Here is a 57,671-nt window from a genome sequence, read left to right as displayed (position 1 = left end):
TGCGGAAAGAAAACACGAATCGCTCCAGTACAGTCGTTCTTGATGGTTGCTCGTGGTCGCGATAATTCGTTCACCACTCGCGGCGACTCGAAGAGAGTGACGGAGAACCGCGGGCGGAACCTCGGTCAGCACGCGTACTACCTGCCGGTAATCGACGCCTGTCGCCCACTGCGTACACCTGCTGACCCAGCGTCAGCAAAAGGGGTCTTCGGCGTGGATCACCAAAGGATCACCGGAACCGCCGGAACTCACCTATCCGCGCGCGGAGACGGCTGTCTCGCAGCTGTCGCAATCGTGGTGAGCGCTACCGATGCATGGCGGTTGGCCGATCCCGAGGTCGGGATCGGCCAACCGGTTGGGTGCGTGTACCCGAGTCCGTCACTGACAGTTCGTCACAAAGTCACCGCGGTCGGCAGCACAGAAGTTGAATCCCGAGTTGCCGTCGAGGCTGTCGTTCCCGGGGACGTTGTCCACGCCGTCGAGGGTGTCGTCACCGTCGCCACCGGAGAGGGTGTCGACGCCGCTTCCGCCCACGAGCGAGTCGTGCCCGGCGTCGCCGTTGAGGCTGTCGTTGCCGGAACCGCCGTCGAGGCTGTCGTTCTCGGTGCCCCCGTACAGGCTGTCGTTGCCCGAGCCCCCGTCCAGGCTGTCGTTCCCGGCGCCGCCGATCAGCGTGTCGTTCCCGGCCTGCCCGTAGATCGTGTCATTTCCGGCACCGCCGTCGAGGGTGTCGTTACCCGGTCCACCGATCAACGTGTCGTTGCCGGGGCTGCCGACCTGGGTGCCAATGTCGAGCCCGCCACGGCGCCCGTCACCCCGCAGGCGGTCCTTGCGCGGCCCGCCGACGAGGCGGTCGGTGCCGAGGCCACCGTCGAAGTCCACGGCGATGTCCACGTTGGGCGACAGGGTGATGGTGTCGTCCAGGTCGCCCGCGTCGACTTGGACCAGCTCGACCGGGAGCGGGCAGATTGCCGCGCCGGTCCGCCGCAGTTGGCAGGGCGCGACCGCGCGGAGCGTGTCCCCGGTGTCGCTGATCGCCAGGTGCTGTCCCTGTCTGCGGACGGTGATGTTGTTCTCCTTGCCGGTCGCCGCGGTCACCACGACGGCGTTCCCCTTCTTCTCCACGAGAGTGCCGCTGTCGGGGGCAGCGGCCGCCGGGGTGCCGGGCGAGGCACTGGCGACGCCCCCCAGGAGCCAGGTGGCGGTACAGGCCGCCGCCAGCACACCGAGGGTACGTAAGCGGTTCTTGCCCATGTCGTTCCTCACTTGTCCTTTCTGGACCGATCGGTTGGTCGCTCACCGCCGGCTGGGCCGGTCACTCAGGCCGGCAGGAGGAGACCCGTCAGGGGCAGTTGGTGACGAAGTCGCCACGGTCCGCGGCGCAGGCGTCCCGGTCGTGGCCGCCGTCGACCCGGTCGTTGCGGGACACCCCGTCCACCGCGTCGATGCGGTCGTGCCCCGGCCCGCCGAGATGGCTGTCGAAGCCCGCACTCCCGACCAGACGGTCGTTGCCGGCGCCGCCGTCAAGGAAGTCGTTCCCGGGACCGCCGTTGAGCTCGTCGGCATTGTCGGCACCTTCGAGGGTGTCGTTCCCGTTGCCGCCGGAGAGAACGTCGCGTCCCTGTCCACCGTTGAGCGTGTCGTTGCCGGGGCCTCCGGACAGGTCGTCGTTGCCCTCGTCGCCGTCGATCGTGTCGTTCCCGGAGCCGCCCACCAGGGTGTCGTCGCCCGGGCCGCCGCTGAGCGTGTCGTTCGCCTCGCCGCCCACGAGGTGGTCGTTGCCGGCAGCGCCGAAGATGGTCATGCCGGGGAGGTTGATGTTCGCGAAGACGACGTCGTTCATGTTGCCGACGTGGACGATGATGGCGGTCGTGTTCGCGGCGGGACAGCTCGCCTGGTTGCCGGTCAGCGTGCACTCGCCGCTGACCTTGGTGGCCGCGTTGCGGTCGCTCACCCAGTAGCGGTCGCCGACCTGGAAGATCGTGATGTCGTTGGCGACGTTCGGGGACGCCACGACCACGATCTCGGTGCCGGCCTTGACCACCAGCGTCTCGCCGCTGGTCGGCGCCGCGGGCAGTGCCCCGGCCGCCTGGCCGGTCGCGGCGAGGAGCGGAAACTGCAGGCATGCGCTTGCGCCCACCATCAGGGCGCGGGACAGAACCTTCATGTGACTCCCTCCGGTCCTACGGACTGCGTCCTTTGCGTCGCGAGGGACCCCCGAGGCATGGCATGACGAGCCCCTCGGTTGCGTGGTTGTCCGTACGGTGCAACGCCTTTCGGCGTTTGGCGGCGGCTGGGTCTGGGGTGACAACGGAAAGGCTTCGACCACTGGCGTGAATACGTACCCTCCGCGGCGATCAACTTCGGTCACTGACCGTACTGGAACGTGTCACGCCGGAAAGCGGCCAATCGCTGCCGAGCGGAGCGTCCCGGTGGACGCAGGGCGAGGCAGCCGAACGCCGAACCTGATGTGGAGGAAACGAACCGAGCGCAATGCACGCCGTTGGGCGATCGCTCGACAAAACTACTGAAAGTTGTCACGCGAACCGGCAGCGCGATCATTGCCCGTCATCGCGTCGGATCCGAACACTGCTCTCACAATCCGGGACAGGAGTGAGGAAGATCCTGCTCGAGGGCGCAGATGCGTCAGGTACGGTGGCGGTCATGCCCGAAACCCAGCCCCGCCCACGACCAGTCGCGTCTCACTATCTGGGAGCGCACGGGGTATGGGTCGAGCTTCCACTGCCCGCCCCGCGGGTGGCGAGCCCGAACACAAGCGGGGCCGCGGGGCCGGAAGATTTTCTCCCGCTCATGCGGGTCGTTGCCGGTAACTCGTCGTGAGCCGGTCGGCCCACGAGATCGCCGCAAAGCACGAACGGCTATTTCTCCGGGCACCGTAGGGAACAGTAGCCCGAATCCCGACGCACGTCGCACGCGTGCGTTATTCGGGCGCTTCGAATGAGCACTTTCCATCGTTGGGGTCACCACATGTCCGCGCCTCCTGGACCAACACCGACCGACGCCCGCCCGGCCGCGGCGGAGCCCACCCGTACCGGGGTCGATGACGGTAGCCGCCTACTGGGGCACGGCCTCCGGCAGCGGCACCTCGCCATGATCGCGCTGGGCGGGGTCATCGGTGCGGGCCTGTTCGTGGGCTCCCGTGCCGGTATCGCCGCGGCCGGGCCGTCGATCGTGCTGGGCTACCTGCTCGCCGGTGGCCTGGTGATGCTGATGATGCGGATCCTGGGCGAGATGTCCGCGGCCGCACCCGCCGCCGGGTCGTTCTCGGTCTACGCCGAGCGGGCGATCGGCCCGTGGGCCGGTCTGACCAGCGGGTGGATGTACTGGTCGCTGCTGGTCGTCGGGGTGGGGATCGAGGCCATCGGCGCCGCGGAGATCGTGCACGGCTGGGTGCCGATGGTGCCGCCGTGGGCGTGGATCCTGCTCATCATGATCGTGTTCTGCGGCACCAACCTGGCCGCGGTGCGCAATTTCGGCGAGGCGGAGTTCTGGTTCGCCGCGCTGAAGATCGGCGCGATCGTGTTCTTCCTGGTCCTGGGGTCGCTGGCGATCCTCGGTGTGCTGCCGGGGACCCCGGCACCGGGGCTGTCCCACCTCACCGGTGACGGCGGGCTGTTCCCGAACGGAACGGGCGGGTTCGTGGCCGGCCTGCTGACCGCCGTCGCCGCCTACGCCGGGCTGGAGACGGTGACCATCGCCGCGGCCGAGTCCGAGCGCCCCTCGGAGGCGGTCGGTAAGGCGGTGCGCTCGGCGATCTGGCGGATCCTGGTGTTCTACGTCGGCTCGATGGCGGTGATCGTCACGCTGCTGCCGTGGAACGCGTCGGAACTGAAGAACGCCGGCCCGTATGTCGCGGTGCTGGACCGCCTCCAGATTCCCGGGGCGGGCCAGATCATGAACGTGGTCGTTCTGATCGCACTGCTCTCGGCGATCAACGCCAACATCTACGGGTCCTCCCGGATGGCGTTCTCGTTGGTGCGGCGCGGGCAGGGACCGCGGGTGCTTGCCGGGGTGACCGCGGGCGTGCCGCGCAGGGCGGTGCTCGCGTCCTCCGCGTTCGGGTTCTTCACGGTGCTGCTCGCCTATTGGTGGCCGGACACGGTGTTCCGGTGGCTGCTCAATGCCGTTGGTGGGGCGACTTTGGTGGTCTGGGCTTTCACCGCGGTGTCGCAGTTGCGGTTGCGGCGGCGCCTGGAACGCGAGGCACCGGAGAAGCTGGTGGCACGGATGCCGTGGCATCCCTACCTGACCTGGCTGTCGGTGGCCGGAATCGGGGCGGTGCTCGTGCTGATGGGGATGAATGAGGAGACGCGCGTGCAGCTGGTGACGACCGCGGTGGTCGCCGGTGCGCTGGCGCTGAGCGGGTGGCTTCGCCAGCGCAGGCTTGCGGCGCGGTAGCGAGCGCGCTTGCAAGGAAGTGGCCCCAGGCCCGGTAGATGATCGGCCCGGGGCCGCTGTGTCCGGAGTAGCCACTCGCCCACGGAGGGTGGCCACCTCCCGTTGCGATGCTGTCTCCGCGCACGGCGAGCAACAATGGCACCGCTGACGGAATCCTCAGCTGTTGATCTCGACCTTGTTGTGCAACTCACCACATATCTGGCGGTGATCAGTCCAATCCGGAGAAAACGACTTGTTCTCCAGTGTGGTCGAGGTCTTAGCGTCGAGCTATGACCGCAGACCCACCGTCCCGCGCGGGACGGCGAGAATGGGCCGGGCTCGCCGTTCTCATGCTGCCGACGGTGTTGCTGGCCGTCGACATGAGCGTGCTCCACCTGGCGTTGCCGAAGCTGAGTGCCGACCTGCAGCCCAGCAGCGCACAGTTGCTGTGGATCACCGACATCTACGGCTTCCTCGTCGCCGGTTTCCTCATTCCGATGGGCGTGCTGGGCGACCGCATCGGCCGGCGGCGGCTGCTGTTGATCGGTACGGTGGCGTTCGGGCTGGTCTCGCTCCTGGCCGCCTACGCACCGACGGCGGGCGCACTCATCGCCGCGAGGGCGCTGCTGGGCGTCGCGGGGGCGACACTGATGCCCTCGACGATGTCCCTGATCCGCAACATGTTCCACGACCCAGCGCAACGCACGGTCGCCATCAGCGTGTGGATGACCGGCTTCATGGGCGGTATGGCGATCGGGCCGCTCGTCGGTGGGATCCTGCTGGAGCACTTCTGGTGGGGCTCGGTCTTCATGCTCAATGTGCCGATCATGGCGGTGCTGATCGTGGCGGGACCGCTGTTGCTGCCCGAGTACCGGGACCCCGCGCCCGGCCGGATCGACCTGCTCAGCGCCGTGCTGTGCCTCGCCGCCGTGATCGCCATGATCTACGGGCTCAAGGAGATCGCGGCATACGGTTTCGGACCGGAGGCCGTCCTGGCGTTCCTCGCCGGGGTCGTGCTGGCCGTGGTGTTCGTCCGGCGGCAGCGCGTGCTCGCCAATCCCCTGCTCGACATGAACCTGTTCCGGATAAGGAAGTTCAGCGCGTCGATCGTCACGCTGATGCTCGTCGTGCTCATCGCGCCGGGCGTTGGTTTCCTCATTGCGCAGTACATGCAGCTCGTGCTCGGGCTGACGCCGCTGCAGGCGGGCCTGTGGACGCTCCCGCCGGTGATGACGGTCGTCGTCGGGTTCCTGGGCGCGCCGCGGCTCGCCCGCCGGTACCGCCCGGGGATCCTCGCGGCCGTTGGGCTCCTGCTCGCCGCCCCGGGAATGGCACTGCTGGCCCTGTCCGGGGGCCCGGGCAGCCTGGCGATCATGGTGGCCGGGCAGATGCTGTTCTACCTGGGCTGCTCCCCGCTGGTCGTACTCGGGATCGACATGGTCGTCGGGGCGGCACCGCCGGAGCGTGCCGGGGCGGCCGCCGCGCTGTCGGAAACCGTCCAGGAGTTCGGGGGCGCGGCGGGACTGGCCATCTTCGGAAGCATCGCCACCGCCATCTACCGGGCACAGGTCTCCCTGCCTCAAGGGATCCCGGGGGCGGCCGCGGAGGCGGCGCGGGACACCCTCGGCGGGGCGGTCGCGGCCGCGGCCCAGCTCCCCGACCAGCTCGCCGCAGGTCTGCTGCGCACCGCTCGGGACGCGTTCACCAACGGACTGCATGTCGCGGCCTTCACCGCCACGGTGATCGTGTTGGCGGCCTCGGCGCTGTCTGCCGTGCTGCTCCGGCACGTCCCCCCGACATCGGCAGGTGAGCAGACGGAGCCGGCCGCGGACCAGCCCGAGAAGGAGGAAATGACCTCGCTGGCAAGCAATTCATAGCCTGCTCAGCAAGCTGGGTCCCGTCCCGGCCATCCGGCGGAACCCCGTCATGGGATCGACTGGCGAGGCGAAGCGCCAGGCCGCAGGCTCCCTGTGTAGTGAAGCGAGGGAGCCACATGACCGAGACGGGTGACGGGGCCGGGACGGTCGCCGTCCTCGGGGCGGGTGCGATGGGGTCGGCACTGGCCACCCCGCTGCGCGCCGCCGGCTGGGAAGTGCGGTTGTGGGGAACCGCCTACGACGAGCACCTCCTGGACGCGTGCGCCGCCGGCCAACCGCACCCCCGTACGGGGGTACCGGTTCCTGCCGGGGTTCGCCTGTACCGCAGCGATGAGTTCGCCGAAGCCCTGCACGGCGTCGACACGGTGGTCCTCTCGACGTCTTCGGCGGGTGTCGTGGACACCACGGCGGCGGCGACCCCCTACCTCACCGGCGTACGTGCCCTGCTGCTGACGAGCAAGGGGTTCGCGGCGAACGCGGAAGGGCGGGTGGGGCCGCTCCACAAGGCGGTACAGGCCACCATCCAGGCTCAGGGTTGGGAGCCGGTCCCGGTCATCGTGGTCGGTGGGCCGTGTCTGGCCACCGAGGTTGCTGCAGGACGGCCCACCGCAGCGGTTTTCGGCTGTGCCGATCGCGCACTCGCCCAGCGGTACGCGACCCGAATGGGCACGGATGTATACCGAGCCCATGCCACCGAGGACGAGACCGGCGTGGAGCTGTGCTCCTCACTGAAGAACGTGTACGCGATCGCGTTGGGGATCACGGACGGGCTCAGCAAGGGCGGTCATCAGCCGTCGGACAACCTCAAGGGGGCGGTGTTCGCGCGAGCGGTGACCGAGATGGTGTTCCTGGTCGAGGCCCTGGGTGGGGAGGCCAGCACGGCGTACGGGCTGGCCGGGGCCGGGGATCTTGAGGTGACGGGAATGTCCGGCCGAAACAAGATCTACGGGAGCCGGGTGGGAGCGGGGCAGGCACCGACCACCGCGCTCGCCGAGATGGCGGCAGCGGAGCAGACGGTGGAAGGTGTGCCGGCCGCACGTCTGGCGAAACGTTTGGTCGACCAACGCCTGGAGGGTGCCTGGCCCCGCCTCCCGCTCCTGCGGACAATGATTGGCCTAGTGGATGGGAAGGCCACGGTGAGTGATGTGGTTGCCGCGGCCCTGCCGAGACTGTGAGGCGGTGCCGGAACCGGCTCAGGGCGGAGGAAGCTGGTAGCGGTCAGCCCGTACGGGGGCTAAGAAGGACGCCCACTCGGCGGGACCGAAGGATACGACGGGACCACTCGGGTTCTTGGAGTCCCGCACGCCGATGCTGGTGACGCGCCGGGGTGTCCGTGCGGTGCGAGGTCGATCGGCAGAACGACCGCGCCACGCTCCTCTTCGGTAGCCAGGAGGACTACGTGCTCTCCCTGGAGAGCACGAGTCTGGCCGAGGTGCTGTCTCTCGGCCAACGCGCGCTTAACGAACTGGAGTCCGAGCCTGCGCCCTGTTAGGCGCTCGCCGACTCCATCTCCTCGAGGCCGAGCGTGTGGCGGAGGAACTGGCCGGTGTAACTGTCCTCGTCCTCCGCCACGTCCTCGGGCGTTCCGGTGGAGATCACCGTTCCACCGCCGGAGCCGCCTTCCGGCCCCATGTCGATGAGCCAGTCCGCGGTCTTGATGACGTCGAGGTTGTGCTCGATGACGATGACCGTGTTCCCCTTGTCCACCAGGCCGCTGATGACAGCCAGCAGCTTGCGGATGTCCTCGAAGTGCAGGCCCGTCGTGGGCTCGTCGAGGATGTACACCGTCTTCCCCGTCGACCGCTTCTGTAGCTCACTGGCCAGCTTCACGCGCTGCGCCTCACCACCGGACAGCGTCGGCGCCGGCTGTCCCAGCCGCACGTAACCCAGGCCCACATCCACCAGGGTGCGCAGGTGCCGGTGGATGGCGTTGATCGGCTGGAAGAACTCGCACGCCTCCTCGATCGGCATGTCCAGCACTTCCGAGATCGTCTTGCCCTTGTAGTGCACCTCCAGGGTTTCCCGGTTGTACCGGGCCCCCTTGCACACCTCGCACGGCACGTAGACGTCCGGCAGGAAGTTCATCTCGATCTTGATCGTGCCGTCGCCCGCGCACGCCTCGCAGCGCCCGCCCTTGACGTTGAACGAGAACCGGCCGGGCTGGTAGCCACGAACCTTCGCCTCCGTCGTGGCGGCGAACAGCTTGCGGATGTGGTCGAACACGCCGGTGTAGGTCGCCGGGTTGGAACGCGGGGTCCGGCCGATCGGCGACTGGTCGACCTGCACCAGCTTGTCCACGTGGTGCAACCCGTTGACCCGCGTGTGCCGGCCGGGTACCAGGCGTGCGCCGTTCAGCTTGTTCGCCAGCACCCGCGCCAAAATGTCGTTCACCAGGGTCGACTTGCCGGACCCGGACACGCCGGTGACAGACACCAAACATCCCAGCGGGAACGACACATCGATGCCGCGCAGGTTGTGTTCCCGCGCGCCGACCACGGTGAGCTGACGCTTGCGGTCCACCGCACGCCGTGTGGTCGGCACCGGGATGCGCTTGCGGCCCGACAGGTACGCACCCGTCAGCGAGTTCGCGTGCGACAACAGACCCTCGACCGGGCCGCTGTGCACGATGCGGCCGCCGTGTTCCCCCGCTCCCGGACCGATGTCCACCACCCAGTCCGAGGTGCGGATGGTGTCCTCGTCGTGTTCGACGACGATCAGGGTGTTGCCGAGGTCGCGCAGCCTCGTCAGGGTGTCGATGAGCCGGTGATTGTCCCGCTGGTGCAAGCCGATCGAGGGCTCGTCCAGCACGTAGAGCACACCGACCAGCCCGGACCCGATCTGGGTGGCCAGGCGGATCCGCTGTGCCTCGCCACCGGAGAGCGTGCCGGACGCTCGATCCAGGGAGAGGTAGTCCAGGCCCACGTCGAGCAGGAAGCCCAGCCGTGCGTGGACCTCCTTGAGCACCCGCGCCGCGATCATCCGTTCCCGTTCGCCGAGCACGAGATCGGACAGGAACTCCGCGCAGTCGGCCACGCTCATCGCGCAGACCTCGGCGATGGACTTCTCGCCCAGCTCGGCGTGTTCCAGGGTGACCGCGAGGATTTCCGGCCTGAGCCGGCTGCCCTGGCAGGCTGGGCAGGGCACCTCCCGCATGTAGCCCTCGTACTTCTCGCGCATGTACTCGGACTCGGTCTGCTCGAGCCTGCGCTCCAGGAACGGGATCACGCCCTCGAAGTGGGCGTAGTAGGAACGTTGGCGGCCGTAACGGTTGCGGTAGCGGATATAGACCTGCTCGTCGATGCCGTGCAGCACCGCCTTCTGCGCCCGGGCCGGCAGCCGCCGCCACGGCACGTCCATCCGGAATCCGACCACCTCCGACAGCGCCTCCAGCAGGCGGGTGAAGTACTCGGCGGTGTGGCCGGTGTTCCAGGGCGCGATGGCGCCGTCTTCCAGGGAAAGCTCGTCGTCGGGGACGACCAGCTCGGGGTCGACCTCCTTGCGTACACCGATGCCGGTGCACTCCGGACAGGCGCCGTAGGGCGAGTTGAACGAGAACGACCGCGGCTCCAGGTCCTCCACGGCCAGGGGATGACCGTTGGGGCAGGCCATCTTCTCGGAGAAGCCGCGCTCGCGGTGCGGATCGTTCTCCGGCAGGTCGACGAACTCCAGCACCACGATGCCGTCGGCGAGCCGCAGTGCCGTCTCCACCGAGTCGGTGAGACGTTGCTTGGCGGTGGGCTTGACGCTGAGCCGGTCGACCACGACCGAGATCTCGTGCTTCTCCTGCTTCTTCAGCTTGGGCGGCTCGGTGAGCGGGTGGACCGTGCCGTCGACCCGGACCCGGGAGAAGCCCTGGGTCTGCAGTTGGGAGAACAGGTCGACGTACTCGCCCTTGCGGCCGCGCACCACCGGCGCCAGCACCTGGAAGCGGGTGCCGGCCTCCATCGCCAGGACCTGGTCGACGATCTGTTGCGGGGTCTGCCGGCTGATCAGCTCGCCACAGGTCGGGCAGTGCGGCTTGCCCGCCCGGGAGTAGAGCAGCCGCAGGTAGTCGTAGATCTCGGTGATCGTGCCGACCGTGGACCGTGGGTTGCGGGAGGTGGACTTCTGGTCGATCGACACCGCGGGCGACAGGCCCTCGATGAAGTCGACGTCCGGCTTGTCCATCTGGCCCAGGAACTGCCGGGCATAGGCCGACAGCGACTCCACGTACCGGCGCTGCCCCTCGGCGAAGATCGTGTCGAACGCCAGGCTGGACTTGCCCGACCCGGACAGGCCCGTGAACACGATGAGGCTGTCCCGCGGCAGCTCCAGGTCCACACCACGCAGGTTGTGCTCACGGGCGCCGCGAACGACGAGTCGGTCGGCCACTGGGACAGGTCCCTTCGGATCAGGTCCGGTGTGATGGGTTGGGGGTCGTCAGCCGCGCGCACCGCGCGGCAGCCGACCCAGACAGCCGACGACCACTCTAGGCCCGCTCTCTGACAACAACCGGGCGGACGGGTCCGGTCTTCCCCAGTCGATCTCGGACCTGGTTTCGCCTCACCCCCATGAGCCTCTTTCGCACCATGGGAATCACCAGCCTCAACCTGACCGGGCCAGGACGAACCGCCGGAGGCCGGACGGCCGCACCGCGAGGGCGTGGTCCCAGCCACGACGATCTTGGGTCTGCTGCTCAGCGGATGGTCTCCAACCGTGTGGTGCGGGTCTCCCTGGTGCCGAGGTAGACACCAAGGCTGATCAGGCACAGCGTCGCGAGGTACCACGGGTACCAGCCGTCGCGCCCGGTCGAGTTGAGCCATTCCACGATGTACGGGGCAGTGCCGCCGAACGCGGCGACGGCGAGCGCGTAGGGCAGCCCGATCCCGGCTGTCCGGACCTCTGTGGGGAAGAGCTCGGCCATCGCTGTTGGCGCCACCGCGCCATAGCACGAGAAGAGCAGCAGCCCGATCGCCATTGCGGCGAACAACGACCACGCCGAGGGGCCAAGCAGGGAGAACAAGGGCACAACAAGCAGCACGTAACCGGCGGCGAAGATGATCAACAGCGGGCGTCGGCCGATCCGGTCGGACATGATCCCGAGCAACGGCAACGCAACCAACATCACGAGCTGCGCGGCAACCGAGGCCCACAACGCCGCCGACGTCGAGACTCCGTGTGCCTTCTGCGCGTAGGTGGGCAGGTAGACGGCGAACGTGTAGTAGGCGGTTGTGGCCCCGACCGTGAAGCCGACGACGCGCAACGCGTCGAACGGGTGTCGGCGCAGCACCTCCACGGTTGGCCGAGGTACCCGCCGGTTCCTGCCCGTCACGTATGCCTCGGTCTCGCCCAGTGCACGCCGCAGGTACATGCCGTAGACCCCGAGCAGCGCACCGATCGCGAACGGGATGCGCCATCCCCACTCGGCGACCGCTTCCTTGCCGAGAACTCCGGTGAGCACCGTCGCGAGCAGGGAGGCGGCCACGGTGCCGACCGTGACGCTCAGGTAGAGGAAGCTCGAGTAGAGGCCACGCCGGTTCGAAGGCGCCAGCTCGGCGAGATAGGTCGCGGAGGCGGCGTACTCACCGCCCGCCGACAGGCCCTGCGCCACCCGGGCGAGCAGCAACAGGGCCGGGGCCAGCAGTCCGATCCGCTCGTAGGTCGGCGAAACGGCGATGAGCAGGCTTCCCCCGGCCATGAACAACACCGACAGCAGCAGCCCCGCGCGGCGACCCTTCCGGTCGGTGAACGCGGCGATCAGTGCGCCGCCCAACGGGCGGAAGAAGAAGCCGACGGCGAAGATGGCAAGGGTGCTGAGCAGCGCCGTTGTCTCGTTGCCGGGTGGGAAGAACCGGGGCGCGAAGAAACCCGCGAAGATCGCGTAAGCGTTCCAGTCGAACCATTCCAGGGCGTTGCCCACGGATGCGGCCACCAAGCCACGCCGCCGGTTCACGTGTCCCGTGGGCGGGGCCACGCTCAGGGTGCTACTCACCCGCCCTCCTCCCACCTCGGTCCTCCCCGAGCTAACCCGAGCCGGTGGCAGTGTTCCAACAAGTGGACGGAATCGTCCCGATTCCTGGGAGAAAGAGGGATCTTGCCCGATTTCACCGCCCACCCCGATCACCCGGGGTGACCAGCGGAAACACCCACCGCAACCGGATCGATGCGGCACCCCGTTCGGGTCTACCAGCGAGTACGTGACGGCACCTACGCTGGTCGATACCGGATCACCCACCCCCACCCGGGAGGGCGCCATGGCCGCAGCGGAGACCCGACCGGACCTCGAGTCGATGGCCCACGCCAGGTCGACCGCCGCCACCCAGGCCGGCGAGCGGGCCGCCGCCGGGCTGGACGCCCTGCGGCTGGCCACCGACCGGCTGCTCGAGGTGGTGGACCAGATGGACGAGTCCACGGCACATGGCCCGAGCCTGTGCCCGGGCTGGTCACGCGCCCACGTCATCACCCACCTCGCGCGCAACGCCGACGCGTTGGTGAACCTGCTGACCTGGGCGCGGACCGGGGTCGAGCACCAGATGTACACCAGCCGGGCCGACCGCGACGCCGACATCGAGGAAGGCGCGCAACGGCCGTGGCGGCTGCTGGACGAGGACCTGCGGGCCGCGTGCGAGCGGTTCGAGTCGGCGGCCGCCAGGCTCTCCCCGGACGCCTGGCGGGCCGAGGTTACCGGCCCCAAGGGGCGCCCGCTCCGGGCGGACGAGATCCCCTGGTTCCGGCTGCGCGAGGTCTGGGTACATCTGGTCGACCTCGACCGCGACTTCGGTTTCGACGACATCTCCGACGAGCACCTCGAGGTGCTTCTGGAGGACGTCATCCGGGCATACCACGGTCGCGCGGACGTGCCGCCCATGCGGTTGCGGGTCGAGCTGCCGGGCGGCCGTCAGCGGGACTGGGACGTGAACGGCGCCGGCTCCACGGTGTCGCCGATCCGGGGCGGTGCCTCCGCCGTGCTCGCCTGGCTGACCGGCCGCGGGGACGGCAGCACGCTGGCCGGCGAGCTGCCGGAGCTGCCGCCCTGGGCCTGATCGGGCTCGGCCGAGACGGCGCGCTCCCGCTCGCGTCGGTTCTCCTCGCCCAGGGCCCGGCCGAGCCGGAGTGCCTGCGCGAACCGGGTGCCCCAGCGCTCCCCCAGCCCCACGCTGCGGCGCAGCGTGGCCAGTGGTCGCACGACCGGGCCGGTCAGCAGCCGGTGCACGGGGCGTTCCACCAGGACGGTGAGCAGCCAGCCCAGCAGCACCGCGAGGGCGATCACGGCCAGGAGTCGGGTCCACGGGCCGGCGCCCCTGTCGAGCAGCCAGCGCGCGGTGACATAGCCGACGTCCTGGTTGAGGAGGTAGACGCCGAAGGAGATACCGGCCAGGAACTGGATGGGCCGGCGGAGTGGGCGGGTGGTGGCGACCTCCCAGTCCGGCCCGCTGGCGGCCAGGCACACCAGCAGCAGCATCACGCCGAACGCGGTCGTGGAGGGCAGGTCGGATGCCTGGACCTCCTGTGCCATCAGCACGGCCACCAGAAGTGCGGCCAGGTGCCAGCTGGCGAGCCGGTTGCGGCTCCACAGCCAGATGGCGGCGCCGGCACCGAACAGGTGTGCCCGGTGCGTGCCGAGGCCGTCGTAGAGGGACTGCATGAGCTGTGGCGCGTCACCGGTCCGCCACTCCTTGAGCAGCATCGGGACGACGATGATCGCCCACAGGGTGGCCGGTCCCCGCCAGCCCCGCATCCAACGGCTGGGCCACAACAGGGCCGCGGCCGTGAAGGCGATGAGCTGGATGGGCAGGGTCCAGTAGGCGCCGTCGACGTAATGGACGTCGGGGAACCACGCCTGCACCATCAGCAGGTTGCCGACGAGGTCGACCTTGTTCGGGTGGTACCAGCCAGGGATCGCCGCGAGGTCCACCACGGCATAGGTGAACAGCACGGCGGCCAGGTACGGCGGCAGCAGGCGGGCCACCCGGTTCCACCACCAGCGCAGCGGCCGGCCGCGGCGGATGGTGGCACAGACGAAGAACGCCGAGACGACGAGCAGGGTGCTCGCGCCGAACTGCAGCGACATCGTGAACGCGGCCGGGCCCAGCTCGGGGTGGCTGGCCGGTCCCTGGTGCGTCGCGTGCTGTACGACGACCGCGAACACCGCAAGGACCCGGAGCAGGTCCCAGCTCACGCGGCGAGAGGTCGGGGGTCGGGACGCGGAGGACTGTGTTCGGGGCAATGTTCACCTGGGGTAACGAGTTCGGGGGGCTCGCTTCAGGCAAGATCTTTTTACACGTCGGTAAGGGTAGGGGGCGGACCTGAACGGAGACTGAGAAGGGCTGCCGTCGGTGTCCTTCCGGTGGATGGTGGTGGTCCTTCGGGTGGGGATCGTGCCAGAGGGCCGTCGGCCGCTCGCCGAGGTGCCTGCATGAGGCACACTGTTGCCCAGGTCGAGCCGCTCCCGCCGGAGAGCCGGCGGCCCGTTCCTGTCTCCCGCGCGGCGCTGCCGCAGCGCCTGTCACGGGTCAGCGAGGCGGGGATGCCGCTTCCAACACCTGTTGGGTTTTCGGCGCCGCCAAGCGGCCTGCGGCAAATGACGACTGCCCCACACCCCGGTCCGCTTCGCGGTTTGCGGACTGTCTCCCGGGTCATGTCGCCGCCGGCTTTCGACCCCTGCGGCCGGGTCGCTGTGGAGCGGCGGGCGCGGTACCGGCTACGGTCGGGCCCGTGGAGGTTCTCGAGGACTACACCGGTCACGTCGAGCCCGGCGGGCCGGCCGCGCGGCGCACGTTGCCGGCGCTGACGATCACTAAGGTGTCCGTCGGGCCGATGGACAACAACACCTACCTGCTGACGTGTCGGCGCACCGGGCAGGCTCTGCTCGTGGACGCGGCCAACGACCCGGAGCGGTTGTCGGACCTTGTCGGGCACGGTGCGGACCGCCCGCAGCTCACCACGATCGTGACGACGCACCGGCACGGCGACCACTGGCAGGCGCTGGGGGCGGTCGCCGGGGCGACCGGGGCGAACACGGTGGCGCACCCCGCGGACGCGCCGGAGCTGCCGGTGCCCCCGGACCAGCTGGTCGAGCATGGTGACGTGGTGTCCGTCGGCGACTGCGAGCTGGAGGTCATCCACCTGCGCGGGCACACGCCGGGATCGATCGCGCTGCTGTACCGCGACCCGGAGGGCCACCCGCACCTCTTCACCGGCGACTCGCTGTTCCCGGGTGGGGTTGGGAAGACCTGGAGCAAGGCGGACTTCGAGTCGCTGGTCGACGACGTCGAACACCGGATCTTCGACGTGCTGCCGGACGACACCTGGTTCTACCCCGGCCACGGCGACGACTCCACGCTCGGCAACGAGCGCCCCAAGCTCACGGAATGGCGCCAGCGCGGCTGGTGACGCCTCGGACTTCCCGAACGGGGCCGCCGCAACAGTAGGGGGCCCCGTTCGGTCGGGATACGAGGACCCGTCTCGACGAGTGGGAGACCGCGCTGAGCTCGGCCGAGCCGTGGTGCGTGGAAAACGCCACCAGCCGGCGCGCGATCGCGCAGACCGATACGAAGCTCGTCCTGTGCGACGTGCTCGAGCCGTAGGACCGGCAGTGGCCGACCTGGTCGCTGCTGGACAACACGACCAGCGGTGAGCGCTTCCAGGCGGCGCTTCCCATGGAATGGGTCCTTTCGGAGCAACGAGTCGCTCGCTGGACCCTCGGCGCGATCACCTCACCGCCCCACGCACGGCCTGCGCGCGAACTGTCCTTGCCGTCCAACGAACCTCCGCGTACGTGGACCGGTTGCGGCCACCGAGATCGGTGAGGTCACCCTCCTCGCGTTCAGCAGCCCACCCTCCCGCGATCAGCGCAGTACCCCGCAGGCCCGCTACCCTGGCGCCGGCACGGTGATCACGGTCCAGATTCGGGGCTATCACCAGACATTCACGATCTCTCATTAGATCAACAGCCTGAACCTACCCTCGGGCGAAAGCATGCGTCGGCGCTCGCGCTGCCCCGATTGGCTCCGGTTATTGGTGCCATCCGATCCGATGACGTAAGATCCTCACATCAATGACCCTTCGGTCGGATATGTTTGCAGTGAAGATTCTGCTGCTCCGTTCGGGCCCTACTTCCCCCGTGCACCCGTGATGAGGTTCAGGCGAATGGCGCCTTCTGCCGATGTCCGCCGAGCAGTACCGTCGACCCACTGGAGGGGCAACACCAACCGACGGAGCAGCGACGGCGCTACACCGTGACACGCGCGTCAGCCGTTCGTGTTGGCGGCTGGTCTCATGTGATGACTGACCAGTACTCAGCACAAGATCAGTTACGGCATCGGGATTTCATCCTTGTCGTGCTCACCGCCCAATGCTCACCGGCGGACCCGGGCGGTCCGGATCGAGTGTGCTGACCGGGACCGCGGACGGTGACCAGAGTTGGTGCTACGGAGTTGCAACGAACATGGCGAAATCATTACAGGAGTGGGTTGAGGACGAAGTACGTGAGGTGCAGGGCAAGTCACTGGCGTGGCTGTCTCAGTACCATTTCTTCCGCGACCCCATCCGGCCGGCCTACATCGATCCGTACTACTTCTTCTCGCCGGCCGACGGGATCATTCTCTACCAGAACGTCGTCGCGGCGGACGGGTGCCTCGTCGACATCAAGGGCAGGTCGTACTCGGTGCGGGACGCCCTGCGCGACCCCTCGTACGAGGACGCGAGCCTGGTCATCGGGATCTTCATGACCTTCTTCGACGTACACGTCAACCGGGTGCCGTACTCCGGGCGCCTGTCGTACCGGGAGCTCGACCCGATCGGCACGCTGAACCTCCCGATGCTGGACGTGGAGAAGGGCCTGCTCGAAGAACTACGGATCACCACGGACAAGGCCGAGTACCTGCACAACAATCAGCGCGTGGTGAACCGGTTCGACAACCCGGACCTCGGTCAGCCGTACTACGTGCTGCAGGTGGCCGACTACGACGTGGATGCAATCACACCGTTCGAGTTGAAACAGAACCAGTTCGCATCCCAGGGGGACCGCTTCTCCCAGATTCGCTACGGCTCACAGGTGGACCTGATCATCCCGCTGTCGGAGCACTTCGAGTTACTGCCACTGCAGCGGCCCGGCGACCATGTCGAGGCTGGCATCGATCCGCTCGTGCACATCCGCGACAAGGACGCGCGGGACACCGCTACCACGGAAGGAAGGTCGTGATGACCTCGACCACCACACAGGTCCGGAGTGCCGGGTCGGGTGAGCCGGAGTGGCAGGTGGCGAACCCGACCCAGTTGCCACGGCCCGCTTTCCTCGTCAACGCGCCGTTCTCCTACACCACGGAGGTCGCGAACAACGCGTGGATGGAGGAGCTGTCCGACGCCGAGCGCGTCCCCGATACGAAGAAGGCGATGGTGCAGTTCCTCGAGCTTTACAGCTATCTTGCCGGCGACTCCCTGGTGTACGTGTTGCCGACACCGCGGACGGAGGGCCTGCAGGACCTGGTGTTCACCGCGAACCTGGGTGTCGTGCTGGAACACGTGCCGGGGAAGAACACGGTGGTGCTGTCCAACTTCACCTCGCTGCCGCGGCGCGGGGAGACCGAGGTGGGGAAACGGTTCTTCGAGTCGATGGGGTACCGGACTCACGTGCCGGAGACCAGGTTCGAGGGAGAGGCGGAGCTCAAGCACCTCTATGACAACGTCTACGTCGGCGGGTACGGAGAGCGTTCCCAGTGCGAGACCTATGACTGGATGGAACGCGAGTTCGACATGACGGTCATCAAGGTCGAGTTGACCGATCCCTACCTCTACCACCTCGACTGCAGCGTCTTCCCGATCACGAAACAGCAGACGCTGGTGTGCACCGAGATGTTCGAGGAAGACGAGATCAAGGAGCTCGAACGGTACACCGACATCATCGACGTCTCCTCGGACTCCTGCTACAACGGCATCTGTAACTCCGTGCGGATGCACAACACCATCCTCAACTCCTCGAACATCCACGATCTGAGGGTGGGTACCGAGGACTACCGGGCCGAGGTCGAGAAGAACCGGGAGCTGGAGGATATCGCCGGGAACCTGGGTTTCGAGCTCACCATGATCAACCTCAGCGAGTACCACAAGGGTGGCGCGTTGCTGTCCTGCATGGTGATGCACCTCAACCGGTACTCGTACGCGTTCCAGCTGATCTGAGGCGACTGCGTCTCATCGGCGTTGTTCGGGCTTTTCCTGGTTCGCGTGTCACCGCACGTAGGCTCCTCGCCCCGTCCAGGGGCGGGGGCCTCCCCTCATATACGCCGAACGGCCCCCTCAGCGGAATCGTGAACAGCCCTCGCCGGTGGCGTGGCCGCCCATACATCCGTGGGCGGCACCCACAACGAACCACGATGTGGGTGGACGTGCCGACACGTACGTCCTATCGTGGCGGGAAGGACACGAACCAGTATTTCTGTCTTTGTTTTGTTTATTAGTTTGAGTTCCGCTCACGCGGGGTGTCCGCCGCGTGGTTCGTGCGACCGAGGAGACCGTTGTGGATGCTCCGGCCAGGGCGGAGACGAACACCGCTGCCCAGGAGGCCGCCCCGGCCGCGCGGGGCGGTGAGTGGCGAACGCTGCGGAGCTATCTGCGCCCAGCACGCAGGTTGCTGGTCGGCCTGTTCTTCCTGGAACTGATTGCCGAGGGAGCCACGCTGATCCAGCCGTTGGTGGCCCGCTCGGTCATCGAGCATCTGGAGGAAGGTCGCAGCCTGCTGTGGCCGGTGCTGATGCTCTCCGGGATCGCCGTGGTCGGGATGGTGCTGTCGTGGCTGGGCACGTTCCTGATCGGCCGCGCGGGAACCGGGCTCGTCCGGGATGTCCGGCAGCGGCTCGTGCGGCGGATCCTGGGCGCGAAGGTGGCCGGCGTGGAACGACGGCCGGTCGGCGACTTCCTGTCGCGGGTCGGCAGTGACACCACACTGCTGCAGGCGACGATGGCCGACGCCGTCGTTGAGGCCGCGGCGGCGCCGATCGCGATACTCGGAGCGATCGTCCTGATGGGCGTCATCGACCCGGTCATGCTCGCGCTGGTGGTCGGATTGCTGGCGATCACCACCGTCGGTGAGAGGTACGCGTTGCGGCGGGTGGGTGAGGCCACCGAGCAGGAACAGGCCCGGGTGGGCTCGATGACCGCGGCGCTGCAGCGGGTTCTCATCGCGTTCCGCACGGTCAAGGCATCAGGTACCGAACGGCACGAGCAGCAGCAGGTCGGCTCGCAGGCAGACGGTGCCTACCGTGCCGGCGTGCGCTCGGCGCGCGCCGAGGCATGGGTGGAGGTGATCGCCGGTGCTTCGATGGACGTGACCTTCCTTGTCGTGCTCGCGGTCGGCGCCACTCGGGTGGCCTCGGGGGAGCTGGGTATCGGTGGCCTGATCGCGTTCTTGCTGTATGTGATGTACCTCCGCGAGCCGGTCGAGACGTTGTTCGACGCCGCCACGGACTTCTCCGAAGGACTGGCCGCCGTGCGGCGGGTGGAGGAACTGAACCTTCTGCCGCAGGAAGGCTCCCAGGCGGTCGGGCCCGGCACCCGGTCACTGCCGCGCAGGGAGGACGGACAGCTCCAGATCCGGTGTGAGGGGGTGTGGTTCGGTTACCGCGACAGACCGGTGTTGCAGGACGTGAGTTTCACCGCCGGCCGCGGTCTTACCGTGCTCGTCGGCCCGTCTGGCGCGGGCAAGACCACATTGCTGAGCCTGGTGGAACGCTTCGCCGACGTCGATCGGGGCCGGATCCTGCTGGATGGAGTGGATGTGCGTGAGCTGAGCCGCAGTGAGCTGCGCCGTCGCCTCGCCTACGTCCAGCAGGAGGCACCGCTGCTGGGCGAGACCGTGCGGGAGGCGGCGTTGTACGGCGTACCGCATCCCGAAGAGGCCGACCTGGACGAGGCGTTGCGTTCGGTTGCCTTGGACACGTGGGTGAACTCGCTGCCGGACGGTCTGGACACCCCGGTTGGTGAACGTGGGGTGGAGATCTCCGGCGGCCAACGTCAACGGCTCGCGGTCGCACGGGCCCTGCTGCGCGATGCGGACGTGCTGCTGTTGGACGAGGCGACGGCGCAGCTGGATGCCATCAGCGAGCGAACGTTGCTGGATTCCCTTGCGCACCAGTCCCATGAGCGGACCGTGCTGGCGATCACGCACCGACTTTCCGTTGCTGCCGAGGCCGATCAGCTCGTCCTGCTCGACGAAGGCCGGGTGCGGGCCGTCGGGCGGCACGATGACCTGCTGACCGCGGATTCGATGTACCGCGAGCTGGTCACGGCGTTCGGTGCACAGGGCAATGGCCGTCCACCTCTGCTGTCCCCCACCGAGAGGTGACCTCATGCCTGCCAGGGTGCCCGCCGAGTGGGAACCGCACGGTGGATGCGTGATGGTGTGGCCCTGGGCCCGCCGAGTGTGGGGTCGGCGGCTGCGCGACGTGCAGTGGGAGTTTGCCTCTATCGCGCGAACGATCGCGCGGTTCGAACCCGTACTCGTGCTGGCCCACCCGGGAACGTCGACGCGGGCCCGGCGGAGCTGCGGTCCGGCCGTGCGCATCGTCGAGGTCGAGTCCGACGATATGTGGGCCAGGGACACCTGCCCGGTGTTCGCGGTCGACGAGTGCGGTGCGGTCCTCGGGCTCGAACCGGGATTCAACGGTTGGGGGCGGAAAGCCCCGATGTGGCGGAGGGACGCCGCGTTGGCCGGTGAGCTCTGCGCGCACCTTGGCATCCAGGCGAAGATACTGGGCCCGGTCGTGGAGGGTGGTGCCGTCATCACCGATGGGCAGGGCACGCTGATCCTCAGCGAGGAGTGCCTGCTGAATCCGAATCGGAATCCCGGGATGCGCAAGGACGAGCTGGCAAGCCTGGTGGCGGGCGAGTACGGTGCGAGCACGGTGATCTGGTTGCCTTACGGGCTTTCCGATGACGAAACCGATGGTCACGTTGATGGTGTCGCCGCGTTCCTGGCGCCGGCTCGGGTGCTCGCGCAGACCGCCTGGGGCAGCGGTACTCCGGACGAGCAGCGACTGGCCCACAATCTCGAGGTACTGCGCACGAGCACCGATGCCATGGGCCGCCGGCTGGAGGTCGTGGAGATCCCCTACTGTTCGGAGATCTTCCTGGGCGCCGATCCCGTCACGGTGAGCTACGTCAACTTCTATCTCCCCATGGGAGCGGTGATCGTGCCGACCGCTGGCACTGGCGAGGACGCCCCCGCACTCGCGCTGCTCGGGGAGCTGTTTCCCGACCGGGAGGTCATCGGCGTTCCCGCGCGAGCCATCGCGTGGGGCGGGGGTGGTGTCCACTGCATGACACAGCCGGTGCCGGCAGGGCTGAGCACCACACAGTGGTCGAGCCTGCTGCAGCCCACGGAGTTTCAGCGGCGATGAAGCAGCCGTTTGGCGAGGACCCACGCGATCAAAAACACGAATATGGCCACGAAGACCACCAACCCGTTCCGCCCGGTCACGTCGAAATCCGGGTTTCGGGGTTGTCCCTCCCTACCCAAGACGCTGGGCCGAAGATCCATTTCCAGAAGCAAAGGAGCATCGCAAAAACTACTCTGCCCAGGAGAAGGGTTGCTGGCCGGCGGGTGGGGGTGCCACCCGCCGGCCAGCGTGAAAATCGCAGCGCAGTGAGCTGTCAGCCGTTGAAGGTGTCCGGGTTCGGGCCGGTGCGCTCCCCGTTCTCCAGACCCGCGACGGCGGCCAGGTCGTCGCCGTCCAGCTCGAAGTCGAACACGGCGAAGTTCTGCGCGATCCGGGCCGGCGTCACCGACTTGGGGATCACGATGTTGCCCAGCTGGAGGTGCCAACGCAGGATCACCTGTGCCGGGCTACGCCCGTGCTTCTCCGCGATCGTGGCGATTGTCGCGTCAGCGAGCAGCTCGCCACCCTGGGCCAGCGGGCTCCACGCCTCGGTGGCGATGCCGTGCTCGGCGTGGAACGCCCGCAGCTCCGCCTGCGGCAGCCGCGGGTGCAGCTCGATCTGGTTGAGCGCCGGCACCACCTCGGTCTCGGCCAGCAGCCGGCGCAGGTGTTCGGGGTGAAAGTTGGACACCCCGATCGCGCGAACCCGCCCGTCGGCGTAGAGCTTCTCGAACGCCTTCCAGGTCTCCACGTAACGATCCTGCGCGGGGGCCGGCCAGTGGATCAGGTAGAGATCCACGTAGTCGAGCTTCAGCCGACCCAGGCTGGCGTCGAAGGCCCGCAGGGTGGAGTCGTAGCCCTGCTCGCTGTTCCACAGCTTGGTGGTGACGAACAGCTCCTCCCGGGCAACCCCGGACTCGGCGATGGCTCGCCCCACGCCCTCCTCGTTCTGGTACACCGCCGCCGTGTCAATGCTGCGGTATCCCAACTCCAGCGCGGTGCGCACGGCCGGCGTGGCCCCGTCATCGGGCACCTGCCAGACGCCGAACCCCAGCTGGGGCATGCGCACACCATTGTTCAGTTCGACGTTCGGAACCGTCGTCATCAGGAAGATGTCCTCCACCGAGAGATCCACAAAGGATTCGACACCAACAACAACTCCTCGTCCGGGCCCGGCATTCCCCGGATGGCTCGGCTCACAGCACAGCACGCCGCACCCAGCGCCCGCCATTCGGACATAGCGCCAGCAACAGGACGACCTGCGGGCCGAAATCCCGGTAACGCAAGGCGAGTGGACCGCGATCACGCGTGAGAGATCTCATCGCCGAACCCGATTCACCCGCGGTTAGCCTCGCCGTGAATGGCGAACTCCACCACCCCGCGATCGTGGGTCCGCGGTGGTCGGTGTGATCGGGAGGTTCGGGGATGAAGATCCTGCTCGTGGGCGCGTCGGGCACGCTCGGCCAGGCTGTCCGTACCGTGTTGGAAAAGCAGCACGAGGTGGTCACCGCGTCGCGTTCTAGCGGCGAGTACACAGTGGACTTGACCGATCCGTCCTCGGTCGAGGTTCTCTACCGGGCGGTAGGCCCCGTCGACGCGGTGGCGTGCACCGCGGGTGCGGTCCCGTTCCGCCCGTTCACCGACCTGACGCTGGACGACTTCCGCGCGGGCGTGGCGGACAAGCTCCTCGGCCAGGTCGAGCTGGTGCGTCGCGGCATCTCCGCGGTGGCGCCGGGCGGGTCCTTCACCCTCGTCACCGGGGTGCTCGCGCAGGACCCCATCCGTACCGGCGCGGTCGCGTCGACGGTCAACGGTGCGCTGGAGTCGTTCGTTCGCTCGGCCGCGATCGAGCTGCCCAAGGCGCAGCGCATCAACGCGGTGAGCCCGACGGTGCTCACGGAGTCCCTGAGCAGCTACGGCGAGTTCTTCCCCGGATTCGAGGCGGTGAGTGCCGAGCGGGCGGCGCTGGGCTACGTCAAGTCGATCGACGGGGCACAGACGGGGCAGGTCTACCGGGTGGGCTGAGCCGGACCCGGCACGATCACGCCTCAACGCCGCCACAACGCGTCGAGGTGGGAGCTCGCCGGGGTGCCGGTAGCCGGCCCCAGCCCCAAGGTGAGCTCGAAGTCGGCGAGCAAGCCGCGAAGCACCGCCCGCGCACCGAGCGCCAGCGCCTTGACGACGTCGGCGCCGGTGCGCACCCCGGAGTCGGCGTCGGGCGCCGCACGTGCGTCGTCGGGTTGTAAGCGCAACGGCGCCGTGGCGGGAACGCGGTTCCGGCTGGTCAGCTACGCGCTGCCGCGCGGGGTGCCTGTTCGGTTTCCCGCCGGCAACGGAACATTTGCTCGTCACACCGGCTCACGCGCCGATGGTGTTCGCCGCTGCCCGAGATAGGCACAGGCCGCGAGCACGACGGCGGTGGCCAGTGCCGCCAGCGCCACCATGCGGCCTTCCTCGGTGTAGGTCGGTGGGTCCAAGGCGTAGATCACCGCGGTGAGGGCCGCAGCCCAGCCGCTGGCCAGCACCACGACCGGCGACCGGAGCGCCAGGATGAACCCCCCGATCCACACCAGGATCGCGAAGAGCCAAATCTCCCACGTGGGAAGCGGCCCCAGCCAGATCAGCCGCGTCAGATCGGGGATCTGAAACACCACGGCGCAGATCGGCAGGGCCACCAACCACCAGCGAACCCGGCCCGGTGCCCGGAGCCCGCCCGTCACCCCGAGGGACAGGGCGAGAAGCGCGAGCAGGCTCCAGACCACGAACGGGCTGCCGAACACTGACACGAACGCACCGAGCACCCACCAGATCGATCGGCCCTCGATCCGATTGAGTACCGAATCCACCATGCCGATGCCAAGTGGAAGAACCGCGAGGGCCGCGCTCCACAGCGCGGACCGGACCTTCCCGTACAACCAGGCCACGAACGCAATTACCCAGAGCACCGACGACACGGCCGCACCGACGGTCCACCACAGGGACACGTCGTAGTCCATCCGGCTCTGGACCACCGATCCCCACACCGTGCTCACCAACGCCACCGGGGCCTGCTGCGCCTGGAAGAGAAGCAGCAGGGTCACCAGCGCGGCCATCGTCCGCGCCGACAGGGGGGTTACGACGCGCAGCCGGACCGCCAGGGCGAGCACGCCCAGCCGCTCCCTCAGCGGGAGCACGCCGCGCTCGTCCGCGGTGTCGACCAGGGTCGTCACCAGGTCCTCGCCGTGCTGCTCCCGGTAGTCGGCGGGGAGCAGGCGCACGAGCCGACGGCAGACGTCCTCGATCGACTCCTCGATCTTCATGCGTTCCCTCCCCCCGTGCTCGGCGCGGGCTTCCCCAGGCGGGTTAGCGCCGTGCGGGCGCTGGACTCCATGCGGGCGGCCTCGGCCGCCAGCGTCCGGGCGCCGTCGTCACTGAGCCGGTAGTACCGGCGCAGGCGGCTGTTGCGGACCTCCTCCCGGTCCACCACGACCAGGCCCTGACGGGTGAGCCGGTCGAGCACGCCGTACAGGGTGCCGGCGGCCAGCCGGACCCGGCCATCGGAGAGTCGATCCACCTCCTGCAGCACGCCGTAGCCGTGACGTGGCTCGTCGGCCAGTGCCGTCAGCACCAGGAACGCCTGTTCGGAAAGGTGGCTCACGCGGCACAATATATCGTGCCACTGTATATGACGTCGAGTGTGATGCCGGACGCGTCGGGATCACCGACGTGCTCGCCACGGTCGCCGGTGGTACGGAGAAGGGATGGAGTTCCTGAGCAGCCGCGTGATCCTCCGTCCCCGGGACCCGGACCGCTCGCGTGCCTTCTACCGGGACACGCTCGGCCTCGCCGTGTACCGCGAGTTCCCGGGCGGGGTGGTGTTCTTCCTCGGGCAGGGCCTGCTGGAGGTGTCCGGCCGGGGCTCCGGCGAGGTCAGCCCGGACGTGGCCCTCTGGCTCCAGGTGCGCGACCTGGGCCGCACCCACGAGGAACTCCGGCAGCGCGGGGTCACCGTGCTACGCGAGCCGCGCCGGGAGCCCTGGGGCCTGCACGAGATGTGGATCAGCGACCCGGACGGGGTGCGCATCGCGCTCGTCGAGGTGCCCGCGGGGCATCCGCTGCGTACCGACCTGCGACATGGCGCGGAGGACTGAGGACACTGTCCCGGACGGACGCCCGCGCCGGCAGCGCACAGACGACCGACCCGCCTACCGCTCGCACACCGCGAGCCACCCGTTCGGCGGTCCACCGTTCTCCGCGAGCAGCCGGCGGCCGCTCGCGGCCAGCAGCTCGTTGGGCGTGAACAGCCGGACGTGCCAGCCGTACCAGCGCAGCCAGGTCATCGGCTCGTCCACGAAGGACCGCCACTCAGCCGCCCGGCTCGCCAAGTCGGCCCGCACCCGGGACATGGTCTCCGACCGGGTGACGTGGCGGGTCACGTGCTCGACCACGAGCCGGCTCCCCATGGCCGCGGCGTCGGCGACTGTTCGCATCACCCGGTCGTTCGTCTCGGGCGAGAGGTAGTAGAGGATTCCCTCGGCAGCCCACCCCGTGGGTTGGTCGGGGTCGAAACCGGCATCGCGCAAGGGAGTGATCCAGTCGCTGTCGAGGTCGGCCGGCACCGTACGGCGCTCGCAGCGGGGCTGGGCCGCGCAGCGCCGAAGCACCGAGTCCTTGAAGGTCAGCACCTCGGGCTGGTCGATCTCGAACAGGCGGGTCCCGGCCGGCCAGTTGAGGCGGAAGCCCCGGGTGTCCAGGCCGGCGCCCAGCTGCACGATCTGGCCGCACCCGGCGCACGCGGCCTCCACCAGCGAGTCGTCGAAGAACCGGGTGCGGACCGCGAGGTAGTCGGCCAGGGCGCTGCGCCGCGCCCCCTCCTCCATCGGGGGCTCGCGCACCTCCGGCACCGCCGCGGCGAACTCGGCGGCGTAGGGGTCGACGAAGAGCCGGTCCGGGCGGCGGCTCTCCGCCGCGCGCGCCAACGCGACCAGCAACGATGTGACGCCGACGCCCTCCATCCGTCACCACCATCCGGTTCTGGGAGCGTCCGTGACGCCCCTCTTTTCTAGCACCCGCCCCCCACCGGCAACGCCGGCCGCAGCCCACCGCACGGTTGTCCTGCCCGGTGCGGCCCGAACCGACACCACCAGCGTCGGAAAGTAACCATATGGGCACCGACCGTCGCGATACCAGGTGGCTGCTCCCCAACCGGGTCTCGGTCGGCGCCGGCCGCCTGCCGGAGCCCACCCCTCGAGCCGTCAGCAAGGTCCATTACCCGATCGAGCCGGCGCTCCGGTGTCCCACCTCCTTCTGTATCCGACCTTCCGTATCCGAGCCGCGCAATGTCAGCCGAAGTGGATCCAGGCCCGCTGTTCCAGCGTGTCCGGGTCGCTGGCCAGCGCACCGCTGTTGGCGACGGTCCACAGAGTGTTGCCAATCATCAGTGCGCGACGCGGTCCGCCGTAGCGCTCCCCCGGATGATGCAGGAACCCGATCTCGGTAAGAGCGTTGTCCTCGAGCCGCAACACCAACGCTCCTGTTGCCACCATGCCCTGCGAGACACCTCGTGGTCTCCCGTACACGGAAACCACGATGTGGCCGGTAGCCGGCCAGTAGAGGAACGCGTGCGGATCATCCTCGACTTCCGACCGCGTTGACGGCACCTGGTGGGTTGCGATGCGTGTGGGGCGCGCCGGATCGCTCGTGTCGAACAGCGAGATCTGCGTTCCCAAGGCCCGGCCCTGCAGGGTCGCCTCCTGCCCGACGCCGAGCACCCGCCCCTCCCCCACCGGGTGCAGGTACGCGGAATAGCCGGTGATCTTCAGCTCGCCCACGGCGCGGGGACGTCGCGGGTCGGACAGGTCGAGCGTGTACAGCGGATCCACCTGGCGGAAGGTGACGACATAGCCCGTCGGACCGAGGAAACGCACCGCGTGGATCCGTTCCCCGATGCCAAGCCCGTCGAGCCTGCCAACCTCTACCAGCTTCCCTTCCTGCCCGGCGAGGACGGTGACCGAGTTGCTGCTGCCAGTCGCAGGTTCATCGGGGGCGGAAAGGGTTGTGGCGACCCGCAGGTGTCCGTCGTGTTCCGACAGCGAGTACTGGTTCAGCAGTCGGCCACGTACGGTTCCTGACGCCAGGTGTCGCGGGGGCCCAGGTTGGGAGATGTCGAACTGATGGATGTCGGTTGCCATCTCGCGTTGACGCATCGACACCGCACGTCGGGGCATCATCCAGGGAAGATGATCGTCAGCGACGTAGAGGTGGGAGTGATTGCCATAAACCGTGTCCCCGTCGGCGACGATCGACACCGGATCGCCCGTGCCCAGTTCTCGTTCGAGGTCGAAGGTCAGCACGGTGAGCATCGAGGTTCCGGAGTAGGTCGTCGGATGGCTCACGTGTTCGCAGTCCACGAGCAGGCCCGAACGGCGTTCCCCACCCTGGTCCAGCTCGTAACGCGGCAGCCAGTCATCGATCGACGACCGCGCAACGATGTCCCGATTGTGGTGCCAAGCCTGGTCAATTGATCGCTTCGGTTCGGGCGTGACGAATGGGAGCTGCGGTGCTGAGCGGATGACGACACGGGCCACGGCGTCAATGGACCGAGAGTCCACATAGGACCCTTCCAGCTTGAGGGTGCCGATCTTCCGCGGTTCTCCGGACAGATCGACGAGCAGGAGCTGGGTGTTCCCACCGGTCCAGCCGATGTCGGCGGGAATCCCGGGACTTCCGTGTACGACCAGGGCCCGGTCGCCGTGCACGAGGAGCTCTGCGGTGGGACCGGCGGGGAGGTCCAGGGTGCCCGCCAGGCCCCGGGCCGCCACGTCGAGGACGCGCAGCTTCCCGTCCGCCACGCTGACGATGCGTCGGCCGTCGGTCTTGACCAGGTCCGGCTCGTCGACACCGGCTTCGTGCACGTTGGTCGTCGAGTGATCGGGGCCCGCCGCACCGGCCGCTTCCTGTGGTTGCGTGGCCTGTTCTGTGATGTTCTCCAGGGCTCTCCACGGCCCACGGGGTGGCCCCGAACGGAAGCCGTAGGCCGTGACGTAGGGCGTGGCCGCCCGACGGAATCCCTCGACGGCCGTATCGCACGAGGAGAAGGCAACCAGTTTGGTGGGCGTGGATGTGGTGGCTACGGACGGTGTGCTGGGTAACGCGGAGCCCGCGGATCCCAACACGAGCGCGACCCCCACGACACCCGAAACGGTTCGACGCATGTCCCTGGGACGGAGCTGTTTCCCGCTCTCGTTGCTCGGCGGGCGATGATTCGCCGGTCCGGCGGTACAAGGAGAGTGTCGCGGAAGTCAGAGCGGCTGACCGGGGTAACGCGGTCCTGCTCTGGGCCGCACTCCCCAGCCGCCGAAGGATGCCTGCGCTTGGAGCACGGACAGCGCGAAGGACACGAGCCGGTCATGTGCTCGAGGCACGGCTCCACCCGACACGTCGGCTGCCGCACGATGCGGACGGCGAGGTCACCACCGAGGCCGTCCCCGAGCCGCGAGCCCGACCACTTCAGGGCTTCGCCGGCGGCAGATTCTCGTCGTAGGCACGCCGGAGGTACTCGACCACCTCGTCATCGACCTCGTCCGCGCTGTGCAGGCCGATCCGGACGGCGGCCGCGTCGCTGCCGATCGACCGGGCCGCCTCCAGGCGGCCGCCCGGCTCGTCCGCCAGTCGCAGGCCGAGGTCGACCCGCCTGCGGGTGCTCGCCTTGACGACCGCGAAGGTCCGGCGCGGGCCGACCAGCGAGACGTAGGTCTTGCGGGCCTGCACGGTCACCTCGCCCAGCGTGGCCACGACCGCGAGCACCCGGTCCAGGACCGGCCGCAGCGCCGGCCGGTCCGCGTACTGCGCGTCGATCAGCTCGTCGGCGCTGGCGAGCATGAAGTCGGGGTACCCGAAACGCTCCATGACCAGAAGCATCTGGGCGTACCCGGTGACGCCCTGCGCGGCCAGCCAACGCCGGAGCGCCGGCTCGTCGGTGATACCGGTGTCACGCACCCGCCGGTTCCATTCCCCCAGGTCGGCGCCGGTGCTCCTGGCCAGCAGCTCGGCCGACCAGGTCAGCAGCTCGCGCCAGTCCTTGGCACCGGTCATGGGCTTTCCTCCCTCCGTCGGCACCACCAGCCTGCCCCTTCCCACCGACATCCCGTTCACCTGTCTGGCGTCGCGGCGGGCCCGGGCGCACCCTGGGGACGAGGGCATGGAGGTGAGCACGATGCAGGTAGCCGGATGGCACGTGGAGCTGGAGTTCGACGAGGACGAGTCGCACACCAGGGCCGCCGCGCTGCTGCGGCTGCGGGACGGCACCGAGCTGCGGGCCCGGGGCCGGGCCACCCGCGACCCGCGCGATCCCAACGAGCCCCGGATCGGCGAGGAGCTGGCCGGTGCCCGGGCCCTGCTGGACCTGGCGCAGCAGCTCATGGCCAAGGCGGGGGCCGAGGTCAGGGACCTGGAACGGGTCTAGCCCCAAGCTAGCCCGGTACTTCGACGGCGGCGGGTCCACTGTGGACCCGCCGCCGTCCGGTGACCCGGCGGTCCCGGTCCGAACGACCCATCCGCATGCACCGCACGTGTGCTTCCTGTCGTCCCCACCAGCTAGGCCGAACGAGTTACACCGTCACCGGATTCGCCCCGGTGGCCCGGGTTCGCGGCATACTCGGCGGAACTGATCATGCTCACTCGGGTGCCCCGGAACGTCCGTCGAGGAGGCGGTGGCGTGCGGTCGACGTGTCCCCGCATGCCCGCGCCCCGAGGAGGGGGGCGGCGTGGCTGACTCGCCCGGTCCGACACCCGGGTCACCCTCCGGGGCGCAGCCCTGCTGGGAACGGCACGCACTCGCCGCCGCCGGTCGGGTGCTCGCCTGCCGGCGCAACGGATGGGAACCGGACCCGTTGGACCTGCAGTTGGCGATCGGCCCGCTGCTGTCCCTGGCCGGGCACGCCACGCTCGCCGGTCGCACGCCACCGGCTCAGGTCAGCGGGGTGCTCCGTCCCGTCCTGGCCGACGTGGCCGAGCGGTGTGTGGCCGCCGCCCGCTACGGCCTGGCACAACTACTCGACTTCTGGTCACGTTGCTGGCACGGCGAACCGTTGGGCGGCCACCTCTGCCGGGGTTCCGACCTTTCCGGCCCGCTCGTCCAACTGCTCCGCGACACGGCCGACACCCTCGGCCGAGCGCGCCACGACCAGGGCCCGCCCGACGGCGCTCCGGCCGTCGAGCCCGCGGTGGTGCACCGGCTCCTGGAACTCTCCGCGACCCAGCCGGCGATCGCGGCGGTTCTGCGCGCGACCCTGTGCCCGGCCGGGTCGGCGCACGCCGCCGCCCTCCTGGACCACCTGGCGCACGGCGTCCTCGTCGGTCTGGAGACCGGACTGGACCGCGTGCACCTGGCAGCCTTGCTCGTGCGGCTGGGCGCGCGGGGCGAGCACGTCGACGCCCAGCTCTCTTCGTTACGCGCGCTGGCACACCAGCTCGGCGAGGTCGAGCCGGTGATCGCCGGGGACACCCAGCTCCGCCAGGCGGCGGCGCTGGCCCGGGAGGCCGTGGAGGAGGGTCACCTCGACCTCGCCGAGGAGTTCGCGGCCGCCTGCTTGGACGGGGCCGAGCGGATCGGCTTCCAGCAACGGCTGGCCGGCGCCCGGCGGGCGGCCGACCGCCTCCCCGCGAGCGACCACGCCGAGCGGCTGCGCGCGGCCGAGGTGTTGTGGACGCGGGCCGACACCCGGGCCGTGGCATGGCGGCAGCTCGCCGCCGTGGAAACGGAACTGGGCCTGGGTGCCGAACCTGCGGCGGGACCGACCGCCTCCGACACCCAGCTGCACCGCGCAAAGCAGCGGTACGAGGCCGGGGCGGTGGACGCCGCAGTCGAGCTGGTGTGGCCGGACCGCAACCGCTGCCCGAGCGGCCCGGCACGTTACCTGCTTTTCCGGATCTTCCGGGAACAGCGACGGATCGCCTCCGCCCGCGAGCTACTGGCCGTGGCCCAGGCCGCCGGCGATGCGGGCTGGTTCGACCACCACAACCTCGCCCGGGTCGCGGTGGCCACCCGGCATTTCGAGGAGGCGAGCCGGGCCCACGAGCGGGCCGCGGAGCTCGGTGGGCCCCCGGCCTGGCTGCGGGTGGTGGAGCGGGAGCTGCCCAGCACCGTCGCGGTGGTACCGGACGAGTTGCTGACGGCAACACCGGAACACGCCGTGGAGTGGGTGGCCCGGCACGTCGAGCAACGGCTCGCCGACTCCGACGCAGCGCAGCTCGACCGTGGCTCCGCGCTCGCGTTGGTGCTGGAGCAAGCCACGTTGCACGGGGCGGGTACCGGCGGCGAGCTGGTGACCCGGCTGGAGCCGGTGCTGCCCGGGCTGGTGGAGGACTTCCTCGCCCGCACGGATCCTGCGGCGCTGGAGGAGCTGCCGCCGGAACAGCGGACGACGCTGTGGGATCTCGTTGCGGACCGCTCGAGCGGCGTCGTGTTGCATCACGTCCACCGGCTGCGCGCCGCGGGCCACCAGTTCCTCGCCGTGGAGCTGTTGCAGCGGGCGGTGCGGCGGGTGGAGCCGCGGGGGCGACCCAAGCTGCAGGGAATCCTGCTCCGCAGCTACCACGAGCTGGGATTCGCCGAGGAGGCGGAGGCCCTGGCCACCGAGGCCCTGCCCCCGTGGCCCGACGACAAGCTCCTGGCGGACACCGGTGCGCAGACCACCCCGCTGCCCCAGCCACGGCTGTTCGGCCGGGCCGCGGTCGAACGGTCCGGCGACGGCGACGTGCACCGCTGGTTGCGCCGTGCCGGAAACGGGGCGTGGCACCTGCTGACCGCGGCCCTCTACCACGCGGTGCGGGCGGGCCGCGCAGCCGAGGGCCTGCGCTTGGCCGCGGCGGCCCCGGTCCAGTCGCTGGTGCATTTCGGGGTCATCTGGAACATCGGCTGCGCCTACGCCCACCTGGGGCAGAACGAGGCGGCCGCCGACGCGTTCCACCGGCACGCGGCGTTGATGGACCAGCCCTACCTGATGTCGGACGCGGCGGCCGTGGCGGCGGTGTGCGACGCCGCTGGCCGTCCCCGCCCGGAACTCCCCGTCGTCAGCAGCGGGCATCGGGCACGGCGACCCGCCCAGCGATTCGACGACCAGCCGGCGCAGAGCCCGTTCGCCGACCGGATCCTGTTGTCCCGTAGGTGGATCCAGCAGTCATCGGACGAGGAGCTGCTGGCGGAAATCGCCGAGCGGTGCGGCCGGCACCCGGCGTGGATCGGCTGGGACGAGCACCTCGACCGCGAGTTCCTGTTGCGCGACCCGCGCCCCGTCCGCTCCCGCGCCGGAAAGCTCGGCCCGGAGACCGGCAAGCGGGTTGCCGAGGCGGAGCGCCGGGTGGCCGCGGAGGACTGGGCAGGAGCGCGCGACGCGCTTCTTGCGGCGTTGTACCTGCAGCCGACGCACCTGGGGTTGCTCGCCGACACGGTCGCCGTCCTGCTCCGCACCGAGGAGTTCGACCACGCCGAGCGGGTGGCCGACGCGGGCGGCGAGCGCGCGCACCGGCACGACCTGCTGGCCGCGGTCCGCGCAGCACGCGGCGACCGCGCGCCGGCGGTGGGCGAGCTGCTCCGGGCACAGGCCATGGCACCGACCCCGGAGCGGGCGTGCGCGGTCGCCCGGCTCGCGTTACGTGCCGGCGACTCCGGGACCGCGGTGGACGCCCTGACCGCGCAGCTGGACCGGCACCTGCCCGGCACCGTGCCGATCGCCGCCGCCTTCCTGATCCGGTTGTCCCGCACCGAACCTGGGGCGGTCGGGGAGGACCTGGTGCGCTCCGTGCTCGCCCGGATTCGCCAGCGCCGGCGGCGCGACGAGCTGATCGAGTGGGTGATCGAGCACCGGGCCCCGGCCGAGCTGGCCGGCATCCGCGGCGAGCTGGGCCCCGACACCCTGGACCGGCTGGCCACGGCGTTCGCCGACGAGCCGGTCGCGTTGCTGGCGGCGGTGCACACCCGCCTGGCCGGGATCACCGGCGCGGACCAGGCCCGCGCCCGCCAGGAGTCCTACCTCTTCCTGGTCACCACGTTGCTGGACCGGGGCGAGCTGGGCGCGGCGGCGAGGCACTACCTGGATTTCGAGCTGGAGTTCGGCGCCGAGCTGGCCGGGCAGGCGTTTCCCGAACATCCCGAGACCCGGTTCACCGCGTTCCGCCGGGTGTACCTGGAGACCAAGCTGGACCGGGCCCGGTCCGACCGCCGGATCCGGGTCGGTCCCGGCGACCGCGCCGAGCTCGAGCGGCTGCGCCGGGCGGTGCGCGTCATGCTGCCCGCGGAGCCGGTGCGGCGCTTCCACGAGGCCGCCGACGAGCTGGCCGAACTGGCCACGCACCAGCTGGTGGCCGAGGACTCGCTGCTGGTCGAGGCGGCGGTGACCGCACTGCGGGCCGCGGTGGAGGGCACCGCTGACGCCGTCGGCATCGACGAGCTGGTGCCGCTGTGGTACGAGCTGCTCGACACCGCCCGGCCGCCGCTGCTCGAGGGCCGGCCCCCGGACCGGGCCGAGCGGGGCCGCCTGGACGGGCTGAACCGGCGCATCCGCCGGTGCCAGCAGACGCTGACGATCCCGCGGGTCGAACAACTGGCGCAGCAGCTCGGCAAGACCCTTTACCGCGCCTGGCAGGAGCTGAACCGGCCCCGGCTGCCCGCGCCGGTGTCCTCGTTCGCCCACCAGCGGCCGGCACCACCCGGGTTGTTCACCGGCCGGCAGGAGCCGGCACGGAGGATCGCCAAGGAGCTCAACGCGATTCCGGCGCGCGGGCTGGCTCCGGTGTGCGCGGTGCACGGTCCGCCCCGGATCGGCAAGACCTCGTTGCTGCACACATTCCTGGAGCCGAACAGCCACTGCCCGGCCCATGTGCTGCCGGCCCGGATCGTGGCCCCCGGTGCGGACGAGGATTTCTACGCCGCGCTGGCCACCCAGCTCCATCGGCGTGGGCGGCGCGCACGACGGCGGCGCGGCGACAGCGACGCTCTCCCCGACATCCCCGTTCCCAAAGGTGTCGCCAACCTCGATGACCTGCTGGACTGGCTCGACCACATCCCGGACGGGTGGGGCTGGCTGGTCGTGGTGGACCCGCTCGACGGGTTCGCCGCCGATCTCGCCGCCCACGGGCACGCCGCCGCGTTCGCCGAGTTGCTGCACGAGGTGACGACGTTCGACAGGTACCCGGTGGGCTTCCTGCTCGCCGCACGGGTGGCCCCGGCCCGGCTGCTCGCCGGGCTGGGCGCACGGATCGAGCCGATCACCGTCGAGCTGGGTCCGCTGGAGGCCACCCAGACCCGGCATCTGGTGCACAAGGGGCTCGGCGAGGTGGAGATCACCCCCGGCGCGCACGAACGCTTCCAGGCCCTCACCGCCGGCCACCCCTACCACCTGCATCAGCTGGGTGCCGAGGTGGTGCGGCAGTGGCAGGCACAGGACATGCCGTACCGGCCGGTGGACTCCGCGGTGGTCGACGCCGCGGCAGGGGCACTGACCACCGTGTCCGACGCGCACATCGGCCCGCTGGCGTACTTCGCGGACGAGCGGCGGGGCAGCCTGCTGCGGCGGCTGGCGAACGTGCTCGTCTCCGACGACTGGGTCTGGGACGGGATGGTGCTCGACGCCCTCGACAGCGGACCCGCCGCGCAGTCCCGTGAGCAGCTGCAGCTCCTGCACGACAAGGGTGTCGTGGTGTGGGAGGACACCGAGAACCGGGTGCGGTGGACGAACCCGCTGGTGGGCCGCTGGGTGGTGGGGCGTTACGCCGAGGAGCCGGCAGGAGGGGGCTCCCGGATACCCCGGATGCCGAAGGCGATCGAGGCGCGGCTGCGCGCGGCCGGCTACCCGCTGGACTGGGGACGGCCGGTGCCGTTCCGGGCGGGCGGGGCACCGATGCCCCGGGTGCGGGCATGGCGGGACGGGCAGCCGTTCACCGTCGTCGCGGTGCGCGGCGCACATGGCGAGGTGCGGGCGCGGGCCACCGCGCTCCTGCGTCGGGCGTTCGACCGGTCCGACGGGCCCCAGCGGCGGTATCTCGCCGACTGGGTGGACGACGAGCACGTGGTGCTGCGGTGCCCGCCTGGTGAGCGGACGTTGGACGAACTGGTGCCGACCGAGCCGGTGACCGCGGCGCGGGCGGTGGACTGGGTCATCCAGGCCGCCCACGCGGTCGCCGAGGCGCACCGGGCCGGTCTGGTGCACGGTTCGCTCAGCCTGGACTCGCTGTACCTGGTGGAGGACCGGGTGTGGGTGGAGGGCTGGTTGGAGGCGGCCCTGGCCGAGGCGGGCCATTCGGTGCTCCGGGCGCGTGGTGTGCCGGGCTACCGGCGGCGCGAGTACGGCGGGCCGGAGGACCCGCCGCTACCGGCCGACGACGGTTTCGCCCTCACGGTCTGCCTGTGGCGCCTGCTGGACCAGTGCGTGGCCCCGGACGAGCAGTCCGCACCGGGCCGCCCGCCCCGGTTCCCCTTCGCCGAGGACGATCCGCTCGGCACGGACGGACGGGCGAACCTGTTCAGCCTGTCGAGCCGGGCGGTCCCCGCGGCGCTCCGGGATCTCGTGGAGGACGCCCTCCGGGAGGACGTCACCCCGGCCGAACTACGCAACCGGCTGCTGGCGTTCGTACGCCGGACACCGGCGGACGTGGCCCGTGGCGGGCAGGACGTGGTCGACATCCGGCTGCAGGTGGACGGCGACGGTCTGACCTGGGACACGCAGGGGCCGGTCCGGCTGCACGCGCACAGCGACGCGCTCGGGCTCGACCTCCAGCAGGTGCAGCACCTCCCCGGCCCCACGCTGGTCGGACTGGTGCAGGATCTCGCGGCGCGCCCGGGCCACGACCGCATCAAGGGCATGTTGGGGAAGCAGCTCGCTTCCGTGCTGTTCGGTCTGGATGAAACGGAGCTGCGGGAGCGGTTGCGCACGGTGCGGGACCGCGCACGGATCAGGCTATGGCTGGAAACCACGACGGATGTGCACCAGTACCCGTGGGAGCTGGCCCTGGTCCACGACAACCTCAATCTGGGCGAGGCCGCGACCGTGATCCGCTTCCCGACCGACCCGGACGTGCTCGTACACGCCCCTGTGGAGAGCGTGCCACCGGAAGTCTTCGTGTTGTTGGGCCGTCCCGGAAGCCGCCCACCCCGCGGCATGACCGCCGGGTTGCCCACCGGTTCCGGACACACCCTGAGCGACCTGCTGCGCAGCCACCATCGGTGCACGGTGTTCCAGTATCTGGGCGAAGGCGAGCCGGGTACGTTGCTGGTCGGCGCGGCACGGCGGGGAAGTGACGGACCCGTTGGGAAACCCTGCGACCTGACGGTGCTCGGCGACGCGTTGTACGGCTGGCGGACCCGATTGGCGTTGTTGACCGGCTGTCACACGGCAACCCCATCGGTGGTTGGGCCGAGTGTGGCATTGTCGTTGGTGCGGTCAGGAATTCCAGCAGTGGTCGGGATGCAGGCACTGGTCCAGACGGACACCACGGCTCGCTTCGCGCAGCTCTATCTTGCCTCTCTCCGCAAGCACGGTGACGTGGAGTTGGCCTTCCACCTCGCCTGCCAGCGGCAGGACGACAGCGTGACCAGCCATGCCGGGGTGCCCGTGCTCTTCCTCGCATCCCGCCACACCAAGCTTTTTCATGTCTCCGTTGTGGATGGGTGATGGCTTCGGAGGAAGGGCTGGTCGCGGAAACGGATACCTGCGTGCGGCCGGACGGCTCACGAGCAGGCGATGACCTCGGCGACCACGCGAACCTGCGTGCGGGCCAACGTTTGGCGGTTTCCCGCAACGGTCAACTCCACCGTGTTCTGGTCCAGCCGTTCGAGTTGTCCGCACAGAACACCACCGTCGGCCAGCTCCACGCGTGCGGATCTCGAACTGTTGCCGCGCGGCAGGAACCAGCCGAGCACCACCGTCGTCACCAGTGCGACGATCATGATGAGTGCGGAGACCGTGGCGCGCCGAACCAGCGTGCCCACACGCTTGCGGCGTTGCGTGCGCTGTTGGAGCCGCTGGATCGGATCGAACCCACGTTTGGTCATGCGGATCGGGCCGGAGGCCGCGCGCATCGCCCAGAACGCGCCGACAACTCCCGCGGCCAGCGTCAGCAGGGTGGTGGCGAGGAGAAGGAGCTTTCCCCACAGGGGAAGGCCCTGCACCGGGTCCGGCCCTTTGAACACCAACGCGGCACCGACCAGTCCGGTCATGCCGCCCAACCCGTTGCGCCAGCGTTCGGCGCTGTCCTTGAGCCGGGTGAGCACCTCGTCCCCGGTCTCGTCCCCCAGCGCGGCCAATGCCGCCAGCTCGGTCTCGCTCAGGGCGCCACTGTCGCCCCGAGCATTGTCCGGATCCTCGGAACGGCCGGTCATTGTTGTCCCGTGGGCAGGGTGACCCGCCAGCCCGCACCGCAGCCGGTGGAGCGGTTCGCCGGCCGGCCCGGGTGCTCGTCCGGGCACATGCACTGCAGGACGATCTCGATCGGCTCCTCGCCGCCTTCGGGACCGTAGTCGTCGGGCTCGTACAGCTCGAACGTGTGCGACAGCGGGTGTCCGCACCGCGGACAGGCGCCATTGACCGTGACGATCTCCGGAGTCGCCGGGTCGGGCAGGAGGTGGAACCGGGCTCCGTCGAGGAACCGGTCCCGGAACCGCGGATCCGACGTGGACGAGTAGGGCAGCGGCGACATGGGACCTCCGGCTGGCAGGTTAGCGATCTCGACCGGCTGACGGGGGCGGTGTCGAGTTGTGGGGTCGGGGTGGTGGGCCGAGCATGGCGGCGAGGAGGTCAGCATGGGCGCACTGTTGCTGCGGGCGTGGTGGGTGCCGGTCGTGCGGGGAGTCGCAGCCATCCTGTTCGGGATCCTCGCGATCATCTGGCCCGGGCTGACGCTACTGGCCCTGGTGTTGTTGTGGGGCTTCTTCGCCCTGGTCGACGGGGTTTTCGGGCTGGCCGCGGCATTCAGCAGCCGGACCGCCGAGCCGGTGGACCGCTGGACCTGGGTGTTGTTCGGTGTCGTGGGCCTGCTCGCGGGTATCGCAGCCCTGGTGTGGCCGGACATCACCGCCCTCGTGCTGCTGGTGGTCATCGGGGTGTGGGCGGTGGTGACCGGGGTGCTGCAGATCGTGGGCGCGTTCCGGCTGCGGCGGCTGGTCTCGAACGAGTGGCTGCTGGGCCTGGCCGGCGTGTTGACCGTGGCGCTCGGTCTACTGCTGCTTCTGCAGCCGGGCCGGGGTGCGCTCGCCCTGGTCACCCTGATCGGTTTGTTCGCACTCGTCTGGGGCGTGGTGCTGGTGGCCCTCGGCCTACGACTCCGCGCACTAGGAAAGAAGTTCACCAGCACGTCTTTGTGAGTGAATAGTCACCCACAAATCACCCGAAAAGCACAACGCACGGTAGTGGGACGCGCGCGTATGGTGAAACTAGCTCATTGATTTGCTCACATAGGCGCACGGATGCGCACGGCCGAGATAAGCTGTGCGCATGAGTGTCGCGCTGGAGACGGTGTTGGCCCGAGCCGGCCTGAAGGTGACCGCAGCGGAGTTCCTGACCCTGGTGGAGGACGCTGCGCGTCGTCTTGCGCCGCCGCACCCGGACCCGGGTGCGTACTTCTCCAGCGACCAGCGCGAGGCCCTCACCGAGGTCGGTGTGGACCTCACACCCCGCAGCGACACCGACCCGGACCCGCGGGCCCGTGCGGTGGCCACCCAGGCGGTGCTGCGGGACACCGCGTTGACGGTGACCGAGGCCGCGGCCCGGTTGAACGTCGACGCCAGCCGGGTCCGGCACCGGATCGCGGCCGGCCGGCTGATGGGCTGGAAGGACCGCGGCGGCTGGCGGCTACCGGCGTGGCAGTTCGCCGACGGTCGCCTGCTGCCCGGTGTCGAGGTCGTCCTGCCCGCGTTTCCGCCGGACCAGCCGCCGCTGGTGGTGGCCGCGTTCATGACCACACCGCAGGAGGACCTGCCGCTGGGTGAGCGGCAGGCGACCCCCCGCGAGTGGCTGCTGGCCGGCGGCGACCCGGAGCGCGTCGCGCGGCTGGCGTCGGTCCTGGGCAGCCCTGCCTGACCCCGGGACCACTCCCCCGACCCTGGAGACGACTGGACGCGCATGGCACGGCTTCCCCAGCCGCCCCCTCCGGCTGTCCTGCAGGCACTGCTGCGCCGCACCGAGGACGTTGTCGCGGTGCACCGCGCCACCCGGCTGGTTCGCATCTTCACCGCTGCCGGCCGACATCCGCAGCAGTGGAACACGTTCCGTTACTCCGGGCCGTTGCCGCACGCGCGGTTCGACCCACATCCGATCGCCCCGGAGGGCAGCCCCGGGCACACCCATGAGCACGGGGTGCTCTACTTCGGGCTCTCGGTGCGCACCAGCATCGCCGAGGTGTACCAGGCGACGTCCACGGTGGACCGGAGGACCCGCAGCCCACACCTGGTGGTACTCCGGCCGCGCCGCACCCTGCGGTTGCTCGACCTGGCCGGGCTGTGGCCGACGCGGGCCGGGGCGTCGCAGGCGATCTCCAGCGGCCCCAAGGACCGTACGCAGGCGTGGGCGCGCGCCATCCGCGCGGCCTATCCGGAGTTGGACGGCCTGTGGTACCGGTCGTCGATGGACTCCGGGAACCCGGCGCTGTGCCTGTGGGACCCGCCGGGCGCCACCACGCTGCCGGAGGCGCCGGACGTGCTGCTCCCGCTGGACCACCCCGGGCTCGACCTCCCCCTGGGCCGGATCTGCGAGGAACTGAACTACACCCTTCTCGGGTGAGCCGATTCCGTCACTTTTTCGACGGCGATCACCGGCGGCCCAAGGATGGAATCCCTGATGCCGGAAGGCGGCCGGGCACCTCGCCGAATCCCGCGTGGACTGTCTTTCGGGATCCGGGTAGGAAATTCAGCCCAGCGGCGGCGCGAAAGCGCCGCGATCCAGGATGGAAAGCTCGACATCGAGCTCCGTTGTGGTCACGGTTCGTCCCGGTGCCGTAACGGATCGGATCGCGTGACGAGGTGGGCTCAGTGCTGGGCTTCTGTTGTACGGCGGACGTCCGATGCCGGGTGGCCCTCGGATGTGCGGCCGGTGCCGTGATCCCGCGGCTCAGCCAGGCGGACCGGAGGACCTCAGCCGCCGTGGACGGTTCGCCCCCACGCTGGGTGTCCCGAGGCGTTCATCGGCGAGCGCTCCGCGGTGGCCGCGCCGGCCGTGGTGCAGCGGCGATCGCGAGCGGGGGCGTGCTGCCACGGCCGGGTCACGCCGGGACCTGCAACCAGGTCAACGCGCAGGCGGCCGCGGCGAGCTGGAAGCCGGCGGGCTGCCAGTCGACGCAGGTGGGCCGCTGCCCGGTGCGGCGGAACTCGCGCAGCGCCTGCCGCACCGTGTCCAGGGGTAGCAGCGCGTCCGGCGGGAAGGGCATGCGGCTCACCCGGTCCGCGTAGAGGGTGGTCAGCCCGCCCCCGCCATGACCGGAGTGGCTGAACCAGGTGGCCGTCGAACCGGTGTCCTCGGTGAACGACAGGGCACCGACACTGGCCTGTCCATCCACCTCGACCCGCAGCTCCCGCGCCGGCACCTCCACCCCAGCCAGGTAGAGCAGTGCGTCGCGGTCCTCCGGCCCGGCGGCCGCGAGATCGTCGACGAGCCCGTCCAGTTCCTCCGCGGCGCTCAGCAGGACCGAGTCCGCACCCTGTGGGTTGGCGTAGTACGCCTCGATCGTGTACGGCACGGCGGAGAGACTGGGCCGTCCGGGGTAGGTGTCAGGTCGGGATACGGCAACGAACCGGGTCGCTCCGCGTAGATACCACTCGATCGGGCGACTGGGTGGCAGGCGGCGTCCGGTGCAGCGTCCCTGCGCCGAGCGCCGCCGGGCCAACCGACACGGCAGGCTGCGCTGTTCGGAGCAGCTATTCCCGGTGGAAGCACCCCAACGGCGCTATCCCCTGCGGCTGTGGCGCGCGCCCTGAGCAGGCACCGCACGATGGCCGGCACAGCGTCTCATGAGTCCCGGACCTACCGGAGTCGCGGGACCGCGGTCGGCACGTGAAGGTTGGTGGCGACCTGCTGAACCACGCGTACTGCGTCAGCTGACGTTGCGCACAGTCTCGGGGTCGCGCTTGGCCTTGACCAGGCTGGCGATCGTGGTGATGGTCAGCACCCCGACGATCACGACCAACGAGACCTCGATGCTCACGGTGGGCACCGGGACGGGCTCGCCGTCGTTGAGGAACGGCAGCGAGTTGCCGTGCAGCGCCTCCAGGATCAGCTTCACACCGATGAAGCCGAGGATCACCGACAACCCGTGCGACAGGTAAACCAGGCGGTTCAACAGCCCACCGATCAGGAAGTAGAGCTGCCGCAGACCCAACAGCGCGAACGCGTTGGCGGTGAACACCAGGAACGGTTCCTTGGTCAGGCCGAAGATCGCCGGGATCGAGTCCAGGGCGAACAGCAGGTCGGTGGTGCCGATGGCGACCATGACCACGAACATCGGCGTCACCCAGCGCCTGCCGTCGAGCCGCACGAAGGAGCGGTGGTCGTGGTAGTCCGCGGTGACCGGCAGCACCTTGCGCACGTACCGCAGGGCCGCGTTCTCCTTGAACTCCTCGTCCTCCTCGTCGGAGGTGGCCAGTTTCCACGCGGTGTAGATGAGGAACACACCGAAGAAGTAGAAGAGCCAGCTGAACTCGGCGATCGCCGCCGCGCCCACCGCGATGAAGATGCCGCGCATCACCAACGCGAGCACGATGCCGAACAGCAGCACGCGGTGTTGGTGGATCGGTGGCACCGAGAACTTCGCCATGATCACGACGAAGACGAAGAGGTTGTCGACGCTCAGCGAGTACTCGGTGATGTAGCCGGCGACGAACTCCTTGGCCGGGACGCCACCGGCGAAGGCCCACAAGCCCACGCCGAACAACGCGGCACACGCGACGTAGAAGACCACCCACCGCGCCGCCTCACCGATCGTGACCTCGTGTGGCTTGCGGTCGACGATCACGAGGTCGATCGCGAGCAGCAGAAGCAGGCCCGCAATGGTCGTGATCCAGACCCAGGCGGGAATGTTCACCTATCACCTCCGGTGCAGGGCACGCGCCGATCACCGGAGGTCTCTCCCACCGGCCGCTGACCGGTCGACGGCACCGGGCGCCCGTGCACTCGGGGTCCGTGATGACGATGCCGCCGCGAAGGAATACTCCCCTCCACAGCTGCCGAAGATTGTCACGGAGCAACCTGCCGCCGCACCAGCGAGGGTGACCATTCTTACGCCGCCCCTGAGGTGCCGGGACCACCGGACGCAGCAGCTCCCCGCCGGGACCGGCAACCCGCTGGCGGACCGCGAATCGCGATCAGACACGCTAGGTGACGAAATCACCGCAGACCTGTCGGAATTGAGATCAACTCTTCACCCAATCGGAGTAATCCGGTGCCGAAACAGTCACCACACCATGGGACGATCGAGCCCGTGGTCCTGACCATCGTCGAGCTGCTGATCCGCAAGGGCGTGGAGGAGGAGTTCCTCGCCGCGTACTCCGCCGCCGCCCGGCACGTGCTCGACGCGGGCTGCCGCTCGCTCCGGCTCATCCGTAGCATGTCCAGCCCCGGCCGGTTCCTGCTGATCGGTGAGTGGGAGTCGGTCGCCGACCACACCGAGGTCTTCTACGCTTCCGACGGCTTCGTGCGGTGGCGGGACGCGGTGGCCGAGTACTTCGCCGAACCACCGCACGTCGAGCACGCGATGCAGATCCAGCTCAGCACCGCCGACGAGGTCCACGTACCCGACGACGAGACCACGACCGGATCCGCGGACGGCTGAACGCCCGCGTCGGATCCGCGCGAAGATCGGGAGGGTTGGTGCGCCAGGACGGGTTCCGGTCGCCTAACGTCGCTGTCGTGCCCCCGCCCCCGAGACGCCGCCGGCCCCGCCGCCGGCGGCTCGCCGTACTCGCGCTCGTCGTCGCGCTGCTCGCCCTTGCCGGCATCGTCGGCTGGTCGCCCGACGACGCCGAGCCCGCCCCCATCGCCACCCGCGACGTGCAGATCGACGTGGTGGACGGCCCGGCCAAGGACCAACGGGTCCAGATCGACGCCACCTTCTACCTGCCTGAACGGGTGCCCGCACCGGCCGTGTTGATCGCGCACGGTTTCGGCGGGAGCAAGGACTCCGTCGCCGACGACGCGCGGGAGCTCGCCCGGCGGGGCTTCGTCGCTCTCGCCTACTCGGCGCGCGGGTTCGGTCGCTCCACCGGCCAGATCGCCCTCAACTCCCCCGACTACGAGGTCGCCGACGCACAGCAGCTGCTGGACTGGCTGGCCCGGCAACCGGAGGTGACCACGGATGGGCCCGGCGACCCACGCGTGGGCGTCACCGGCGCCTCCTACGGGGGCGCGCTCGCGTTGCTGCTCGCCGGCACCGACCGTCGCGTGGACGCGATCGCCCCGGTGATGACCTACAACGACCTGGTGCAGGCGTTGGTGCCCAACGCGGGCACCAACGGTCAGGTCACCGCGCGTACCCCGGCTGCCGGTGCGTTCGCCGCCGACGGGGTGTTCAAGCGCGGGTGGGCGGGTGTGTTCTTCTCCGCCGGGCTCGCCGGTGGCGGTGGGACGGTTCCGCGGCACGAGGCGCCCGAGCCCGGCCAGCGGACGCCCGACGACAGCAACACCGGGGGAACCGGCGTTCCCCAGGGTGGGAGCGGCGACGGGCAGGACGGTGGTGATCGGCCCGCCGCGCCCTCGGCCCTGCCGAGTACGAGTGGGCCCGCCACCTGTGGTCGGTTCCGTCCCGAGGTGTGCCAGGCATACGTCGAGGTCGCGACCACCGGTCGTGCCAGCCCCGCCGCCGTGGAGCTGCTCCGGCGGTCGTCCCCGGCCACGGTGACCGACCGGATCCATGCGCCCACGCTGCTGGTGCAGGGCGAGCAGGACACCCTGTTCGGGCTGGACCAGGCGGACGCGACCGCGCGGCAGATCGCGGCGGCGGGCGGGACCGTCAAGGTCGTCTGGTACACGGGCGGTCATGACGGCGGCGCGCCCGGTCCGGCCCTGCGTGGGCAGATCGGTGACTGGTTCGGCGCCTACCTCGGCAGGCAGGACGGCGACGAGCCGGGGAACGGTTTCGAGTACGCCGTGCAGGGAGCGCTGCGTACGCGGGGGCCGAGCGTGCGGACGGTGGTTTCCCCCGCGTACCCCGGACTCGAGGAGAGCAGCGACACCGAGCGGCGGTCACTGCGGCTTTCCGGCCCCGCCCAGGTCGTGCTGAGCCCGCCCGGCGGCAACCCGGCCGCCATCAGTTCGCTGCCCGGGCTGAGTGCGGTGCCCGGTGGCGCGGGGCTGACCGGTGGCCTCGCTCTCGATCCGCCGGGCCAGGCGGCCACCTTCACCAGCGACACGCTGGAGTCCCAGCTGCTGGTCACCGGTGCCCCGCAGGTGCGGTTGCGGGTCTCGGCGGTGCCGGGACAGCCGCACCACGGCGAGGCCGTGCTGTTCGTGAAGCTCTACGACGTCGGGCCGGATGGGCGACGCACCCTGCCTGGCGGCGGGGTCGCCCCGGTGCGGGTGACGGGTCTTCCCGCCGACGGCACTCCGGTCGAGGTGACCGTGACGCTGCCGGGCATCGTGCGTCCGGTGGAGTCGGGGCACCGGCTGCAGCTGGTGGCGACGACGACGGACGAGGGCTACGCCAACCCCGTCGAGCCCGCGGTGCACCGGGTCGAGCTTGCCGACGACGCGGTGTCGGTACCGCTGGTGCCGGGTCGGCGGGCATCCGGCGGTGGACTGCCGGCGGGGCCGGTGTTCGGTATCGCCACCGTGGTCGTGGTCGTGGCCCTGGTGTCGCTCGGTGCGGCCGTGCGTCGCCGGTACTCCGATGACGTCGACAAGGATCTGGCTGACGTTCCCTTGGTCATCTCCGAGCTGACCAAGTCCTACCCGGGTGGCCTCACCGCGGTCGACGAGCTGTCGTTCCGGGTTGAGCGCGGGCAGGTCCTGGGGTTGCTCGGTCCCAACGGCGCCGGCAAGACGACGACCCTGCGCATGTTGATGGGGCTGGTGCGGCCCACGTCCGGGGAGATCCGGGTGTTCGGGCGGCGGGTGAGCCCGGGGGCGCCGGTGTTGTCCCGGATCGGTTCCTTCGTCGAGCGCTCCGGTTTCCTGCCGCACCTGACCGGCGCGGACAACCTGCGGCTGTACTGGGCCGCGACCGGGCGGCCGGCCGAGCAGGCGCGGGTGGACGAGGCGCTGGAGATCGCAGGGCTGGGCAAGGCGGTGCGCCGGAAGGTGGGCACCTACAGCCAGGGCATGCGGCAGCGGCTGGCGATCGCGCAGGCCATGCTCGGCCTGCCCGACCTGCTCGTGCTCGACGAGCCGACCAACGGGCTGGACCCGCCGCAGATCCACCACATGCGGGAGGTGCTGCGGCGCTACGCCGCCACCGGGCGCACCGTGCTGGTGTCCAGCCACCTCTTGGCAGAGGTCGAGCAGACATGCACGCACGTCGTGGTGATGCACCATGGCCGGCTCGTGGCGGCCGGGGCGGTCGGCGACCTGGTCGGCGGGGACGAGGCGACGTTCCGGGTGGACGACGCCGAGCGGGCCGCGGGTGCGCTGCGTGAACTCGCCGGTGTCGGCGAGGTGACGGTGGACGGCGAGGTCGTGCACGCCAATCTGGCCGGGTTGTCCCGCTCGGCGGCGGTGGCCGCGCTGGTGGGGGCCGGGGTCGCCGTGGAGCAGGCCGGGCCGCGACGCCGGTTGGAGGACACGTTCCTGCAACTGGTCGGAGAGGAGGCCGTGGAGTGAGTGAGGCGGGAACCGCTTACACGTTGCCGGAGTTGCCCGGGCCAGTGGCCGAACCGCCGAATCCGGACGGCTCGGCCACCGGGTACCGGGCGCGGCACACCCTGCGGTTGCGGGTGGAGCTGGCGCGGCAGCTCCGGCGGCGGCGTACCCAGCTCACGCTCGGCTTCCTGGCGCTGTTGCCGTTCCTGTTGCTGCTGGCGTTCGAGTTGGGCAGTGACGAGCGCAACCGGCGGTCCGGGGGGCTGGTTGACCTGGCCACCGCGAGTGGGACGAACTTCGTGTCGTTCGCGTTGTTCGCCTCGGCCAACTTCCTGCTGGTCGTTGTGGTGGCGTTGTTCTTCGGCGACACCGTGGCCAGCGAGGCGTCCTGGTCGAGCCTGAAGTATCTGTTGGCCGTGCCGGTGCCCCGGCATCGCTTGCTCCGGCAGAAGGCTGTCGTGTCCGGGCTGTTGTCGTTGCTCGGGTTGGTGTTGCTACCGCTGGTGGCGCTGGGTGTCGGTGTCGCCTGGTACGGGCTGGGTGAGCTGGTGACGCCGGCCGGTGAGGCGATGTCGCTCGGTGCTGGTGTCGGCAGGTTGGCCCTGGCGGTCGGGTATCTCGCGCTGCACCTGACGTGGGTGGCTGGGTTGGCGTTGCTGCTCAGTGTCTCGACGGACGCTCCGCTGGGCGCGGTCGGTGGGGCGGTGCTGGCGTCGATCCTGTCGCAGATCCTCGATTCGATTACCGCGCTCGGCGATCTGCGGCAGTACCTGCCGACGCACTACACGCTGGCGTGGGCCGATCTGCTGACCACCGACGTGGATTGGGGTGACATGACGCGCGGCGTCTTCTCGGCGCTGGCCTACGCGGCGGTCTTCGGCCTGCTCGCCTTCCGCCGCTTCGCCACCAAGGACATCACCAGCTAGGACCAGGTTTCGCACGAGACGAGGTGGATGCCGGTTGTGGGGCACCGGCTGGGCCGGCCGGAATGCGTCGGGCTGATCGCGCTCGTTGCTTCTCGGCCTGATCTTGGTCCTTGCCGCTCGCCGCGCCCGGGAAGCCACAAAGCATGGCTGTACCGGTGTTCGGTCACCGCCAGGTTCAGCGGAGGGCGGTGAGGTTGGGGCCGGGTGGGTAGGAGTCCCACCGGGAGGTGGTGACATCGCTGATCCGGGACGAGTTCAGCTTCGCCACCTCCTCGGAGCCGATGGGCCACAACCGACCATCCGCCAACAGGAAACCCAGGGGACGCTCGGCGGCACGAACAGCGGGAACGCCGGGCTTCACCCACCCCGCCACGGGAATATCGACGTTGTCCAAGGCGGCGGGCCGCTTGTCCAGCACACGCACGGCCATCGCCTCGGCGACACTACGCCGCTCCACCCGCAACGCCTTTCCGCCCGTGAGAAGGTCGATCGTGCGCTCGGGCGACGGAACGGCGAAACCGTCAAGGACCGCAAGGGCACGGTCACGGGTGCCGCAACCGTCGACGCCTTCCACATCGAGCCCAAACCGCGCGATATCGGTCGGCACGTCCTGCGGGACCTGGGTCAACCGCGTGGCACGGTAGACATCGATCGGCACCCGAGCACACGGATCGCCCACGCTGATCGGTGCATGCCCGTCCGCACGCCGCACCAAACCGGGACCTTCCTTCCACGTTCCCTTGACGAGCAGCGGCTGGTAGGGATTGCGGTTGAAGTCCCGGTCCCAGAAAGTGATCGTCGTGCCATGCTCGGTCTGGTGGGCGATGGCGAACGCTTCCAGGGCGTCCACCCACATCCAGTCCGCGCTGAACGCGTCCACCACGGACCTCGTCCGCGGCGACCTCGTCGACCGAACCGGGGCGAAGCCGCCGTCTTCCAACGCCTGCACGTCGGTCCGGAACGTCGGCTCCTTGGCGCGCAACACGAACTGGCCTGCTCCGTTCCACCCAGCGGCACGCCCGCTGGTGTCGGTGAACAGCAGGTAGAACCAGCCGTCCAGGTACAGCGCGGCGGGTTGCCCTGCGCCATAGGCGTTTTCCCGCATCTCGTCCCCGGCGGGCCGCACGATCGGTTGCCCGTCGGCCATGCGGCTCCAGCGGATGCCGTCCGGGCTGGAGGCGACACCGATCGCGTTGCCGTGCGCGTGATCGTCGCTGGCGGCGCCGGTGTAGTACAGGTAGTAGGTCCCGTTGATCTTGATCACCGACGGGTCGCAGGTGTGCATGGCGTCGAAACTGCCACCACTGCCGCTGAAGACCGGAGCCGCCTGCGCGCCACCGGGAGCGGCGAACGGCCCTTCCGCGTTCGTCGACTCGGCGTACAAGACGTCGTCACCCGCCGGTCCGGCGCCGGGAAGCTGGCTGCACCACCAGACGCGGTAGCGCCCGTCCTCGCGGATGACGGTGGGCCCGTAGTTGTAGGGGGCACTGCCACCGCCGGACACCACGACCCCGGAACTGTTCCGCTCGGCACCCGTTTGCAGCGTCCTGGGTGGTGTGTTCGGCGCGTCGGCCCGGTTCTGCGGGCTGGGAGCGCCGATGCTGGAAGGTCGTTCGGTCGGTTCCACGCCCTGGCTCGAGGTGCCACACGCGGCCAGCACGGCCGCGGCCACGAGGGTGGCGACCGCACAGACGACGCGCCGCGGCTTACGTCCCACCCGCTCCCGACCTCCGTCAGCTCCCCCGCCCGGTCCAGGCAGTTTCCCGGCCCGGGTCGGTGACGGTGCCCGGGTGTGCACCAGTTTACGGCTCGCGATCACCCGAGTGGGCGAGTTCCCCTCCTTCGGGACCGGCTCGGCTCACCTGGCCGCGCGACCCGCGCCGTGTCCGGACCGGTCTCCCAGTGTGCCGGGCCCGAAAGCGGCCTGCCCCTCGATCACCGCGAGTTGCTCCGCTCACCGGGTGCGGGTTCCCGCCCGTCGGGCAGCAGGACGTGCACGTCGAACTCGCGGAAGTAGTAGTGCCCCGAGCCGACGGGGACGAAGCCCAGCCGCTCGGCCAGCCGCACGCTGCTCGCGTTCTCCCGCGGGACCAGCGCCCACAACGCGGGCACCCCGAGGCGATCGAAGCCGTGCCCGACCAGCGCGGTCATCGCCTCCAGGGCCAGCCCCCGCCCCCAGTACGGGCGGGCCAGGTACCAGCCGACCTCGATCAGGCCGGCGGGCAACTCGGTGGACGGCCGAAGATTCACCCGGCCCACCACCTCGCCCTCGTACTCGACGGCGAAGACCCCCATGCCCTCCGGGTGCGGCCGCGCAAGCACCTCGCCGAGCCAGGACCGCGACCGGCCGTCGGCGAACCGGGCGGGCTCCAGGTAGCGGATCACCTCGGGGTCGTCGTAGATCCGCGCCACCGCCTCGAGGTCAGCGAATGTCGCCAGGCGGAGGAGGAGCCGTTCGGTACGCAGGACCGGGCCACTCACGGGCGGGCGTGCTCGGCGATCCAGCGCAAGGCGAGGGCGTAGCCGGTGACGCCGAGGCCGGCGATCACTCCGGTGGCGACCGGGGAGACGTAGCTGTGGTGCCGGAACTCCTCGCGCTTGTGCACGTTGGAGATGTGCACCTCGACCAGCGGGGCGGTCAGCTGCGCGCAGGCGTCCCGCACGGCGATGGAGTAGTGCGTCCACGCGGCCGGGTTGAGCACGACGGGCACGGCCTCGTCGGCCGCCTCGTGCAGCCAGCCCAGCATCTCGCCTTCGTGGTCGGTCTGCCGGACCTCCACCTCCAGGCCCAGCTCGGCACCGGTCCCCTTGCACAACCGCACGAGGTCGTCGTACGTCGTGTGGCCGTAGACGTCGGGCTCCCGCCGGCCCAGGCGCCCCAGGTTGGGGCCGTTGAGCACCAGCACCTTCACCGCTCGCACCTCCGCGTCCTGCCTCCGCGTCCGCACCCGACGACGCCTGCCCGGTGTCCCGCCACGGTGGCGCGTCATCACAGCAGGATGCTGCCGCCGCCCTTGGTCGGCTCGCCGGCGACCGCCGAGTACGCGGCGGCGAGCAACGTCGGGTCCGGCCCCTCCAGCCGGCCCGGCTTGGCCAGGCCGTCCAGCACCACGAACCGCAGCACGCCGGAACGGGTCTTCTTGTCCGCCCGCATGCCCTCCACCAGCTGTGGCAGGGCGTCCGGGTCGTAGCTGGTGGGCAGCCCGAGCGCGGAGAGCACGCTGCGGTGCCGGTCGGCGGTGGCGTCGTCGAGCCGGCCGGCCGCACGCGCCAGCTCGGCCGCGAACACCATGCCGACGCTGATCGCGGCCCCGTGCCGCCACCGGTACCGCTCGCGCCGCTCGATCGCGTGCCCGAGCGTGTGGCCGTAGTTGAGCACCTCGCGCAGGTGGGACTCGCGCAGGTCCGCACCGACCACGTCGGCCTTGACCTGGATGGCGCGGCGCACCAGCTCGGCGAGGACGTCACCGGTCGGGTCGACGGCGTGCGCCGGGTCGGCCTCGACCAGCTCCAGGATGCGCGGGTCGGCGATGAACCCGGCCTTGATCACCTCGGCCATCCCGGCGACCAGTTCGTTGCGGGGCAACGACTCCAGCGTGACCAGGTCGACCAGCACGGCGGCCGGTTCGTGGAAGACGCCGACCAGGTTCTTGCCGGCCTCGGTGTTGATGCCGGCCTTGCCGCCGACCGCGGCGTCGACCATCCCGAGCAGCGTGGTGGGCACGTGTAGGACCCGGACCCCGCGCATCCAGGTGCCGGCGACGAAGCCGGCGAGGTCGGTCACGGCACCGCCGCCGAGGGAGATCACGACACCGGTGCGGTCCAACCCGATCCGACCCAGCACCTCCCAGCAGAACCCGGCCACGGCCAGGCTCTTGCCGTCCTCGGCGTCGGGGATCTCCACCCGGTGCGCGTCGACCCCCGCGCTGACCAGCTCCTCGCGGAGGGACTCCGCCGTGGTGGCGAGCGTGGGCTGGTGCACGATCGCCGCGGTGGGCGCGTCCCGCACCGCCTCGACCAGCTCGGCGAGCAGGCCCCGGCCCACGACCACGTCGTAGGGCCGCTCCGCGCTCACCCGGATCCGCACCGGCTCGGCCGCTGCCGTCCCGTCCATCACGATCCCTTCACTCGCCCCGGCGCCGGGTTCCATCCCACCAGATCCTGCCCTCCGGCCATGCTGCCGGCCCCGGGCCGGTCACCGCGCGGGCAGGCCGGCCAGGACGTCCGCCACGACCACCTGCGGTTCCCGGTGGTCGGTGTCGACCTCGAGGGTGGCGACCTCGCGGTAGAGCGGCAGCCGGGCGTCCAGCAACGCCTTGAAGGTGGCGCGGGGGTTGACGCCGGTCAGCAGGGGCCGAGCGGTGGACAGCCCGGTGCGGCGCACGCCCTCGGCCAGCCCGACGTTGAGGAACGCGACGACGTGATCCGCGAGCAGCTTGCGGGTTCGCTCGGCGAGCACGGCGCCACCGCCCAGGGCCAGCACGCCGTCGTGCTCGGCGAGTGCGGTGGCCACGGCCTGCTCCTCCATGGCACGGAAGGCAGGTTCACCGTCCTGCGTGAAGATGTCGGAGACCGTCTTGCCGGCGGTCGCCGCCACGTCGACGTCGGTGTCGCGGAAGGCCAGCCCGAGCCGCTCGGCCAGGAGCTGGCCGACGGTCGTCTTGCCGCTGCCGGGCGGCCCGACCAGGACCACCCGGGGGCTCACCGCTCCGCCTCCGCCCGCATCCGCTGCTCGGTGGCCTCCCGGAGGGCGGCCAGGTACGCCTCGGCGTTGCGGCGGGTCTCCGGCAGCGAGTCGCCGCCGAACTTCTCCAGCACGGCGTCCGCCACCACCAGCGCGACGACCGCCTCGGCCACCACGCCCGCGGCCGGCACGGCGCAGGCGTCCGAGCGCTGGCTGATCGCCACCGTCTGCTCCCCGGTCGCAACATCCACAGTGGACAACGCGCGCGGCACGGTGGAGATCGGCTTCATCGCCACCCGCACCCGCAACGGCTCCCCGTTGGTGATGCCACCTTCCAGGCCACCGGCCCGGTTGGAGCGGCGGGACACCCCGGTTGCGCCGTTGGCCGGCTCGATCTCGTCGTGCGCCTGGCTGCCCCGGCGGCGCGCGGTGGCGAAGCCGTCACCGACCTCGACCCCCTTGATGGCCTGGATGCCCATCAAGGCACCGGCCAACCGGGCGTCCAGCCGGCGGTCCCAGTGCACGTGCGAGCCCAGGCCCGGGGGCAGGCCGTAGGTCAGCACCTCGACCACCCCACCGACTGTGTCGCCGTCCTTCTTGGCGGCGTCCACCTCGGCCACCATGGCCGCGCTCGCCGCCTCGTCGAACGCGCGCACCGGGCTGGCGTCGATCGCCTCGAGGTCGCCCGGCCCGGGCAGGACGCCGTCGGGCGCGTCCACGGTGCCGATCGCGACGACGTGGCTGAGCACCTCGGCGCCCAACACCTGGCGGAGGAAGGCCCGGGCCACCGCGCCCAACGTGGTGCGTGCCGCGGTCTCCCGGGCGCTGGCGCGCTCCAGCACCGGCCGCGCGTCGGGGAAGCCGTACTTCTGCATGCCGGGGAGGTCGGCGTGACCGGGGCGGGGCCGGGTCAGCGGGGCGTTGCGGGACAGGCCCGCCAGCTCGGCGGGGTCCACCGGGTCGGCGGACATGACCTTCTCCCACTTCGGCCACTCGCTGTTGCCGACCCGGATCGCCACCGGGCCACCCTGGGTCCGGCCGTGCCGCACCCCGCCGAGGAACTCCACCTCGTCGGCCTCGAACTTCATCCGCGCGCCCCGGCCGTGGCCCAGGCGGCGGCGGGCCAGTTGGGTGGCCACCTCCCCGGTCGTCACCTCGACCCCGGCCACCATGCCCTCCAGCACGGCGACCAGGGCTGGCCCATGCGACTCACCCGCGGTAATCCAGCGCAGCACGCCTTCATCCTTCCACGGCGCGGCGGCTGGCCCAGCAGGCGGTCGGACCGCTGGCGCGACTAGCCGAATGGGCTAGCGGCCGGTGGGAGCACAGTGATAGTCCAGGTTGCCGTCAGCAGGCCTGGCCCGTGTGGCACGCCCGGCAATGCTGTCTTCGGGCGCAGCGCCGCGAGACCGAGTGTGACCAGGCCAGCCAGAAACGCCCCCTGGATCAGCGCGAGCCAGCTCACCGCACCGAGGAGCGCGCCCAGCACGCCCGCCAGCTTCACGTCACCCGCCCCCAGGGCGGTGGGTGCGACGAGATGCACCGCGGCGTGTGCCAGCCCGAACAGGCAGGCGCCACCCAGTGCCCGCAGCGCGAGGTCAACACCGGGGCCGAGCCACGACACCACGGCGAGGAGGACCACCGCTGCCGGGTAGGCCGGCAGCGTCAACGCATCGGGCAGACGGCGACGGGCGAGATCGGTCGCGGTGAGCAGGACGGCGAGCCAGCCCAGTGCGAGGGGCACCGGAAGCCACCAGGCAGGAAAGCCGCCGAAGGCCGCGATGGTCGTCGCCACCGTCCAGAGCACGGCGACCGCCGGCTCACACCACGGTGGGTGAAGCGTGACCCCACGCCGCAACCGGCGGAGCAGGCAACGTCCGCCCCACCCCGCACCCAGGCCCGAAATCGTCGCGGCCGGTATCAGCCCGATCAAGACGTCGCTCATGGGACGAGGCTGGTGGGCAAGATGTTTCGGCGGTTGTGTTTCCACACGACACCGCGCGTGTCATACGAATCGGCGCCCGTGCTCCTACAAATCTGACGCCGAACTCCACGAACCCCTTCTCCCCCTCTTCCACAACCCGCCGAGTTATCCACAGCCGCCGAGCGCACCGTTGCCTCGCGACTCTCTTGATCACTAGGCTGGCCGTGGGCTGCGCAGACCCGGGTGGGCGGGGGCGTGACTCGGGCGAGGTACTAGCTCGGCTGGCCTCCGGGCCCGTTCGGCCACGGACCCGTGGCGCTGTCGGGGTGGACCGCCCCACCGAGGAGGCCCACCCCGACGAGGTCACTCCCGCCTCAGCGTTGCCAGGTGAACAGCGGCTCGCCGGCCGCGACCTGACCCGGCTGCCGGAGCCCCGTCAACGCCTCCGCGGTCGCGTCCAGCGCGATCACCGGGCAGACCGGGGACCTGCCGCCTGCCTCGATCGTGGCCGGGTCCCAGCTGATCATCCGTTGCCGGGCGCGGACGGTCTCCCCCTTGACCACGTGCAGCGTGAAGCCGTCGCCCTTGAGCTGGACCGTGTCGATGCCGAGGTGGACCAGCACCGCGGCGCCGGAGTCGGTGGCCACGACGAAGGCGTGCGGGTGCAGGGTCACCACCGTGCCGTCGATCGGGGCGACGGCGTCACCGGCCCCGCGGGCCGGGTCGACGGCGATGCCCGGGCCCACCATGGCCTGGGCGAAGACCGGGTCGCCGACCTCCGACAGCGGCAGCGCCGTGCCCTCGACCGGACTCAACACCTGCAGCGTCACATCAGGTCCTCGATGTCCTCGGCCAGGGTGTCCGCCTCCGGCCCGACCACGACCTGCACGACCGCGCCCTGCTGCATGACGCCGTGCGCGCCGGCCGCCTTGAGCGCGGCCTCGTCGACCTGGGAGCCGTCCTTCACCTCGCACCGCAGCCGGGTGATGCAGGCCTCGATCTCCTCGATGTTGTCCGCGCCGCCGAGACCGGCGAGGATCGCCGCCGCCTTGTCCGCCACTTGGTGTCCTCCTCGACTCCGGCTCGCCGTCGAGCCGTTCCCGCCAGTGCGCCCGGTTGGGGGTAGGGGGTGCCGGGCCGAGGCCGCAGGTTACGGCTCGGCTCCCGGAATCCCACGCACAGTTGACACCCATTCGGGTGGCAACGCATCCTGCCGGGCAACTGGTTTAGACCGGACCGTACCAATGAGGGTCAACCGGTCGACGGACCATCGGCGGTCCGACGGTCACGGTCCGTCGACCGCCAGTCATCCACGCAGGTCAGCACAGGGAGGTGCGCCGTGGCCGAGCAGGCATGCCCTGCCAGGCCAGCCGGGGACCGGCTGGCGGACGGCCCCACTCCCAAGCACGCGCAGCTGCGCGAGATTCTGCGGCGCCTGGCCGAGACGGAACTCCCGCCCGGCTCCCCGATCCCGTCCGAGCGGGAGCTGGCCGCCCGCTACGGCGTGTCCCGGCTCACCGTCCGCGAGGCCGTGGGCCAGCTGGTGGCCGACGGACTGCTGGCGAGAGTACGGGGGAAGGGCACCTTCACCGCCCGCGCCCGCGTGGAGGCTCAGCTCTACCTGGAGTCGTTCACCGAGGACATGCGGCAACGCGGGATGCGGCCGGGCACCGTGGTGGTCGAACGCGCCGAGCGCATTCCCCCACCGGAGACCGCGGCCGCGCTCGGTCTGGGACCGGGCGAGCCCGCCTACTGGCTGGTGCGGGTACGCACCGCGAACGGCACTCCCCTGGCGGTGGAGCGCGGCTGGTACCACCCCGGACGGTTGCCCGAGCTGCTCGAGCACGACCTGTCCGCCTCGCTGTACGCCCTCCTTGCCGACGAGTACGGGGCACGCCCCGACCATGGCTGGCAAACCGTGCGGGCGGACCCGGCCGACCGGGCCACCGCCCGGCTGCTGGGCGTCCGGCCGGGTAGCCCGCTGCTCGCCTTCCGCCGCGTTTCCAGCGCACACGGCGCACCCCTCGAAGACATGACGTCCTGGTACCGGGGCGATCTTTACCAGGTGACCATGCAGCTCGACCGGAGCGTCCCGGGTTCCGGTCCCCACCCCGTCCACGGAGGTTCCCGATGAGCGCTGCCGCCGCCCAGGCCAGCACCCGGGACGTGAAGGGACTCGCCGTCCTGCAACGTCTCGGTCGCAGCCTGATGCTGCCGATCGCCGCGCTGCCAGCCGCCGGCCTGTTGCTCCGGATCGGCCAGGACGACCTGCTCGGCAGGTTCGATGCCCTGAAGACGACCGCCGCGGTCATCGGCGGCGCGGGCGGCGTGCTGTTCGACTACCTGCCACTGCTGTTCGCGGTGGGTGTGGCCATCGGCTTCGCCAAGAAGTCCGACGGGTCGACGGCGCTGGCCGGCGTGGTGGGCTACCTCGTGCTCAGCCGGGTCATCATGACGATGAACCAGCACCCGGACCCGGCGAAGGAGGGCACCTTCGCGACCGCCGACGCGCTCGGCAAGATGCCCAACACCTGGCCCTACGGCGTGCTGACCGGTCTGATTTCCGGCGTTGTCGCCGCCCTGTTGTGGCAGCGGTACCACCGAGTGAAGTTGCCACCGTACCTGGCGTTCTTCGGCGGCCGACGGTTCGTCCCGATCATCACCGCCGGCACCATGGTGGTTCTCGGCGTGGTACTGGGCCTGCTGTTCCCGTTGTTCGACAAGGGAATCACCGCGATCGGTGAGGCGGTCACCGGCAGCGCGATCATCGGTGGCGGGCTCTACGGCATCATCAACCGGTTGCTGCTCCCGCTGGGCCTGCACCACATCATCAACACGTTCCTGTGGTTCGTCTTCGGCGAGTACAACGGCGAGCACGGCGACATCGCCCGCTTCTTCAAGGCCCACGACCCGGATGCCGGTACCTTCATGACCGGCTTCTTCCCGATCTTCATGTTCGCCCTGCCCGCCGCGGCGTTCGCGATCTACCGGTGCGCCAGGCCCAAGCAGCGCAAGGTCGTGGGCGGCATCATGTTCTCCGCCGCGCTGACCTCGTTCCTCACCGGCGTGACCGAGCCGCTGGAGTTCGCGTTCCTGTTCGTGGCGTGGCCGCTGTACCTGATCCACGCATTCCTCACCGGAACGGCGCACGCGCTGGTCAACGCGCTGGACATCCACACCGGATTCACCTTCTCCGCGGGCGCGATCGACTACGCGCTGAACTACGGGATCTCCAAGGACTCCTGGATGCTGATCCCGATCGGCATCGGGTACGCCGTCATCTACTACTTCCTCTTCCGGTTCGTGATCACGCGGTGGAACCTGCGCACGCCCGGCCGTGAGGAGGAGGACGCGACGAACGACGCGGAGACCACCAACGAGACGACCCGCCCGCGGGTCTGATCCAGCGAGGAAAGAGAAAGGAATGACAAGAGATGCCGCAACGACGGGTCGTCGTCGCCAGCAAGGTCGGGCTGCACGCCCGCCCGGCCGCGGTACTGGCCAAGACCGCGGCCGAGCAGCCGGTGTCGGTCACCATCGCCAAGGACGGCGGCCAGCCGGTGGAGGCGGCCAGCGTCCTGGGGCTGATGACGCTGGGCGCCGGGCACGGCGACGAGGTCGTGCTCACCGCCGAGGGTGAGGGTGCGGAGGAAGCCCTGGCCGCCATCGCCGATCTCATCGCGAAGGACCTCGACGCCTAGCTGTACTGCCCATAGAGGTTGGTGACGGGCACGACAGCCTGATGATGTTGGAATGAGGGAGG

General features: G+C 70.1%; 47 protein-coding genes and 3 pseudogenes (1 of these 50 running past the window's edge). 23 read left to right on the top strand and 27 right to left on the bottom strand.

Annotation, left to right across the window (positions count from 1 at the left end; genetic code table 11):
* The 3 genes from IEY55_RS22455 to IEY55_RS32175 all read right to left on the bottom strand — a co-directional run.
* Window position 1 carries a 1-nt sliver of a phospholipase A2 gene (locus tag IEY55_RS22455; RefSeq protein WP_189060509.1) on the bottom strand. It extends 563 nt beyond the left edge of the window, so only 1 of the gene's 564 nt is visible here; its start codon straddles the left edge of the window (only 1 of its three bases is visible, at window position 1); the stop codon falls past the left edge of the window.
* A 377-nt stretch (window positions 2-378) separates the two neighbouring features.
* Window positions 379-1,254, bottom strand: coding sequence for a calcium-binding protein (locus IEY55_RS22450; RefSeq protein ID WP_189060508.1), 876 nt, complete (start codon window positions 1,252-1,254; stop codon window positions 379-381).
* 88 nt (window positions 1,255-1,342) lie between these two features.
* A complete protein-coding gene (locus IEY55_RS32175; protein ID WP_229686642.1) occupies window positions 1,343-2,167 on the bottom strand; it encodes a calcium-binding protein in 825 nt (274 codons plus the stop codon).
* An 821-nt stretch (window positions 2,168-2,988) separates the two neighbouring features.
* Between IEY55_RS32175 and IEY55_RS22440 the strand changes: the two genes are divergently transcribed.
* The 3 genes from IEY55_RS22440 to IEY55_RS22430 all read left to right on the top strand — a co-directional run bounded on the left by IEY55_RS22440 (window position 2,989) and on the right by IEY55_RS22430 (window position 7,450).
* Complete coding sequence (locus IEY55_RS22440; RefSeq protein WP_189060507.1) at window positions 2,989-4,419, top strand: amino acid permease; 1,431 nt, start codon at window positions 2,989-2,991, stop codon at window positions 4,417-4,419.
* 269 nt (window positions 4,420-4,688) lie between these two features.
* Window positions 4,689-6,275 carry an MFS transporter gene (locus IEY55_RS22435; protein WP_189060506.1) on the top strand — a complete coding sequence of 529 codons (1,587 nt, stop codon included), beginning with the start codon at window positions 4,689-4,691 and terminating at the stop codon, window positions 6,273-6,275.
* A gap of 116 nt (window positions 6,276-6,391) precedes the next feature.
* A complete protein-coding gene (locus tag IEY55_RS22430; protein WP_189060505.1) occupies window positions 6,392-7,450 on the top strand; it encodes an NAD(P)H-dependent glycerol-3-phosphate dehydrogenase in 1,059 nt (352 codons plus the stop codon).
* A gap of 18 nt (window positions 7,451-7,468) precedes the next feature.
* Here the strand turns inward: IEY55_RS22430 and IEY55_RS33070 are convergent.
* A pseudogene (locus tag IEY55_RS33070) lies at window positions 7,469-7,588 on the bottom strand (DUF397 domain-containing protein); the annotation flags it as partial.
* A gap of 20 nt (window positions 7,589-7,608) precedes the next feature.
* On the opposite strand from IEY55_RS33070, the gene IEY55_RS22420 reads away from it, so the two are divergent.
* Window positions 7,609-7,767, top strand: a complete 159-nt coding sequence (locus IEY55_RS22420; protein WP_189060504.1) for a hypothetical protein — start codon at window positions 7,609-7,611, stop codon at window positions 7,765-7,767.
* Here IEY55_RS22420 and uvrA read toward each other — a convergent pair.
* Window positions 7,764-10,646 (bottom strand): excinuclease ABC subunit UvrA, encoded by a 2,883-nt coding sequence (uvrA, locus tag IEY55_RS22415; RefSeq protein ID WP_189060503.1) that lies wholly within the window; start codon window positions 10,644-10,646, stop codon window positions 7,764-7,766. The genes IEY55_RS22420 and uvrA overlap by 4 nt on opposite strands.
* Before the next feature lie 304 nt (window positions 10,647-10,950).
* Window positions 10,951-12,246, bottom strand: coding sequence for an MFS transporter (locus tag IEY55_RS22410; RefSeq protein ID WP_229686641.1), 1,296 nt, complete (start codon window positions 12,244-12,246; stop codon window positions 10,951-10,953).
* A 262-nt stretch (window positions 12,247-12,508) separates the two neighbouring features.
* On the opposite strand from IEY55_RS22410, the pseudogene IEY55_RS22405 reads away from it, so the two are divergent.
* Window positions 12,509-13,183: pseudogene (locus tag IEY55_RS22405) on the top strand (maleylpyruvate isomerase family mycothiol-dependent enzyme); the annotation flags it as partial.
* Here IEY55_RS22405 and IEY55_RS22400 read toward each other — a convergent pair.
* On the bottom strand, window positions 13,153-14,433 hold the full coding sequence (locus tag IEY55_RS22400) for an acyltransferase family protein (RefSeq protein WP_229686640.1): 1,281 nt from the start codon (window positions 14,431-14,433) through the stop codon (window positions 13,153-13,155). The pseudogene IEY55_RS22405 and the gene IEY55_RS22400 sit on opposite strands and share 31 nt — an antisense overlap.
* A 536-nt stretch (window positions 14,434-14,969) precedes the next feature.
* On the opposite strand from IEY55_RS22400, the gene IEY55_RS22395 reads away from it, so the two are divergent.
* The 5 genes from IEY55_RS22395 (at window position 14,970) to IEY55_RS22375 (ending at window position 21,646) form a co-directional block, all read left to right on the top strand.
* On the top strand, window positions 14,970-15,647 hold the full coding sequence (locus IEY55_RS22395; RefSeq protein ID WP_189060501.1) for an MBL fold metallo-hydrolase: 678 nt from the start codon (window positions 14,970-14,972) through the stop codon (window positions 15,645-15,647).
* Between the two features lie 1,054 nt (window positions 15,648-16,701).
* Window positions 16,702-17,457: a phosphatidylserine decarboxylase gene (locus IEY55_RS22390; RefSeq protein ID WP_189060500.1), complete on the top strand. Its 756-nt coding sequence runs from the start codon at window positions 16,702-16,704 to the stop codon at window positions 17,455-17,457.
* Window positions 17,457-18,431: a dimethylarginine dimethylaminohydrolase family protein gene (locus IEY55_RS22385; protein WP_189060499.1), complete on the top strand. Its 975-nt coding sequence runs from the start codon at window positions 17,457-17,459 to the stop codon at window positions 18,429-18,431. The genes IEY55_RS22390 and IEY55_RS22385 overlap by 1 nt, the downstream gene beginning before the upstream one ends.
* 310 nt (window positions 18,432-18,741) lie before the next feature.
* A complete protein-coding gene (locus tag IEY55_RS22380; RefSeq protein WP_229686639.1) occupies window positions 18,742-20,592 on the top strand; it encodes an ABC transporter ATP-binding protein in 1,851 nt (616 codons plus the stop codon).
* A 4-nt stretch (window positions 20,593-20,596) separates the two neighbouring features.
* Window positions 20,597-21,646: an agmatine deiminase family protein gene (locus tag IEY55_RS22375; RefSeq protein WP_189060498.1), complete on the top strand. Its 1,050-nt coding sequence runs from the start codon at window positions 20,597-20,599 to the stop codon at window positions 21,644-21,646.
* Between the two features lie 253 nt (window positions 21,647-21,899).
* On the opposite strand, the gene IEY55_RS22370 is transcribed toward IEY55_RS22375, so the two are convergent.
* Window positions 21,900-22,730 carry an aldo/keto reductase gene (locus IEY55_RS22370; RefSeq protein WP_229686638.1) on the bottom strand — a complete coding sequence of 277 codons (831 nt, stop codon included), beginning with the start codon at window positions 22,728-22,730 and terminating at the stop codon, window positions 21,900-21,902.
* 320 nt (window positions 22,731-23,050) lie between these two features.
* On the opposite strand from IEY55_RS22370, the gene IEY55_RS22365 reads away from it, so the two are divergent.
* The gene (locus IEY55_RS22365) at window positions 23,051-23,650 is read left to right on the top strand and encodes a short chain dehydrogenase (protein WP_189060497.1); all 600 of its coding nucleotides are present in this window, start codon (window positions 23,051-23,053) and stop codon (window positions 23,648-23,650) included.
* An 80-nt stretch (window positions 23,651-23,730) separates the two neighbouring features.
* Here the strand turns inward: IEY55_RS22365 and IEY55_RS32170 are convergent.
* The 3 genes and pseudogenes from IEY55_RS32170 to IEY55_RS22350 all read right to left on the bottom strand — a co-directional run.
* Window positions 23,731-23,835 (bottom strand): annotated as a pseudogene (locus IEY55_RS32170) (alpha-hydroxy-acid oxidizing protein); the annotation flags it as partial.
* Window positions 23,836-23,973: 138 nt separating this feature from the next.
* Window positions 23,974-24,924, bottom strand: a complete 951-nt coding sequence (locus IEY55_RS22355; RefSeq protein ID WP_189060496.1) for a hypothetical protein — start codon at window positions 24,922-24,924, stop codon at window positions 23,974-23,976.
* The gene (locus tag IEY55_RS22350) at window positions 24,921-25,262 is read right to left on the bottom strand and encodes a PadR family transcriptional regulator (protein ID WP_189060495.1); all 342 of its coding nucleotides are present in this window, start codon (window positions 25,260-25,262) and stop codon (window positions 24,921-24,923) included. Before IEY55_RS22350 ends, IEY55_RS22355 begins: the two co-directional genes overlap by 4 nt.
* Before the next feature lie 103 nt (window positions 25,263-25,365).
* Between IEY55_RS22350 and IEY55_RS22345 the strand changes: the two genes are divergently transcribed.
* Window positions 25,366-25,755, top strand: a complete 390-nt coding sequence (locus tag IEY55_RS22345) for a VOC family protein (protein ID WP_189060494.1) — start codon at window positions 25,366-25,368, stop codon at window positions 25,753-25,755.
* 54 nt (window positions 25,756-25,809) lie between these two features.
* On the opposite strand, the gene IEY55_RS22340 is transcribed toward IEY55_RS22345, so the two are convergent.
* The 3 genes from IEY55_RS22340 to IEY55_RS22330 form a co-directional block, all read right to left on the bottom strand.
* Window positions 25,810-26,619, bottom strand: coding sequence for an SAM-dependent methyltransferase (locus IEY55_RS22340; RefSeq protein WP_189060493.1), 810 nt, complete (start codon window positions 26,617-26,619; stop codon window positions 25,810-25,812).
* A 327-nt stretch (window positions 26,620-26,946) separates the two neighbouring features.
* Window positions 26,947-28,818, bottom strand: coding sequence for a beta-propeller domain-containing protein (locus tag IEY55_RS22335; RefSeq protein ID WP_189060492.1), 1,872 nt, complete (start codon window positions 28,816-28,818; stop codon window positions 26,947-26,949).
* Between the two features lie 295 nt (window positions 28,819-29,113).
* Window positions 29,114-29,698: a DUF5655 domain-containing protein gene (locus IEY55_RS22330; protein ID WP_189060491.1), complete on the bottom strand. Its 585-nt coding sequence runs from the start codon at window positions 29,696-29,698 to the stop codon at window positions 29,114-29,116.
* Between IEY55_RS22330 and IEY55_RS22325 the strand changes: the two genes are divergently transcribed.
* Both IEY55_RS22325 and IEY55_RS22320 read left to right on the top strand, forming a co-directional pair.
* Window positions 29,697-30,068: a DUF1876 domain-containing protein gene (locus tag IEY55_RS22325; RefSeq protein WP_308424776.1), complete on the top strand. Its 372-nt coding sequence runs from the start codon at window positions 29,697-29,699 to the stop codon at window positions 30,066-30,068. The two genes, IEY55_RS22330 and IEY55_RS22325, sit on opposite strands and share 2 nt — an antisense overlap.
* A 301-nt stretch (window positions 30,069-30,369) precedes the next feature.
* Complete coding sequence (locus tag IEY55_RS22320) at window positions 30,370-37,272, top strand: hypothetical protein (protein ID WP_189060490.1); 6,903 nt, start codon at window positions 30,370-30,372, stop codon at window positions 37,270-37,272.
* Between the two features lie 56 nt (window positions 37,273-37,328).
* On the opposite strand, the gene IEY55_RS22315 is transcribed toward IEY55_RS22320, so the two are convergent.
* Both IEY55_RS22315 and IEY55_RS22310 read right to left on the bottom strand, forming a co-directional pair.
* Window positions 37,329-37,979, bottom strand: a complete 651-nt coding sequence (locus tag IEY55_RS22315; protein WP_189060489.1) for a hypothetical protein — start codon at window positions 37,977-37,979, stop codon at window positions 37,329-37,331.
* A complete protein-coding gene (locus tag IEY55_RS22310; RefSeq protein ID WP_189060488.1) occupies window positions 37,976-38,296 on the bottom strand; it encodes a hypothetical protein in 321 nt (106 codons plus the stop codon). The genes IEY55_RS22315 and IEY55_RS22310 overlap by 4 nt, the downstream gene beginning before the upstream one ends.
* 103 nt (window positions 38,297-38,399) lie before the next feature.
* Here IEY55_RS22310 and IEY55_RS22305 point away from each other — a divergent pair, with 103 nt between their 5' ends.
* From IEY55_RS22305 to IEY55_RS22295, 3 genes are all read left to right on the top strand, one after another.
* Window positions 38,400-38,960, top strand: coding sequence for an HdeD family acid-resistance protein (locus tag IEY55_RS22305; RefSeq protein WP_189060487.1), 561 nt, complete (start codon window positions 38,400-38,402; stop codon window positions 38,958-38,960).
* A 130-nt stretch (window positions 38,961-39,090) separates the two neighbouring features.
* Window positions 39,091-39,675 carry a helix-turn-helix domain-containing protein gene (locus tag IEY55_RS22300; protein ID WP_189060486.1) on the top strand — a complete coding sequence of 195 codons (585 nt, stop codon included), beginning with the start codon at window positions 39,091-39,093 and terminating at the stop codon, window positions 39,673-39,675.
* A 42-nt stretch (window positions 39,676-39,717) separates the two neighbouring features.
* A complete protein-coding gene (locus IEY55_RS22295) occupies window positions 39,718-40,374 on the top strand; it encodes an RES family NAD+ phosphorylase (protein WP_189060485.1) in 657 nt (218 codons plus the stop codon).
* A 478-nt stretch (window positions 40,375-40,852) separates the two neighbouring features.
* Here IEY55_RS22295 and IEY55_RS22290 read toward each other — a convergent pair whose 3' ends face one another.
* Window positions 40,853-41,326 (bottom strand): Imm1 family immunity protein, encoded by a 474-nt coding sequence (locus tag IEY55_RS22290; protein WP_189060484.1) that lies wholly within the window; start codon window positions 41,324-41,326, stop codon window positions 40,853-40,855.
* Window positions 41,327-41,680: 354 nt separating this feature from the next.
* Window positions 41,681-42,667, bottom strand: coding sequence for a TerC family protein (locus tag IEY55_RS22285; protein WP_189060483.1), 987 nt, complete (start codon window positions 42,665-42,667; stop codon window positions 41,681-41,683).
* Between the two features lie 396 nt (window positions 42,668-43,063).
* Between IEY55_RS22285 and IEY55_RS22280 the strand changes: the two genes are divergently transcribed.
* From IEY55_RS22280 to IEY55_RS22270, 3 genes are all read left to right on the top strand, one after another.
* Window positions 43,064-43,414, top strand: coding sequence for a putative quinol monooxygenase (locus IEY55_RS22280; RefSeq protein ID WP_189060482.1), 351 nt, complete (start codon window positions 43,064-43,066; stop codon window positions 43,412-43,414).
* 77 nt (window positions 43,415-43,491) lie between these two features.
* Window positions 43,492-46,395 (top strand): alpha/beta fold hydrolase, encoded by a 2,904-nt coding sequence (locus IEY55_RS22275; RefSeq protein WP_189060481.1) that lies wholly within the window; start codon window positions 43,492-43,494, stop codon window positions 46,393-46,395.
* A gap of 23 nt (window positions 46,396-46,418) precedes the next feature.
* Window positions 46,419-47,300, top strand: coding sequence for an ABC transporter permease (locus IEY55_RS22270; RefSeq protein ID WP_373290047.1), 882 nt, complete (start codon window positions 46,419-46,421; stop codon window positions 47,298-47,300).
* Between the two features lie 175 nt (window positions 47,301-47,475).
* Here IEY55_RS22270 and IEY55_RS22265 read toward each other — a convergent pair whose 3' ends face one another.
* The 9 genes from IEY55_RS22265 to IEY55_RS22225 form a co-directional block, all read right to left on the bottom strand.
* Complete coding sequence (locus IEY55_RS22265) at window positions 47,476-49,017, bottom strand: glycoside hydrolase family protein (protein WP_189060479.1); 1,542 nt, start codon at window positions 49,015-49,017, stop codon at window positions 47,476-47,478.
* Between the two features lie 218 nt (window positions 49,018-49,235).
* Window positions 49,236-49,781, bottom strand: coding sequence for a GNAT family N-acetyltransferase (locus IEY55_RS22260; protein ID WP_189060478.1), 546 nt, complete (start codon window positions 49,779-49,781; stop codon window positions 49,236-49,238).
* The gene (gene aroQ, locus IEY55_RS22255; protein WP_189060537.1) at window positions 49,778-50,212 is read right to left on the bottom strand and encodes a type II 3-dehydroquinate dehydratase; all 435 of its coding nucleotides are present in this window, start codon (window positions 50,210-50,212) and stop codon (window positions 49,778-49,780) included. Before aroQ ends, IEY55_RS22260 begins: the two co-directional genes overlap by 4 nt.
* Window positions 50,213-50,289: 77 nt before the next feature.
* Window positions 50,290-51,414: a 3-dehydroquinate synthase gene (gene aroB, locus IEY55_RS22250; RefSeq protein ID WP_189060477.1), complete on the bottom strand. Its 1,125-nt coding sequence runs from the start codon at window positions 51,412-51,414 to the stop codon at window positions 50,290-50,292.
* A gap of 81 nt (window positions 51,415-51,495) precedes the next feature.
* Window positions 51,496-52,005, bottom strand: a complete 510-nt coding sequence (locus IEY55_RS22245; protein WP_189060476.1) for a shikimate kinase — start codon at window positions 52,003-52,005, stop codon at window positions 51,496-51,498.
* Window positions 52,002-53,219 (bottom strand): chorismate synthase, encoded by a 1,218-nt coding sequence (gene aroC / locus IEY55_RS22240; RefSeq protein ID WP_189060475.1) that lies wholly within the window; start codon window positions 53,217-53,219, stop codon window positions 52,002-52,004. Before aroC ends, IEY55_RS22245 begins: the two co-directional genes overlap by 4 nt.
* A gap of 59 nt (window positions 53,220-53,278) precedes the next feature.
* The gene (locus tag IEY55_RS22235; RefSeq protein ID WP_189060474.1) at window positions 53,279-53,929 is read right to left on the bottom strand and encodes a prepilin peptidase; all 651 of its coding nucleotides are present in this window, start codon (window positions 53,927-53,929) and stop codon (window positions 53,279-53,281) included.
* Between the two features lie 353 nt (window positions 53,930-54,282).
* Window positions 54,283-54,738 (bottom strand): PTS sugar transporter subunit IIA, encoded by a 456-nt coding sequence (locus IEY55_RS22230; RefSeq protein WP_189060473.1) that lies wholly within the window; start codon window positions 54,736-54,738, stop codon window positions 54,283-54,285.
* Window positions 54,735-54,968, bottom strand: a complete 234-nt coding sequence (locus IEY55_RS22225) for a PTS sugar transporter subunit IIB (RefSeq protein ID WP_189060472.1) — start codon at window positions 54,966-54,968, stop codon at window positions 54,735-54,737. The genes IEY55_RS22230 and IEY55_RS22225 overlap by 4 nt, the downstream gene beginning before the upstream one ends.
* Window positions 54,969-55,247: 279 nt before the next feature.
* Between IEY55_RS22225 and IEY55_RS22220 the strand changes: the two genes are divergently transcribed.
* Genes IEY55_RS22220 through IEY55_RS22210 form a run of 3 tightly spaced genes read left to right on the top strand, consistent with a single transcriptional unit; the run spans window position 55,248 to window position 57,609 of the window.
* Window positions 55,248-56,042 (top strand): GntR family transcriptional regulator, encoded by a 795-nt coding sequence (locus IEY55_RS22220; protein ID WP_189060471.1) that lies wholly within the window; start codon window positions 55,248-55,250, stop codon window positions 56,040-56,042.
* Window positions 56,039-57,310 carry a PTS transporter subunit EIIC gene (locus IEY55_RS22215; protein WP_189060470.1) on the top strand — a complete coding sequence of 424 codons (1,272 nt, stop codon included), beginning with the start codon at window positions 56,039-56,041 and terminating at the stop codon, window positions 57,308-57,310. The genes IEY55_RS22220 and IEY55_RS22215 overlap by 4 nt, the downstream gene beginning before the upstream one ends.
* Before the next feature lie 32 nt (window positions 57,311-57,342).
* Window positions 57,343-57,609, top strand: a complete 267-nt coding sequence (locus IEY55_RS22210) for an HPr family phosphocarrier protein (RefSeq protein WP_189060469.1) — start codon at window positions 57,343-57,345, stop codon at window positions 57,607-57,609.
* Window positions 57,610-57,671: the final 62 nt, after the last annotated feature.

Origin of the sequence: Longimycelium tulufanense, from assembly GCF_014645795.1 — a bacterium.
Classification (GTDB): Bacteria; Actinomycetota; Actinomycetes; order Mycobacteriales; family Pseudonocardiaceae; genus Longimycelium; species Longimycelium tulufanense.
Note: the sequence above shows the minus strand (reverse complement) of the source record. Positions and strands in the feature narration are given on the sequence as shown.

Bases quoted from the DNA above. Each gene is read 5' to 3' on its own strand.
- IEY55_RS22450 (WP_189060508.1), bottom strand. From the start codon at position 1,254: ATGGGCAAGAACCGCTTACGTACCCTCGGTGTGCTGGCGGCGGCCTGT.
- IEY55_RS32175 (WP_229686642.1), bottom strand. From the start codon at position 2,167: ATGAAGGTTCTGTCCCGCGCCCTGATGGTGGGCGCAAGCGCATGCCTG.
- IEY55_RS22440 (WP_189060507.1), top strand. From the start codon at position 2,989: ATGTCCGCGCCTCCTGGACCAACACCGACCGACGCCCGCCCGGCCGCG.
- IEY55_RS22435 (WP_189060506.1), top strand. From the start codon at position 4,689: ATGACCGCAGACCCACCGTCCCGCGCGGGACGGCGAGAATGGGCCGGG.
- IEY55_RS22430 (WP_189060505.1), top strand. From the start codon at position 6,392: ATGACCGAGACGGGTGACGGGGCCGGGACGGTCGCCGTCCTCGGGGCG.
- IEY55_RS22390 (WP_189060500.1), top strand. From the start codon at position 16,702: ATGGCGAAATCATTACAGGAGTGGGTTGAGGACGAAGTACGTGAGGTG.
- IEY55_RS22385 (WP_189060499.1), top strand. From the start codon at position 17,457: ATGACCTCGACCACCACACAGGTCCGGAGTGCCGGGTCGGGTGAGCCG.
- IEY55_RS22375 (WP_189060498.1), top strand. From the start codon at position 20,597: ATGCCTGCCAGGGTGCCCGCCGAGTGGGAACCGCACGGTGGATGCGTG.
- IEY55_RS22370 (WP_229686638.1), bottom strand. From the start codon at position 22,730: ATGACGACGGTTCCGAACGTCGAACTGAACAATGGTGTGCGCATGCCC.
- IEY55_RS22365 (WP_189060497.1), top strand. From the start codon at position 23,051: ATGAAGATCCTGCTCGTGGGCGCGTCGGGCACGCTCGGCCAGGCTGTC.
- IEY55_RS22355 (WP_189060496.1), bottom strand. From the start codon at position 24,924: ATGAAGATCGAGGAGTCGATCGAGGACGTCTGCCGTCGGCTCGTGCGC.
- IEY55_RS22345 (WP_189060494.1), top strand. From the start codon at position 25,366: ATGGAGTTCCTGAGCAGCCGCGTGATCCTCCGTCCCCGGGACCCGGAC.
- IEY55_RS22340 (WP_189060493.1), bottom strand. From the start codon at position 26,619: ATGGAGGGCGTCGGCGTCACATCGTTGCTGGTCGCGTTGGCGCGCGCG.
- IEY55_RS22335 (WP_189060492.1), bottom strand. From the start codon at position 28,818: ATGCGTCGAACCGTTTCGGGTGTCGTGGGGGTCGCGCTCGTGTTGGGA.
- IEY55_RS22325 (WP_308424776.1), top strand. From the start codon at position 29,697: ATGGGCTTTCCTCCCTCCGTCGGCACCACCAGCCTGCCCCTTCCCACC.
- IEY55_RS22330 (WP_189060491.1), bottom strand. From the start codon at position 29,698: ATGACCGGTGCCAAGGACTGGCGCGAGCTGCTGACCTGGTCGGCCGAG.
- IEY55_RS22315 (WP_189060489.1), bottom strand. From the start codon at position 37,979: ATGACCGGCCGTTCCGAGGATCCGGACAATGCTCGGGGCGACAGTGGC.
- IEY55_RS22310 (WP_189060488.1), bottom strand. From the start codon at position 38,296: ATGTCGCCGCTGCCCTACTCGTCCACGTCGGATCCGCGGTTCCGGGAC.
- IEY55_RS22305 (WP_189060487.1), top strand. From the start codon at position 38,400: ATGGGCGCACTGTTGCTGCGGGCGTGGTGGGTGCCGGTCGTGCGGGGA.
- IEY55_RS22300 (WP_189060486.1), top strand. From the start codon at position 39,091: ATGAGTGTCGCGCTGGAGACGGTGTTGGCCCGAGCCGGCCTGAAGGTG.
- IEY55_RS22295 (WP_189060485.1), top strand. From the start codon at position 39,718: ATGGCACGGCTTCCCCAGCCGCCCCCTCCGGCTGTCCTGCAGGCACTG.
- aroB (WP_189060477.1), bottom strand. From the start codon at position 51,414: ATGGACGGGACGGCAGCGGCCGAGCCGGTGCGGATCCGGGTGAGCGCG.
- IEY55_RS22235 (WP_189060474.1), bottom strand. From the start codon at position 53,929: ATGAGCGACGTCTTGATCGGGCTGATACCGGCCGCGACGATTTCGGGC.
- IEY55_RS22215 (WP_189060470.1), top strand. From the start codon at position 56,039: ATGAGCGCTGCCGCCGCCCAGGCCAGCACCCGGGACGTGAAGGGACTC.
- IEY55_RS22210 (WP_189060469.1), top strand. From the start codon at position 57,343: ATGCCGCAACGACGGGTCGTCGTCGCCAGCAAGGTCGGGCTGCACGCC.